Here is a 57671-nt window from a genome sequence, read left to right on the forward strand (position 1 = left end):
CCCAGCAACCGGTCTTTCTGATCGTCGGTCAGGAAGTCGTATCCCTCCCGGACCAGTCGAAGCTCGTCGGCCAGCGACAGCCAGTTGTGCTTCACCCTGTGATGGCCCGGGTACCCGGTGCCCCACATGGCCCGTTCCACGCCGAAGGCGTCCAGGAGCGCACGGACAAATGGGTGCATGTCGCGGAAGGGGAAAGGCTCCCGCGACCGCCCCTTCACGTCCGATATCTTCACGAACATCCGCTCGTTCCGGGCGAGGTCGAGAATGGGCTGAAAAACCTCCATCCCGGTTTCCGGGTCGGGATATCCCATGTGGTCGATGATCAGCGTCATGTCCGGATGGCGCCGGGCGATCTCGTCAACCTGTGGGGTGTCCCCGGGCTTCATGTGGAACTGGACCACCGCGTCCCGTGCGGCGAGTTCCTCCCACATGGCCCGGTTGCCCTCAGCCACGAGAATCTGCTCGTCCGGATAGTAGAAGGGGTGGAAACGGAAACCGACCAGCCCCCGGTCCTCCATCCAGTGCCGGACCTGCTCGGCGTTCCCTTCGGTATCCTGCGGGTCGATCAGGCCGTGCCCCACGAACCGGTCCGGAAACCGGGCCACAGAATCGGACATGTAGCCGTTGTCCCATGTCGACCACGACGTCTGCACCAGCACGCTTGCGTCCACGCCGTTGGCGTCCATGTCCTCGATCAGTTCGTCGGCCGTGCCGGGCTCGTCCGGTTCCGCCGTCCACGTCGGCGCGGTGGGCCCTACCGGGTATCGGGGCGGGTCGATCTCCCAGACGTGTACGTGGGTATCGACGATCATGCGGTTATCCTTATCCTTTAAGAAATATCAGACTGAGGTATATCAGACATTGCACGTATCATAGGCCGCCTTCATGGCCGCCAGCGGGTCGCCCAGGGGCACGAACTCGTGGCCCACGTACCCCGTGTAACCGGTCTCGGCGATGGCGCGCATGACGGGCGGGTAGTAGATCTCCTGGGTCTCGTCGAGGTCGTTCCGGCCGGGGTTGCCCGCCGTGTGGAAGTGGCCGATGTGCGCGATGTTGTCCCGGATGGTCCGGATCAGGTCGCCTTCCATGATCTGCATGTGGTAGATGTCGTAGAGCAGCTTGACCCGCGGCGAACCGACCCCCTCGCAGACGGACACGCCCCAGTCCGTGTAGTCGCACTGGTAGTCCGGGTGGTTCACCTTGCTGTTGAGCAGTTCCATGCACAGGGTGACGCCCTTCTCCTCGGCCGCTTTCGCGACGCGCAGCAGGCCCTCGATGCAGTTGTCGCGGCCTTCGTCGTCGGACTTGCCTTCCCGGTTGCCCGAGAAGCAGATCAGGCCGGGGATGCCGTACTCGACGGCCTGGTCCATGTTGGCCAGCAGTTCGTCCTCGATGCGGTCGTGGTTCTCCCGTTTGTTCAACCCGTCGGGCAGGGAAGCGTGGCCCACGACGATGGCGATGTCCATGCCTGCGTCGCGCACCCGGTTCCAGTGCTCCTCCGGCAGCATTTCGACGGACGCGTAGCCCATTCGTGCCGCTTCACGGATGAGCGATTCCGGGGTCAGGCCTTCGCGGTTGAAACAACCGAAGCAGATGGACTGCCTGATGGTGCTCATGAAAGTCTCCTGTCAGATATGGCGTGCCGCAGCCGCCCTGCCTGGCCAGTGCCGCGCGCCGTCACCCGTACGCGCCGTGCTCCAGAAACCCGAACAGGCGTTTCTGGCGGGGATCGGCGTCCCGGTACACGTGCTCGGGCATGGTGTAGTCGATGAAGGGGAAGTACTTGTGACCGATAACGCGCCGCGCGTAGGTGATCTGGGTGATGTACCGCGTGCGGTCGCTCCGGTTCGGCCCGCCCCGGTGCCAGACCTGGTTGTTGAACATGGCGACACTGCCCGCCGGGCCGAGGTTGTAGTGGATCCGGTCCTCCCACTCGGTGCCCTCCAGCGAATCGGGACAGGGGCGGCCGAAGAGGTGGGATCCCGGGATGACTTCCGTGCCGCCGTGTTCGGGTTCGGTGACGTCGGTGAGATAGTAGTTGCAGGTAAAGAAGAGGACCGGAAGTCGGATGTTCTGTGGAGGGTCTCCATCCGTCACCAGGAAATGCGGCGCGTCGTCCTGGTGCCACTGGAAGGACCCGCCGGGACGCGTCTTAAAGGAGTTGTTGTGGATGACGTGGCAGTTCTCGGCGACCAATGCCTCGGCGAAGCTGACGATGGGCTCGAGGTCGAAGAGGCGGCGGTTCGTCTCGCTGAACTCGAACATGCGGTGGCACAGGGCCATGTACTCGCTGACTGAATTGAGCCCGTTGGGGTTCTCCCGCAAGCCGTAGTCCAGGTCCCCGCGCAGGGCCTCGCACCAGTCGGGCGGCAGCACGCTCTCCAGGAAGAGGAATCCCTGGCGGTTGAACGTATCGACCCAGTCCTGGATCTGCGCTGGTTCGGCGACTTTGCCACCCAGGGAGATTGTGCCGGTGGTCATGCCGATTCCGATTTTGGCGTTTAAGGTCACGTACAAAGCGAGTGTGTTCCAGCGTACGTAGCATCGAATAAAACCCGGCGGAAACGACAAGGCAAGGGTTAAGTCCGGCCTCACGGCATTGGAAGATGATCGTCCGATGGGTCGGTTTTTCTTGACATTCCCAAAATAACTAGTTATCTGACTAGTTAGATTATCGTTCTTCGATCCAACTGAGAACGTCAATCTTTGATCAGGCTACTATCATGGACAGGGAATGGCAGGTCCAGGAAGCGAAGGCGAAGTTCAGCGAACTCCTCGAAACGAGCCGGGAGGAGGGTCCTCAGGTCGTGACCAAGCGGGGCGTGAAAACGGCCGTGCTGGTTTCCATCGAAACGTGGGAACGAATGGAGCGGTCGGCCCGGCTTGGCCTGAAGGACCTGCTGCTGTCGCCGGAAGCGCGCACCGAGTCCCTGACGCCACTGCGGGAACGGCGTCGATCGCGCGGGACGGCAGACCCGGCAGGCCCGGCAGGCCCGGCAGACCCGGATTGACCCATGTATCTACTGGATACCGAAGTCGTATCGGAACTGCGCAGGAGCCAGCCGCACCAGGATGCGCTGGAGTGGTTTTTGGGACTGGCCCCGGACCAGGTCTACCTTTCCGCCGTGACCGTGGGCGAGATTCAGACGGGCATCGAGTTCGCCCGGGCAAAGGATGCTTCCCGGGCCGCGGAACTGGAGACCTGGATGGGCAAGCTGATGGATTCCCAACGTGTCCTTCCCATGGATCCGGCGGTCTTCCGGGTGTGGGGAAAGCTCCTATACCGCCGGTGGGACGTTCGCATGACCGACGCCATGATCGCCGCGACGGCCGTGGTGCACCGGCTGACCGTGGTCACCGGAGATCCGGAATCCTATGACCGGCTCGGTGTCGAAACGCTGAATCCATACGAGAAGGACTCTGCCGTCCAGCGGAGCGCCGGGCATGTATGACGTGGACGCCGTCCAGCGGAGCGCCGGGCATGTATGACGTGGACGCCTTTCAGAGGAGCACCCGGCATGTATGACGTGGACGCCATCGCCGCCTTCGACCGGGAGAACGTGGCGGACATCAAGGCCCGCCAGGGCCGGATCAACGAGGACGGGTACTCGGCCGGTCTGAAGATCACGGACGTGCGTACCTGGCGTGTGCTGATGCCGTGGCGGGGCACGAAGCGATGGGACGGGTCCGCGGAGGGGTTCTCATTCGCCGAATTCGAAACAGACCAGGGCCTGGTGGGCGTAGCCGAAGGTTTGTCCAGCGAGGCCGACGCGCTGCGTTCCCGGGTCCTGGGAAAAAACCCCTTCGAACCGGAGGTCCGCGGGCTTTTGGGCCTGGCCTACTGGGACCTGGCCGGCAAGGTCGCCGGCAAGCCCCTCTACCGGTACCTGCGCGAGGTCTTCGAACTCGACACGCCCGTGGCCACGAAGATCCCCATCGCAGCCTACACCTGGTGCCGCTTCCCCGATGTCAACGGCGAGCACGAGGTGGCCTTCGACACCTATCCGCAGCACGTGAAGTCGCTCATGGAGGACGAGACCTTCCGGATCATCAAGCTGTCCATGTGCGATTTCGAGCCTCACCGTTACGTCGAACTCGTCCACAACATCCGCGACGAGGCCGGCTTCGACGTGGACATCCGCGTCGATCCCCACGCGTCGTGGAGCGAGAGCGAAGCCCTGCGGTTCATGCAGGGGGTGGAGGACTGCCGGATCGAGTGGATCGAGGAACCCGTCGGCGGCCGGTTCGAGAACATCTTCCGCGCCGGCCACCGCCTGCGGCTCATGAGCAGCATCCCCATATCGTCCCATGCCTGGCTGCCGCCGCTCCGGCGGGATTCGGCGCCCCGTCCCTACGGTGCCTATGTTTCCGGCCGTTACGGCGACGAGACGCTGGACCAGCCGCTGGACCTTGGCGTCATGCGCCGCCACGTGGCCGCAGACGTGACCGCGCCGGACGCCTACGCGGGGCCGCTGGCCCTCAAGCGGTACTACGACACCGCCCGGTTCATGGGCATGGAACTGGGCATGCACAGCGCCTACGAACTGGGGCCGGGCACGGCCATACGCCTCCACGTCGCCGCCTTCGCCTTCCCCTACACCATACCCTATCACATCGTGCACGGAAACGGGACCATGCCCATGTCGCTCCACGGCCTGGACGCCCATTACAACCAGTGGGTGGGCGACGTCATCAAGGGCGGCAAGATGCCCTACGAAGACGGGTGCCTCCGCGTACCCGAGGGACCCGGCCTGGGCGTGGAACTCGACCTCGACCTGCTGGACGAATACCGGTGGACGGAAGAGAAGCAGGATCTGCACACCCGCCACATCGAGGCGATCCGGGCGAACCATCTCGACCGGCTGGGCTGGCGCAAGGACCGGATGGGATGGCTGAGGTAGACGAGCCGACTGCGCCGCCGCGCCGACCGCGCCGCCGCGCCGACCGCGCCGCCGTGCCGACCGCCAGCCGTCCACGCGGCGCCAGCCGTCCACGTGGCGCCAGCCGTCCACGTGGCCGTCGCTCCTCAGTCCTTCCGCAACCCGCCCAACCTCCACAGCACACTGACGACCCCCAGGCTGGCGATCCCGCCGCAAATCGTGAGGGCCAGGGGCGCGCCCGCCACCGCGGCCAGCCCGCCGACGAGCAGGCGGCCGGGCGGACCGCCGCCGATGGCGAGGACGAGTAGGCCCATGACCCGGGGCCGCATGGCGTCGCTGGACGTGCGGAGGACGATGGAGGACTGCATGATCCCGAACCCGGTCTGCCCGACGCCCACCAGGATCAGCATCAGGAGCGAAAGCGGGAAGGACGTCGACAGGGCGAAGACCAGCGTGGCCAGGGCGTTGACCAGGGAACTGATGGAGAAAACCAGGCCGTCGCGGTAGTGCTGGCCCAGCCGGTCGATGAGGGCGATGCCGAGGATGGATCCGACGCCGGTGCCCGCGCCGAGGATGCCCAGTTCCAGGGGGCCGAGGAAGAGGACGTCCCGTACGAAGACGGGCAGCAGGACCTGGTAGGAGAAGGCGAAGGCGTTCATGATGAAGGTGATGATCAGCACGCCCGAGATCCTGGGATGCCGGCGCGAATACCGGTAGCCGAGGAGCAGGTCCTTCCAGGGACCGAGCCGTCCCTTCTTCCGGCCTTTCCGGTCCGTAGCGGCGGAGAGCCGGACGATCACGACGATCTGGACGACCTGCAGGAGGAAGAGAGCCAGGAAGCCGCCCTTCGTCCCGGCGAACTCGAGCAGGATGCCGCTCATGAGCGGCCCGATCAGCCGGGAGATGTTCTGGGGCACCGTCTCCAGCACCATGGCGTCCGTCGTCCGGTCCTTGCCCACCAGGTCCGGGATGAGCGCCCGGCGGCAGGACCAGTCGTAGGCGCTGCCCAGGCCGATCAGGACGGATCCGATGACGACGTGCCAGAAGGCCAGGTGGCCGAGCAGGGCGAGGATCCAGAAGAGGCCGTTGACGAAGCAGTTGATGAACTGGGCGTTGACGATCAGCCAGCGGTAGCTCACGTACCGGACCACCGTGCTGAAGAAGGGGCCGAAGAGCATGAACGGCGCCATGCGGCAGAAGCTGACCAGCGCCACCATGCCGGCCGAGTCGGTCAGTTCCAGCACGACCCAGCCAACGATCAGTTCATCCATCCAGCGCGTCTGCCACCAGATGCTGCTGGAAATCCAGAGGTTACGGAAATCGGGGATGGAAAGCAGGCGGGCCGCTTTCCAGCGTGAGCCGAGCCGGACGAACATGGACGCCCTGTGGAAAATCCTGTTGACGGGCAGGTGGGACCATCTATATTCCGATTTATCTTAAGCGATCGGCACCACCGATAACCGGATCTCCTCGTCGTCTGCCGACAATCCGGCCCGCGGTGATTCTGGGACAAGAAAGCCTTTCTATCGGCCACAGTCAAGCGTTCCGCATACCCTTTCGAACACCGTGATCACGCCTGCTCGAAATAGGGGAGTGTCGTCATGAGCGACGGGCTTCGCATCCTGTCCATCGGTGCGCATCCGGCGGACATATTCGACCAGTCGGGCGGCGCCATGGCCCATCACACCGCCCGCGGCGACTGGGTGGGATGCGTCGTGCTGACCCACGGCGCTCGCGTGCACGACAAGGTCATCAGCGACGACATGTTCCACGCGGATGAGGTGCCGGACGGGGACACCCTGAAGCGGATGATGGCGGAACGGTCCGACGTAAAGGCGGAAGAGGTGAAATCGGCGTGCCGTGCCCTCGGCGTGGAGGACGTCTGGTTCATGGGCGCGGATGATGCCGTGCTCCTGCCCGACCGGCCGATCGTGCGCCAGCTCGCCAGCCTGCTGCGGGAACTGAAGCCGGATATCATCCTCACCCATTTCCCCGACGAGGGCGGCGGCACCTGGAACCCCCACGCGGTGGCCGGCCGCATCGTCATGCTCGCCATGGGGCTGGCCGGTTCCGTCGACCCCGGCGACCGGCATCCGCCCCACCAGGTGGCCCAGGTGTTCTACTGGGGCTGCGGCGGGGCGAGCCTGCCCAGGAACGTCTGGGACGCCCGCGGCGGGTACTACAACGATGTCTTCATCGACATCACGGACGTGGTCGAGAAGAAACTGGCGGCGCTGGACGCACTGGTGAGCCAGGGCTACGGCGGCGCCTACGCGCGCAAGCGCATCGAGACGTCCGACGGGGCCTTCGGAAGCGCGGGCCACGTCGCCTACGCCGAAGGTTTCATTTCGCTCAATGCCGAAACCCACTACTACTTCCCCGTCTCGTCCTACGCCCTCGAACGGGCCCGCAGGTCGGACCACGAGAACATCGAGAAAGTCAGTTACAAGTACGAAGCGTGAAGGAGATTACCATGCAACGGGTCGGGTTCATTTTGAAAGTCAAGGAAGACATGATCGAAGGCTACAAGAAGCACCACCGGGAGGTCTGGCCGGAGATGCTGGAGGCGTTGCAAGACGCCGGCTGGCGCAACTACTCGCTGTTCATGCGCGAGGACGGACTGCTCTTCGGTTACTGCGAGACCCCGGATTTCGAGAAGGCGCTGGCCAGGATGGCGGAGACGGACGTCAACGCACGCTGGCAGGAGTTCATGGCACCCTATTTCGAGAACCTCGGCGGCAAGCACGCCGACGAGAACATGGTCCCGCTGGAGCAGGTTTTCTACCTGGAATGACAGGTTTCTGCCCGAACTAAAAGTAAAGCGCGCCCCCCGCGCGCAGGTAACACCCGCGCAGGGTAACAGGGGTAAAACAAGACCACTTGGACACCACCACCCTCGATACGCCCGTCCTTACGCAAGACGAAAAGCGGCTGATCCGGGACATCACCGATTCGCTGAAGGAATGCAGGAATCCGGACGCCGCGCACCTCGACCAGGCGATCTGCGAGTCCATCGCCCGGTTGAGCGACCTGGCCAGGGTCATGAACGCCTATCCCTCCCTGCTGGAAAGCCAGTCCCTCGGCCAGCAGCGGCGGGATGCCGCTTCCCTTATCGAGGCGCTGTCCAACGCCACGCTCTTCACCGTCGACATGCTGCTTCCCATGCGGGCCGCGGTCGGGCAGGTGTACGTCATGGCGCGGCTGAACCTGTTCCGTCTCCTGCACCAGGTGGTCCAGGAAGCGCTGGGCGGCCGGGACGAATTCACGGCCGTGGAAGACGCCATCGGCGCCCGGATCAGCCAGAGCATACACAACAAGGTGATCGAATCGCTGCTGATCGCCATCGTCTGCGACGACAGCCTCGGCCGCGCGGTCCGCATCAAGGCGGCCACCGCCCTGACCCACCTCTGGGAGGACCGGTTCTCCCGGCGGATCGAAGCCTTCCTGCCCGTCCTCGAAACCACCTGGGAAGCCCGGCGGCAGACGACCGTGCAGCTGGGTACCCTCATGGGGGTTTCCGAGGTATTCGCCCTGATGCGCGCGGGCGGCGACATCCGGTTCCTCGACTATTTCTCCAGGAAGACCTGTCCGCCGGAGGAACTGCAGGCCTTTCGTGAGTTCCTCTTCAGCGTGTCCACCGAGGAACTCGAGTCCCTGGGCGACAAACTGAAAGAGGGGCAGCACAGGGCGTCGTTTCCGGGCGTCGACACCACCCTGTCCCTGTCGCCCACCTATCTCTACGACCATACGGCCACCGACTTCGTCACCCAGCTCTACCTGTTCTTCGTCAAGCGCCACCTCGAAGCCCACGCGCGGCGGATCCGGAACCTGCCTGGTCCCAAGCGCACGGCCGAAGAGTACGTCATGGTCTATTTCCTGGAGCAGTCCTGCTCGATGGACGGCGACCGTACCGCCGACAGAAAGGAAGACACGCAGTGATCAAGCTCGGTTGCATGTCCCTGAGTTACAGCCACGCCATTTCCGAAGGCCGCATGGACCTGTTCGAATTCATCGACCTCGCCCGCGAAATGGGACTCGACGGGATCGACATCCATACCCGGGCGCTGGAATCGGAAGATGACGCGTACCTGCGGGACGTGCGCATGCAGTGCCTGCAGCGGGGGCTTGCCATCTCCTACCTGGGCATCAGCAACAACTTCGGGAAGCCGCCCGGGGAGATCGCCGCCGAGATCCAGATGGTCAAGCACTGGATCGACGTGGCCGCGCGGCTGAACGTGCCCATGGTCCGGATCTTCGCGGCCTGGGACCGGGAGGACACGCCCGCGCGCGTCACCTGGTCCCGGATGATTTATGGCATCTCCGAAGTGGTGGATCACGGGGCCGCCAGAGGCGTGGCCGTCGGGCTTCACAACCATAATCACGGCTGCGTGACCCGTACCGGCGACGACGTCGTGCGCATCCTGAACCAGGTGGATCGCCCCACGTTCACCCATATCCTCGACACGGGCCAGTATGCCGGCTCGCCGGGCGCTTCGGGCAGCAGGGGCAACCCGGACCCCGCCTACGATTTCTACGGCAGCATGGAGAAGAGCGCGCCGTACGCGGCGCATGTCCGGGCGAAGTTCTACCGCATCCAGTCCGGCGAGGAGGAGTGGCTGGACTATCCCCGCATTCTGGGGATCCTGAAGCAGGTCGGTTTCAATGGCTGGATGTCGGTCGTCTACGAAGGGCAGGACGTCGAAGCCGAGGAGATCGCGGTACCCAAGGCCGTCGCCTACCTGCGGCGCCTTCTCGCCGAAAACGGCATGTGAGGCTAAGAGAGAAGCGACGTGATGTGCCGGCAGGAATCGGGGTTCAGTTCCACGGAGACGCTGCGGCGCCCGAGCGCGCGCGCGGCCAGGGCGATCGTGCCTTGCCCGGCAAAGGGGTCCAGAACCGTATCGCCCGCGTATGACCAGAGGCGGATCAGGCGCCGGTAGGGCTGTTCCAGGTTATCGTCCGGCGTCCAGACGGCCTGGCGGCCCGCCCGCCATGTTGAAGCGGGTATTCTGCTTTCTTCCACGACGCCAGGCGGCGGCGCTTCGGATTCACCGGGCTTCCGGTAGGCCAGGATGGTCTCGGCATGCACCTTGGGCCGGCATCCGAGCGGTACCCGGCCATCCGCCGGTTCCTCCTTCACCGCTTTCCCCGGTTCGAACCAGTACCAGGTGGCCTCGTACTGAAATCCGGCCTCCTGGAGACCGCGGTGCGTATCCGCCACCAGCGCGACCGGTTCATCCCGCCAGAGCAAGTCGGCGATCCAGACGATCATAGCCCTGCCGGGCATGAGGCACCGGTGGCACTGCGCCCATACCTCTGAGAGCGAGGCCAGGAAGTCCGGATAGGTCTGGCCGAAACCGATCTGGTCCGGGTGGCCGTAGTCGCCGCTCTCCCACCAGGGCGGACAGGTCAGGACCAGGCCGGCGCGCCCGTCTGGAATCGGGTCCATCCTGCGCGCGTCGCCCAGCCAGAGCTGGACCTGGTCGTCATCGTGGTAAAGGCGCATTGAGGAAGCGTCGTATCGCGGGAAATGAGTCCTGGCGGCGGCCTTCACCGCCGCGTCAGGCTTCGGGCCAGATTTCGGCCAGGGTGCTTGAGATGATCACGGGACTGGGGCCGTCCACCCGGAAGCATTCCTCGGCCGACAGGGCTTCGTCCATGAGCCCGCCCGTCATGGACCGGGGCCAGCCGAACCACCGGTAGACCGCTTTCTCGTCGACGGCTCCGGCGGACTCAACGGCGCCCACGAGCAGACTGCGCATGGCATGACGGCGGGTCATGGAAACGGCTTCCCTCGCCGTCTCGTCGGGCACCCACCGCTTCGTCAGCTCCCATACGCACGAGGCCGCGTCATGGACGTTCCTTCCAGGCTGTCCGGACCGTCCGGGTACGATCAACCACAGCTTCTCGAGTTCCAGCAGCGCCTTTCGGAAAGTCCGCCTGTCCATGCGGACGGATCCTGCGAGCCGGTCCCGCAGCGCCCGCCCCGTGGCCGGGCCGTCCCGTTCGATGCAGTCGGCCAGCCGGAACGCCGCCGGGGAGATCCGGTTGCGCTCCCGGGCGCCCCGGAAGCCTTCCCCTTCCATGGCCAGCAGGGCAGCCCAGTGCTTCCGGGCGACCAGCGTGGGCTTGCGCTTCACGAAGGTGCCGAACAGGCAGGGAACGGCTTCGGGCAGGTCGCTCAGCCAGATGCTGGCGATGCCCTGTCCCGTGCTGATCCCGTTACCGTTGCCGGCAAGGCCGGTCCTGCCGTCTATGGCCTCCTGGATACTGGGTAGTTCGGTGCCGGAGTAGACCGAGACGAAACACCGTTCCAGGATGAACTCGCCGGCCTGTTTCCTGCTCTTCAGGCGGCGGGACGGGGACAGGCGATGGTTTTCGGTCACGCGCCCGCGGACGCCGTCGGGCAACATGGGAAACAGTTTCGACTTGCTGAGTATGGACATGTAAGGCGCTTTCTGCAGATCTTGCGACGGCCTGCGGGTCACGCGGCGGTCTGCGCGGCCAGGGCCGCCCCGATGATCCCGGCCTGGTTCCTCAGCCGGGCGGGGACGACCTCGGTATCCACGGTGAAGCACGATGAGAACTTCTCGTACTTGTTGCTGGCGCCGCCGCCCACGATGATCAGGTCCGGGCGGATCAACTCGTCCAGCCTGCACAGGTACTCGTTCACCCGTCCGCCCCATTCCTCCCAGCTCAGGCCTTTCGCTTTCCGAATGCTTTCGGCGGCGTATTTCTCCGCGACGCGGCCTTTCATCTCGATGTGGCCGAATTCCGTGCTGGGCACGAGCGTGCCGTCGACGAACAGGGAGGTACCGATACCGGTACCCAGGGTCGCGATGACCACCACGCCGTCCCGGTCTCTGCCCGCGCCGAACCGCATCTCCGCCATGCCCGCGGCATCCGCGTCGTTCACGAAAACGACCGGCCGGCCGGTCGCCTTCGCCATGCGTTCTACCGCGTTGACGCCGATCCAGGACGGGTCGATGTTCGCGGCGGTCCGCACCGTACCTTGCTTGATGACCGCGGGAAAGCCGAATCCCACGGGACCCCGCGGGTCGAAGTGCCGGACGATCTCCGCCGCGGTCTCGATCACTTTCTTTGGCGTGGCCGGCCTGGGGGTGCCGATCCTGAAGCGTTCCGTCTCGAGTCTTCCGGATTCCAGGCAGACCGGCGCGCCTTTGATGCCCGTTCCGCCGATATCGATCCCCAGCAGACTCATGCGGGTTCACCTTCCGTCGATTCTTCTTCGGCCTGGACGGCATCTCGGTCGCGTGGGGACGTGATCCGCCAGTAATAGCCGTCCGGGTCCAGCATGCGGAAGTCCGTGGCGCCCCATGGTTGCGCTGTCAGAGGTTCGTGTATGGACACCCCGGCCTGTTGCATCTTCGCATGGAACTGGCCGATATCCGAGATCTCCAGGACCAGTTCGACTCCCACGCCGCGGGCGAGCGACTCGACAGGCTGTTCCCCCGGGTCCGGATACCAGAGCAGTTCGTCGGTCTTCAGTCCGAGGACCAGTTCGTTCCGTTGGAGCAGGATGTAACCGGGGTCGTTCGACAGTTCCTTGAAGCCGAAGGTCTCCGTGTAGAATGCCGCGGACACCTGCAGGTCCTTCACGGCAAGGTTCACCTGGAGTCTCACGGACTGACTCTGGACCTGGACCTGATCGGCCCGGGGGCCGCGGGAAGTGAACTGGACGGTATACGTCACCTGGTCGCCGACCTGCAGCAACGAAAACTGCCCGTCCGTAATGTTGGATCGATGGAAAAACAGGTCTTCGTTCTCCGGGGTGTTGATGAACCCGTAACCCCTGGTGTGGTTCAGCCTGGTGATCGTACCCTGCGGCATGACTGTCCAGTCCCGGTTCCTGGGAACCGCCTTGGAAGAAGACCCGGTTTATCGAAAAGAGGAGGTGGAATCTGGCAAGACCATGCCGGCCATTCCCACCCGGGGCAGGCATGGCAAAGTAGATGAACGCTCGTGCTCCGCCTGCCTGAAACAACATGCCGGCCAACCCCGGGAAAGGAGTCGCCGGCGAAGTTCCATGTTAGGTCTGCGCAACAGGTCAAGTCAAGGCTTTTCTTGTTCCTTAGCGCGGGTACATAGAGGTTGACAACCGGCGGGGGTTCGCCTAGACTATCCGGAGTGTCCGGACGACGCAAAACACCCTTCAGTACTGGGCCTTCCCGCTGGACGGCACCCTTTACAGGACCTTTTGCAGGCATGCGTCCATTACATTTCAAATCGATATTGCTGGGGGCGCTGATCTGGTGCGGATGCGATCAGAACCTGCGTCCCTTGCCCGAAGACGGCGGACAGCCGTCCGGCAGGTCCTTCGTGGAGGCGCAGCGGCCGATCGACGGCAGCCGGGTGGCCGGCCGAAGCTTCGAGGAAGGACAGCCCACCGCGGTCCCGGCAGGCGGTGCGAGCGTATCGGGAACCATCGACATCACGCCGGAACTCTTCGCGCGGCTCAGGGGCTCGGAGACCATGTACGTCATGGCGAGACGAAGCCAGGACGGTCCGCCCATGGCCGTCAAGCGTTTCAGAAGCCTGCGGTTCCCCATGCCGTACACGCTGACCGGAGCGGACCAGGCCGTCCAGGGTCCGGCATTCACCGGGGAAGTCACCATCGTCGCGCGCATCGACCTGGACGGGAACGCCGGCGTACCGCAGGCGGGCGACATGGAAGGGGTCAACCCGCGGGTGGTCGTCGGAGCCTCCGGTGCGGACGTCGTCATCGACCGGCTGTACTAGTCGCCAACCACATGATGAATACCGAACTGCTCACCGCGCCTGAATCCTTGCGACGGCTCGTCCTCGACCTGCGCCAGATGGAGACCTTCATCGAGGACCCTCTCGTCGTCCGGAAGGCGGACGGGGTCTGGTACGAGGACATAAACGGCCGGAGGATCCTGGACGGCCTGTCGGGCATCTTCACCGTGAACGCCGGCCACGGCAACCGGAGGATCATCGAGGCGATCAAGGCCCAGCTGGACGCGATGGCCTTTGCCCCTCCGCTCCACGCCACCAGCCCGCCGGCCATCGAGCTGGTCCAGCGGCTGGCGGAAGTCACGCCGGAAGACCTGAACACCATCAAGCTCCTGTCCGGCGGATCGGAAGCCACCGAGGCGGCCATGAAGCTGGCGCGGCAATACCACCGGCAGACCGGCAACCCGGGCAAGTTCAAGGTGATCTCGCGGTTTCACGGGTACCACGGCGCGACCATGGGGGCCCTGTCGGCCACGGGCACGCGCCGGCGCAAGACTATGTTCGAACCCACGCTGCACGGATTCCTGCACGTCCACCCGCCGACCTGCTACCGGTGCCCTTACGAAAAGACCTTTCCGGACTGCGAGGTCTTCTGCGCCCGGACGGTGGAGGACCTCATCGAGCTGGAAGGCGCCGAGACCATCGCCGCGCTCATCCTGGAACCCGTGGGGAACACCGGGGGGATCATCATGCCGCCGCCGGGGTATCTCCCCGAACTGCGGGATATCTGCAACCGGCACGATATCCTCCTGATCTACGACGAGATCATCACCGGCTTCGGCCGCACCGGCAGCATGTTCGCCGCCCAGACCTTCGAGGCGGCGCCCGACATCCTCTGCATGGGCAAGGGCATGTCCAGCGGATACGTGCCCCTGGCAGGGATCGCCTTCCGGGATTCCATCGCGGCCGCCTTTCTCGGTCGCGAAGAGGACGAGGTCGAGTTCTCCCACGGCCACACCTTCGGCGGCAACCCGCTGGCCGCGGCGGCCGGACTGGCGAACCTGGCGGAGATCCGGGAAAGGGACCTGTGCGCACGTGCACGCGAGACGGGTGCCTATGTCCGGCAGCGGCTGGAGGAACTGCGGGAATTCGGCATCGTGGGCGATATCCGGGGCTGCGGCCTGCTGGCCGGCGTTGAATTCGTGGAAGATCCCGAAACCCGCACGCCGTTCAATCCATCGGTGAAGTTCGGCGTGCAGGCCGGCCATGCCGCGCTCGGAAAAGGGCTGCTGACGCGCTTCGATCCCAACTGGATCGCCCTGGCGCCGCCGCTCGTCATCACCAGGGAAGAGACGGACCTCATGCTGGACATTTTGTCGGAGAGCATCCGGGAAACGGTAAAGGAGTTGAAGACGTCATGAAACCAGATTCCAACCTGTCGCGCCGTGGATTCATCGGGGGAACGCTGCTTGGGGGCCTGGGCGTCCTGGCGGCCGATCCGATGGTGATGGCGCAGGCCCTGGTGTCGGGCAAGAAACCGGAGGATATCCAGGGTCACGGTATCGCACCGGGCTACGTGAACCTGTCGTCCAACGAGAACCCGCTGGGACCGTCTCCGCGGGCCGTCGAGGCGGTCGCCGCGCGCATTTTCGATGTGAACCGCTACCACTGGAGTTTCATGCCGGACCCTGTGGAAGGCCTGATCAACGCCCTTGAACGGAAACACGGGTTGCCGGTCACCGAGACGACGTGGGACAACTGGGAAGAGGTGACGAAAGACCGCCGGATGATCCTGAGCGCGGGTTCCAGCATGATCCTTCACTCGGTGGGTCTGGCGACGGTCCGGGACAAGGCGGAACTGGTCCAGGCCCAGCCCGCCTACTTCGATACGGCGGATGTCTGGAGGCGGTTCAGGGAAGAAGAAGGCGCCGACGTCAAGGTCAACAACGTCCGACTGACCCGGGACCTGCGGCACAACCTGAACGCCATGTACGAAAGGATCAACGACAATACGACGGTCGTGGTCGTGACGAATCCCAATAATCCCACCAGCACCGTGGTGGAACATGACGCGCTGGCGGATTTCGTCCGGTCCGTACCGTCTCACGTCACGGTTTTCATCGACGAAGCCTATATCGACTACACGACCGATCCCGGTTACCGCGACGCGATGTACCTGACGCTCGAACAGGATAACGTGATCGTATCCCGAACGTTCTCCAAGATCTACGGACTGGCGGGCATGCGCGTCGGGTACGCCGCGCTCTCGCCCCGGCTGAGGCGGAAGCTGTCGCTTTACAACCTGGGCGGCCCGCCGGGCAACCTGGGCGTGTACGCCGCCCTCGCCGCGCTGGACGACCACGCCCACTACGAACGGAGCCGGCAGACGGTGGAGGAAGGCAAGGCCTACCTGGGCGAGGCCTTCGAACGGCTGGATATCCCGTACACGCCCAGCGATGCCTGCTTCGTCCTGTTCAGGCTCGGGGACAGGGCCGAATCCGTGTTCAACGCGCTCCAGGAGCGCAACGTCTGGATCGGCGACGCCATGTGGTGGGGGCTGAAGGGGTATTTGCGCGTTACCGTCGGCACGCCGGACGAAAACGAGGCCTTCATCAACACGCTGGAAGCGGTGTTGTAGCGCGGCATTCGGACGAGACACGGGTCCCATGGACAATCCGATGCTGAAATTCGCGGACGTCCCGTTGGATCGGGCGGAGGACCGGCGCGGCGATCCGGAGTGGCTCGCAGGACGGCTGGCCCAGGACGATACCCGCTTCATTCCCGTCTGGCGCGACCTGAGCCTGATCGATGACGGTCATGGGGCGTCCCTGCCGTCCGCCGTCATCTGCGGGGGCACGACCGGAGCGCTCGATACGGCCGACGCGGCCGACCCGAGCGGAGCGGTCGGCGCGGACGTGCTGGCGGCCAGTTGCGAAACCGTGTTCCTGGGCATGGAGGGGGACCGCGCCGTTTTCGCGGTGGACCTTTCGGGTTCCGATGAAGAAGAGGCGGTCGCGGCGGCCGGGGGCCGGGGGAAGTACCAGGACCTCTGGCGCGCGGGTCCGTCGATCGACGCGCGCGGGGCCGCGCTGATGGCCTATGCGCGGGGGATGCTGTACTGGCATCGCGAGAACCGGTACTGCGGCCGGTGTGGCCATGCGACCGAAAGTCGGGAAGGAGGCCGCCGGCGCCGGTGCACGAACGCGGAATGCTGCAGGAACGCCTTTCCCCGCATCGACCCCGCGGTAATCACGCTGGTGGAATACCGGCCGGAAGACGGCCGTGCGCCCATGTGTCTCCTGGGCAACCACCACCGGCCGCCGCCGAACGTGTTTTCCACGCTTTCCGGCTTTACGGAACCGGGGGAAAGCCTGGAGGAAACCGTGGCCCGGGAGGTGTTCGAAGAGGTCGGTGTCCACGTGAGCGCGGCGCACTACCAGGCCTCCCAGCCGTGGCCCTTCCCCTCGTCGTTGATGCTGGGTTTCCGCGCGCGGGCGGAAACCACTGCCATCGTGGTGAACACGGAAGAACTTGTGGAAGCCCACTGGTTCACCGCCGAGGAGGTTCGGGGTTTCGGCGAGTGGGGCGACGAATCGGCCTCCCACGCCCTTCCGCGCAGGGATTCCATCGCACGGTTCCTGGTCGATTCCTGGGTGTCCGAAGTGACTGACCGCTGAAACATTCAACGTGTCCGGCATCATGAGGCGGAGCGCCGCCGGCCGCCATCGAATCCAAATATGGAGCGCAAAATGGAAGACTACACGTCCCTGGTCCCCTACTACACTTTTCCCACAGATACGCTCGAGGCGCAGGAGGCCGCGCTGGCGGACAACCCGCTCCTGCAGCGCCTGAACGCGTCCCGCAGGAGCTACGCGGGGGATCCGCACCGGCCCGCGTACCACTACGTGAATCCCGAGGCCATGCTCAACGACCCTAACGGCCTGTGCTTCTGGCAGGGCCGCTGGCACCTGTTCTACCAGGCCTACCCGCCCGAGGACACGCGCCAGCACTGGGGCCACGCCATTTCCGACGATCTGGTGCACTGGCGCGACCTGCCCTACTGCATCTACCCCAACCCGGAGCGCTGCTGTTACTCGGGCGCCGCGCTGGTGGAGGAAGACCGCGTGATCGCCATGTATCACGGCACGGTCGCGGGCAACATGGTCGCCGTTTCCGACGATCCCCTGCTGCTCAACTGGGAGAAGGTAACCGGAGGCCCTGTCATTCCCATGCCGCCGAAGGACGGTCCGCCCGCGCCTTACAACGTGTTCGATCCGTGCATCTGGAAGAAGGACGGGGTCTACTATTCGCTCTCCGCGGGCACCAAGCCGACAGGGCCGGCCGGCAAGAAGAGGCGTGCGAACTACCTCTTCCGCTCCGAGGACCTGGCCACCTGGACCTACCTCCATCCCTTCGTAGAGGACGACGACTACACGCTGGTAGGGGACGACGGCGCCTGCCCGTATTTCTGGCCCATCGGAGACCGCCACATCCTGCTCTTCTTCAGCCACATGAGCGGTCCCCAGTACCTGATCGGCGACTATGACACGGATCGGGACAAGTTCGTCGTCACCTACGGCGCCAAGTTCAATTTCGGCGCGTACAAGCCGTCCGGGCTGCACGCGCCTTCGGCCACGCCGGACGGCAAGGGCGGTCTCGTCGCGATATTCAACATGAACCACGGCAAGCCGACGGAGGGTTGGAACCAGATCATGTCCCTGCCCCGGCGCCTGACCGTCGACGGCGACGACCTGTACCAGGAGCCGGTCGAGGCCCTCGAATCGCTGCGGGAAGCCCCGGTCCGGTTCGACGGCTTCGACCTTTCGGCCAACCGGGAGGTCGTCCTGCCCGCGCCGGAGGGCGGCAACACCATGGAATTCGAGGTGGAGATCGACCCGGGATCGTCGCCCATGGTGGAGATGAACGTGCTGCGGTCGCCGGACCGGGAGGAGTTCACGCGCATCGCCTTCTACCGGGGCCGCGGGTTCCACGGCGGGAGCCTCCTTTCCGTCGACACCTCCTACGCGTCCACCGCGCCCGACGTCCTGTCCCGCGCGCCCGAGACCGCGCCGCTGGCGCTGGAGGAGGACGAGACGCTGAAACTGCGGGTGTTCGTCGACCGGAGCGTCGTGGAGGTCTTCGCCAACGGCCGCCAGTGCGTTGCGCTGCGGGTCTACCCCGACCGGCCGGACAGTACGGGCGTGTCCTTCCGCTCCCAGGGCGTCGACAGCCGGGTTCGGTCGCTCCGGGCATACAAAATGAAATCGATATGGACCTGAGCCACCCGTAGCACCGGAGGACGGTTCGGCATCAGGCCGACAGATATGGAGGAAGCATGGCAACCGTGGATGGCATCGAGCTGCAGCAACTCGTCTGCAACAACGCCTTCGAACCCCGATGGGAATCCTATACGCTGGACGATCTCGGCCCCGATGAAGTCCGCGTCCGCAGCGAACTCACCGCGGCGAAACACGGGACGGAGAAAGGCGAGATCACGGGTGAATCCATCTACTGCAGCGTGCCCATGGACCCGGACGGCCGGGTCTTCGACCGGTCGCGGACCCATTCTTACGACCCGACGGCCTGGAAGCCCGTGGGCAATACGACCGTGGGTACGGTCATGGCCGCCGGCAGAGAAGTCGAAGACCTCAAGGAAGGCGACCGGGTATATGGCTACGGCGGGTTCAGACCGGTCCACCAGGGCCGTCACTTCAAGCTGCTGCTCCCGGGGATGAGCGAGGAAGCCGCCTGCTGCATGGACCCCGCCGACTTCGCCCTGGCGGCCGTGCGGGACGGACAGGTGCGGATCGGCGAGCGGGTCATCGTCTTCGGCATGGGCGCCATCGGGCTATTCACCGTCCAGCTGGCCCGGCTTTCCGGCGCGGTTGACGTGGTGGCGGTGGACCCGATCACTCGCCGGCGCGAACTGGCCCGGCTGCACGGCGCGACCATGGCGGTCGATCCGAAGGAAGTCGGCGATTTCGGCATGGCGTCCCGCGATTGGCTCGAACACGGCGCGGACGTCGCCATCGAGGCCAGCGGGAGCTACCACGCGCTCAACCAGGCGATCCGTTCCACCCGGTACGCGGGGCGGGTGGTGCCCCTGGCCTTCTACCTGGGGGACGCGAAGGGACTCTACCTGGGCGAGGAGTTCCATTTCAACCAGATCGACATCGTCTCGGCGCGGGCCTGCAGTCGCCCGCAGCGGAACCTGTTCTGGGAAGAGGACCGGATCTTCGAAACCCTGGTCCGCCTCTTCCGGGAGGGCACGCTCCATCCGCACGGTCTGCCCGATCCCGTCGTGACGCCCGACGAATTGCCGGAAGCGTACGGCAAGATGCGGCACGCGCCGGACGAGGTGATCAAGGTGGCCGTACGGTGGACGTAAGGTAGCCCCGTAGGGAGCCTGTAAGCCGGCCGTAAGGCATCGAGGAAACGGAGGACGAGGCTCATGGGCCTGGAAAAGCAACTGACGAGCGCGGCGTGGTCCGGCGACCTGGACGCGACGAAAGCCCTGCTGACGGAAGACCCTGAGGCCGCCCGGCACTGGCAACCCATCATGACGGCCGCCTTCACGGGGAGTACGGAGATCGTCAGGCTGCTGGTCGAACACGGCGCCGATCCCAACGTGATCAGCCGCAACAACCATCGGCACCGGCCGCTGCATCGCGTGCTGGAACACAAGAAGACGATTCCCAAGGGCCCGCACCACGTGGACACCGTGCGCGCCCTCCTCGAACTCGGCGCGCGCATCGACCTGCGGGGCGGCCATGGCCGCATGACGGCGCCTTGTCTCGCCGCCGTGGGCGGGGAGATCCAGTTCCTGCCGGTCCTCCGCGAATACATTGAGGACTGGGATATCTTCACCAGCGTGGCCCTGGGCGAGGCGGATCGCGTCCGCGCGCTTCTGGACGAGGACGAAGGCCTGGTCGACGCGGTGGACGAGAACCGGTGGCGGCCCCTGAACTACGCCGCGGCTTCCGGCGCGGGCCGGGACGATTCGGCAGTCGCCGCCCGTCTTGAAGCGATCGTCGTGTTGCTCCTTCAGCGGGGCGCCGAGGTCAACTGTCCTCCTCCGCCGCTGACCTCCGCCATCGGAAACCCGGCCATGATGCAGGCGATGCTGGACGCCGGCGCGAAACCCGATCCCGGCCTGGTCCACGCCCTGTGGAGCGTGGACTACGATTCGGTGGAATTGCTGCTGGCGGCCGGGGCGGACATCCGGCATCCCGCGGTGGACGACACCCTGAGCGAACTCGTGCAGTACGGCAGTTACAACATGGCCCGTTTCCTGGTCGACCGCGGCGCCAACGTGAACGCCGTCGACGATCACCGCGGACGCACCGCGCTGCACTGGGCCGCCGTCCGCGGCGCCGGGAAGGCATTCGTCACCTACCTGCTCGACCAGGGGGCCGATCCGTCGATCCGGGACCCGGACGGCGCCACGGCGCTGGACATCGCCCGCGAGAAGAAAAGGAAGGCCATCGAATCCATGCTCCTGGAAAGAGGGCGCGGATGATCCGGATACGCCGGGCCGGCGAAGACGACTTCGATACCATCTGGTCCATCTTTCACCGGGTCGTCCGGTCGGCCGACACCTATCCCTATCCGCCCGACACGGACAGGGACCAGGCCCACGCGCTGTGGATGGCGCCGCCGAACCGCACCTACGTCGCGCTGGAAGGCCACAAAGTGGTGGGCACCTACTATCTCCGTCCCAACCAGCCGGGACAGGGTGCCCACGTGGCGAACGCGGGGTTCATGGTCGATCCGGACATCCAGGGACGCGGCGTGGGGCGGGCCATGGGGATTCACGCCCTCGAAGAGGCGCGCCGCGCGGGATTCCTGTCCATGCAGTTCAACATGGTCGTCGGCACGAACCAACGGGCCGTCGCACTCTGGCGGGACCTGGGGTTCTCGATCATCGGCACTGTACCGGCCGCGTTCGAACATCCCGAACACGGCCTCGTGGATGCACACATCATGTACCGGAAGTTGCAGGAACCTGACCCATGAAGCGATACCTCTGCGCGCTCCTGGTCAGCATCGCGGCCCTGAACGGCATCGTGGCGCTGTCCAGCCTCGCCGCCTGTACCGAGCCGACGAATTCGAGCACCAGTCCCACCGATACGCAGGCGGGAAACGACACCACGGCGGTCGCGGCGAAGTCCTATACCTACGAGGTGGTCCGGTCCTTCCCCCACGATACGGGCGCCTTTACCCAGGGCCTGGCAATCGAGGGCGATACGTTGTACGAGAGTACCGGGAACTACGGCCAGTCCTCACTGCGTCAGGTGGCGCTGCGGACCGGCGAAGTGGAACGGGTACGCCGGCTTTCCGCGACGATCTTCGGGGAAGGGCTCGCCCTCTACGACGACAAGATCATCCAGCTCACCTGGAAATCGGGCGTCGGGTTCATCTACGACCGGGATAACTTCGAGCTACTGCGGAGCGTGTCCTATCCCGGCGAGGGATGGGGCATCACCTACGACGGCGCTCGGTTCATCATGAGCGACGGGTCGTCCAACCTGTACTTCCGCGACAAGGTGACCTTCGCGGAGACCGGCCGGGTGGTCGTGAGGGACGGGGACGGACAGGTACGCAACCTGAACGAACTGGAGTACGTGAAGGGCGAAGTCTACGCCAATATCTGGCAGGAGGACCGCATCGTCCGCATTGATCCCGAAACGGGCCGGGTCACGGGGTGGATCGACCTGGAGGGACTGCTCGAATCGGCAGGACTCGGCGAGGGGAGCGGCACGGTGGACGTGCTCAACGGCATCGCCTACGATGCCGCGGGGGACCGCCTGTTCGTCACCGGGAAGTATTGGCCCCGGCTCTTCGAGATCCGGCTGGTCGAAAAACAGGACCCCTCCGGGTAACCGTTTACCCGGCCGGTCCTGCCCTGTTCGACCATACCGGTTATGCCGACCATCGGATCTCTGCCTTCCCTGTCTTAAAACCTGGCCGAAATGGTGAACTTGGTGATGTCCTGGAGCGTCGAACTCGTGGTGTAGCTGAAGTCGATACGGTACATCTTCCACTGCAGTCCGCCGCCGAACGTGGGCGTTTTCACATCGCCGTCCGCGTCGTGCACGTACCCCGTCCGAAGCGCGATCAGATCCTGGTACCAGTACTCCAGCCCGACGTTCAGGATGTTACCGCTGTCTTCAAGCAGCATGCGATTGAGGTCGACGGCAAGTAGCAGGCTGTTCGACTCGTCCTCGAGCGCCTTGAGCGCGGCCCCCACCTTGAGGTTCCGCGACAGCGGGTCTCCCTGGTTCGAATCCGTGTACTTGATTTCCGTCCCCAGGTTCTGAAGGACGCCGGCCACGGTGAACCGGGACATGACGCGGGCGGTCACCCCGACGTCCAGGGCGAAGCTCGTGCCCACCCCGTCGTCCTCGTCGGTCAGGGTGCTCCGGATGACCTTCAGGTTGGAACCGAATCCCAGGCGGTCGTTGACCAGGGCGCCGTAGGAGAAGGACACCGCCATGTCCGAACTCTTGAACGTCCCCTGGATGTCCCCGGTCGCGCTCACCCGCTGTTGTTCACCCAGCGAGAGATATGGCACACTGACGCCGAAGGTCCCGATGCCTTCGACCGGATGCACGTAGGAGAAGTGCAGGTAGTAGAGATCGTCCGCCAGGTAGGGAAGCCATTTGAAATAGGTCCCCGACACCCCGCTGTACTCCAGGAATCCCAGTCCGCCCGGATTCCACGCGGGGACCTGGGCGTCCCGGGCGTGGGCGACGCCGGTTTCGCCCATGGCCGTGGACCGCGCGTCGGGGGCGATCTGCAGGAACAGACCGCCGCCCTGCCCGACACCGGCCCGGGACGACCCGGCCGGAATCGAAAGCAGCGTTGCGATGAGCAGGTAGCTTAGCTTTCTCACGTTTTCTCCTTCATGCCAATCTCTACATTTCAGCCCGCCAGGACAACTGAATTTCAACCGGTCGCAATATAACGGCGAAGTATGACGAATCTATGACGGTGAAATGAAAATTCGGTGGTGCGGGTTTTGGGGCGGTCCGCGGCGGATGGATGCGAGGCGGTGCTGGATTCGACTCACCCCGGCACGTCCACCCACTTCCGGGACGCCGCCGCCTCGAGGATGGCCTCCGCCACGACCTGGGCGCGCATGCCGTGGAAGAAGGAAGGCACGCAGTCCCGTCCCTCGCGGATGGCGCAGACGAACTCCCAGGCCTGGTCGAAGCGAAAGGTCTGGGCGGGGTCGCCTTCTTTCGGGTCGCGGGGGGAACCGGGCAGGGTGAGGAAGCGCTTCGGCACGCTGCGCCGCCTGTATTTCTCCCGGCGCGGTCCGGCCTGGATGTCAAAGGGGGTGTGTAGGCGGTAGGCGGCAGAGCCTTCACTTCCGTTCAACTCGCAAAGGTCGTGGTCGCCGGCGGGCCCGTGGCCCTTGGTCAGTTTTCCCATCTCAAACACGCCCGTAGCCCCCGATTCGAACTCGGCGATCCAGGCGACCCAGTCCTCCACGTCCTGCGGCTCGCAGGGCCGCCCGTCCTCCGTGCGGTCCCGGGGAACGACCTGCTTGAGCGACGCGCACACCGACCTGATCGGACCGAGCAGGTCCTCGGCGAAGTCGATGCGGTGGATGCCCATGTCGCCGAGTTCTCCGGTCGCCGCCATGCGCCGGTACTGGCGCCATCCCACAGAACGCTCGCCCCAGTCCTGGAGACGCTGGAAGCGCGCGTGGCGTATCTCGCCGAGTTGGCCTTCGTCGACCAGATGCTTCAGGTAGCGCATGCCGGGCACGAACCGGTAGGTAAAGGCGGTCATGTGCCGGACGCCGGCGTCCCGGGCGGACTCGTACATGTCGACGGTCTCCGCGACGGTCATGCCGATGGGCTTCTCACACAGCACGTGACAGCCCGCGGCGATGGCCTTGAGCACGATATCGCGGTGGTACACGTTCGGCACGGCTACGGTCACGGCGTCCGGCTTGACGGCGGCCAGGAACCGGTCCACGTCCGTGAAACCGGCCGCGACGCCCCACTGCGCCTGCCTGCGGGCCAGCAGGTCTTCGTCCACTTCGCACAGGCCGGCGATCTCCACCCCCGGAATGCGGGAGAAACCCGGGAAATGGACGAATTCGCAGACCGTTCCGAGTCCGATGAGCCCGATGCGTATATTGCCTGCCGTCATGTCTTAAGCTCCTGTCTTTTAACTACTTCAGTTCCCAGGCCGTAAGTTGCCGCTCGATCGCGGCGATCACCGCTTCGAGTCCGCCCGGGCCGACGGCCGCCGCCTCTTCCTGGTAGAGCCCCTTGCCGTAGTCGTCCGCGGGCAGCAGGTAGCCGCCCGTACCCAGGTTCTGGTTGCACAGGACGACCACGACGATGGCGGTGGCCGGGAAGCGTGCCCGAAGCTCGCGCTGAAGCACGCTGTAGGGTTCGCCGCTGACCAGCACGAGGACGCCTTCGCCGATGCGCCAGAGCGTGACGCCGTAGGGGACGGTCTGCCTGCCCGGTGGGATGCTCTCTATGCGCCGCATGGCCCGCCGGACCCGTTCGATGTGCGCGCGGCAGTCGGCGGCTTCCCGGTCCTGCCCGTCTTGCCTGGCGGCCGCTTCGCGGGCCGTCCATTCGGTGAGTTGCCCGTCGAGCTCCGCCTGCCCGGGCAGGTCCAGCAGGGGAAGGTCCAGGGTCATGGCGGCGGCGTCGAAGGCTTCGAGCCCTTGCGCGCGCCCGGCCTCCATGGGGTTTTGACGCCACACCCCGATAGTAGCGCCCGATATCACGGGGCCGTCGTAGCGCATCTCGGTCCCGTCGGGCAGCAGGCCTTCCAGGGCAGACAATGCGGCGTAGCCCAGTTGAAGGCCGTTCCGGTCTGCCGCCTCCGTTTCGCCCACGAACCCGTACCGCGGCCCGAGATCGCCGCTTGCGCCCAACAGGAACACGCAGGGCGCGCCCGTTTCCCGCTCCACGACTTCCCGCATGGCGCCGGGGTAGTCGGGGCTGATCAGCGTATTGTCCCAGGCCAGGGTCGTCGGGTGGCAGCTATAGTTGACGAGGGTGGCGACCAGCCGGCCTTTCCGGTCGCTCGCGCGGGTGACCACGACCGTGTCGTCGGCGGTCCGATCCGGGTTGGACCCAACGGCGTACAGCCGGTTTTCGTCGTCCCAGTAGTCGCGGTTGTACGCCAGGTCGCACCGGCCGTATCCGAAGGCCAGGTCGACCGGCTGCACGGCGGCCATGGCCGCTGTAACGAGGCCGGCGAGCCCCTTGCCGAGATCGTCCAGGTATCCCGGGATCAGCGCGCCGCCCTCGTGCTCCAGGCGGTCCGGATCGTAATTGCCCGCGGCGTGGGTATGGGAGAAGGTGATGACGACCCGTTCGCCCGGCAGGCCCGTTCCGGCGGAAACGGTTTCCGAAAGACGCTGCAGGTCGCCGGCCTGCAGCCAGCCCAATTCGAGGGCCACGAGGGCGTGTTCCTCAACGGACCCGGAGCCCGCGAACACCAGCGCGGAGGCGGTCAGTTCCCGGTGCACGCCCGTCGACGCGTCATGCTTCGCTGCGCCCCAGCTGCGGTGATAGATCCCCGCGGGCGGGGTGATGTCGATCCGTGCGAAGCCCAGGCCGCACCGGCCGGCCGGCATGGCGATTACGCGCTGGCTCAAGGGGTCTTCCTTTCTGGAGTATTCAAGCGGATTCCCGCACGTCCAGGATCTGTATGGCCATCCCGGCTTCGAGTACGCCGGGCGACCGGTGCACGGCATTATAGCCGAAGGACGGGGCCGGCCGGTCGAACTTGCGGTAGGCCGCCAGCGTGCGCAGCGGTTCCTTGCCCGGCGTCCCGCTCTCCTGCTCGACCAGGGTCGTGGCGCACCGTCCGCAGGGCTTGACCAGGTCGATTTCCATCTCCCCCACGCGGATGTGCTTCCACGTGTCCTCCGCGTATGGAGGGCTGTCGGCCACGACGACATTGGGCCTGAAGCGGTTCATGCGGATCGGGGTCTCGAGCCGCGCGTTCAGGTCCGCCAGGGAAGCCTCGGAGATCACCAGCAGCGGGAACCCGTCCGCGAAACCCACCTGGTCGCCGGGCCGTGCTGCGTAGTCCGGATCCACGGGCCGCACGAAGTCCGGCTTAAAATATAGCAGGTGGCAGGACACGTCCAGGTACGTGCTGAACCATTCCGCCGCATCGTCGCCCTGGTCAATCCCGTCGCAGAGGTCTCCCCACACGTCCACGTTCCGGGTAAGGCCATCCTCGATTCGCGGAACTGTCAGGTCCTCCATGCCCGGAGCCGAAAGCGCCAGTCCGCCTGAGGAAAGGGCCGGCTGGACGAGCGCCAGGGCGGGCGCTTCACGCTGGGTAAGCATTCCGGACGGCCCGCCGCCGTCACCGACGACGATCCACGACCGGTCGTCCCGGATGCCCCGGGTGTCCAGTTCCGCCCGCGTCAGCTCGTGCCCGGCGCAGGACTTGACGGGATAGACGTGGAGGGAGGAAATGTACGGCATCGAAGTTCCTTTCTATTAAAAGCCCCCGGATGTTATTCGTTTGACCCGTTTCACATTCCATAACACCGGGTCCGGGGTACTCGTTCGCACGAGGCGCACGGTCGACCCCGCTAAGGCCGGCTAATCCTTCTTCATCCGCGGCGGCCCCTTGCGGGCTTTGCGCGCTACCTGCGTCCGTTGCGGCCGGAGGACGATCTGCGTGATCACCGTACCCTCCCGCTGGTCCACGGCCTGCGCGACGGCGTCGGCCACGCATTCGGGCGTGATGTGGGCGCCGGGATCCTCACCGGGCTCGAAGTCCGCCTCGTCGTAGAAGGACGTCCGGGTCATGTCCGGGTAGAGGGTCACCACCCGGGCGCCGCTCTTCCGCACCTCGCTGAAGAGCGCCTGCCCGAACTGGTGGAGACCGGCCTTCGTCGCGCCGTAAGCGGCCCCGAAGGAACCGGGAATCAACGCCGCGGTCGATGCGATGTTGACCACGTATCCCCTGGATTCCTCCAGGTGCCGCAGGGTCGCACGCGTCAGGACCATGGGCGCGATCAGGTTGGTCCGGACCATGCGTTCTATCCGGTCGGGCGCCATGGTGGCGTGGGGGCCGAAGAAACCGACGCCGGCGTTGTTGACCAGGATCTTCAGGCTTCCAGTCGATCTGAGCAGTTCCTCGGTGCGGTCCAGCAGGACCCGGGTATCGGTGACGTCGCATTCGACCGCTGTGTACCGGTCATGACGGAAATCGGACTTCTCGTGGTCCCGGGCATAGCCGTACACGTCGTAACCCATTTCCACCAGGCGTGCGGCGATGGCCAGGCCGATCCCGGAGGAAGCGCCGGTGACCAGTGCTACGTCCATGCGAAGATCTGCTCCTCTCCGAAGTGGTCTCCCAGGCGCTTCCGCATGAAGGCGGTCATTTCCTCACGCCGCTCGGCGGGGTAGGTCACTGTAGTGTTCTCCTGCGCGAACTCGCCGTACAGAAGCGGCGTATCCCGCCGCTGGCGCCTCATGCGCTGGAAATGGTGCTTCGACAGGCGGAAGGCGCCCACGGTCACGTCGCGCACCTCGGCCGGGTCGATCCTCTGGACGACCTCCTCGACCAGGTCTCCGTAAAGGGACGCCCAGGACGGAACGGCGAGGACCGGGTCGAAGCAGAGCCGGACCGGCCAGCCGTCGTCAATGGCCGACCGGACGGCCTCCAGTCTCCGGCGGAGCGGCGCCGTCCCATGTTCGTAGCGCGCGGCGACCGGTTCGGGAGAAAGCGTCCAGGCCAGGATGACGCGGTCCGAGGAGGGCAGATCCCGTATGGCGCGGTACGCGGCGCTCTTGGTACGTATTTCGATTAGCAGGTCCGGCTCCTCGCGGGCGAATTCGATCCACGCGCGGCAGTAGGGTACGACCGATTCGAAGGCGAGCAGGTCGGTATCGTACGAGATGCACAGGTAAAAGGGCTGCGCCGGGTTCGATCTGTCGCGTATGCCCTCGCGCGTCGCGGTAAAATAGTCTTCCAGGTTCACGAAAACCACGATATTCGCCGAGGGGTACATGCCCTGCAGGTAGCAGTAGTCGCAGTTATACACGCAGTTGAACGTGAGCGTGTTGTAGTGGAAGTCCTCGAGGTTGAAGTCCTGGCTGTTTCCCGATCCGTCGTAGAGGAACCGGTCCTTCTTCACGGCCAGGATCAGCTTCATGCTCTCCTTCTGCGCCTGGAACTTCTGCCGCGGCCGGGCGAATACCGTCTTGTAGTCGTCGATCTCCACCACGCGGGCCTTCGCGAAGCGTTCCCGGATGCGCCGCGTGAGCGGGAATTCCTTCGCGCCGCGCTCGATGTAGAGGTGGGAGAAGTTACTCCACCGAGAGGATGCCCCGAAGTCGCTCAAATTGCGCATCGCCTTCCTGTCTCGTATTCACGGAGACGTGGGTAAACCGCGTTAGATCGGGCAGATCCGATCCGGTGTGGAGCTTGTAGTACCGGGCAAGATCGGAAAGCATCCGGTGCCGGCTGGCCGTCAGACGCAGCCGGTCGCGGATGTCTTCCACGAGCTGCAGGTCCGCATCGGTCAACACGTCCGGTCCTCCGTCGTCGATCGATCGGTAGGCCGCGACCGTCGCTTCGAATTCATTCAGGGCGCCCTCGATCAGTTCGCCTACCCTGTTTTTGTCGAGCCGCCGCGTTTCGAGATGGTCGGAAACGACCTTTACGCACCCGATCCGGTGGGGCGGGATGAAGGTCGCCGCCGCCTGGTAGAACCCGGCCGCCTCCATGTCGGCCAGGCCCGGTTCCACGGTCCCGGCATCCGCCCGGTCCAGGGGCCGTTCCATGGTGGTGACCACGGATTCCGCCAGGGATGTCTTCGCCAGCAGGTCGGGGAAGAAGGAACGGCCCGTGCTCCGCTCCGTGATCTTGTTTGCGAGGAACCGGTCTCCCACCGAAACGGGACCTTCCCCGGCCGTCTGCGTATGGCCGGCGATGCCGAGGTTGAACAGGACCGTGTCCTCATCCCGTTCGACCCGGGTGAGCAGGCACGTGGTCGCGATGGCGGACTTCATGCCTCCCGTGCCCGTCACGGTGAGCCAGACCTCGTCCCGCCGGAAGACGGGCAGGCCGAAGGATGCGTCCTGCTTCAGGCGGAAACGCTCGATCACGGGCCGCGCTTCCGCGTGCAGGGCGATGGCGAGGAGGACGGGCATGAAGAGGAATCCCTGGTGAGAAGGGCACGATCCTATTTGGGTTCGATGACGACCCGGCCGTCCTCGACTTTCACGGACTTCACCAGGCCCATGAACCGCTCCAGGGAGGGATCCTGGAGAAGGGTTTCGACCAGGTTGTTCTTCCGGATTTCATTCATGAACTCTTCGGGAATGTTCCGGCCGCCGACCTCCAGCCGATCGATGTTGACCTCGAGCCGTCCGTCCCTCATCTCGACGGAGAGCTCGCCCGTGCCGTTGAGGTACCTGCCCTCGAATCGTTCGTTGAACAGGTCGAGGGGCACGCTGATCTCGGCCAGCAGCCTGTCGTCCTGGATGTCCACGCGGGCCATCCCGTGAAACTCCCGCAGCAGGTCTTCATACTCCAGGAGGGCATTGATGTCGTCCGCCGACAGCGAGAAGCTTTCGGTCTCATCGCCCCGCTCGAGGGCGATGACGAAGTCCCTGAACCGGTCGATTACAGACAGCGCCTCATCCCGTCCCTCCTCCACGCGGGCGAAATCGCGGGGCTCCGGGCTGGTGTAGGTGTCCACCAGTTCGTCGCTCGCCTGGAGGATGAAATAGTAGGCTGCGCCGACGATAACGGCGAGCAGGATGATCGCGGACAGGCATCCGCCCACCCAGTATCTGGCTTTCATGGTGCGTTATCTCCGTTCATATACGATTTCCCCGTCCAGCAGGGTCATTTCACAGGTCAGGCGCCGTGGCCACCTCCGGCGGTTCCCGTGCGAATCGCTGAATTCGAAGTCGCCTTCCTCCAGTTCGAATACCGCCACGTCGGCGGCTGCGCCCGGACGAAGCGTGCCCAGCTCGTTTCTCCCGATCGCCGCGGCCGGTATGGAGGTCGTGCTTTCCACGATGTCTTCGAGCGGCATACCCAGATTCAGCATCTTGGACATGGTAGTCGGCAGGTCGAATACCGGTCCGTTGACGTTCACCGTGTACAGGTCCGTGCTGATGGCGTCCGGGAAGAACCCCTGTTCGAAGGCCGACCTGGCCACGTCGAAACTGAAGCTGCCGGCGCCGTGCCCCACGTCCATCAGGATGCCTCGGGAACGCCCCTCGATGACGTCCTCCCAGACGGCCCGGTGATCGTCCAGGATGCCGTGGGGGTGGCCGTGATAGGCGTGCGTGATGATGTCGCCCGGCCGGAGCAGGTCCATGATGCCGGCAAGGGGACAGGGGGTATTGCCCACGTGGACCATGACGGGGACGTTTGCCTGATCCGCCGCCTCCACTGCCAGGCGCATCGGTTCGATCCCATTGTCGCCGATGAGGTGCCGGCCCATGCGGATCTTGATGCCGGTCATCAGGTCCCGGTTCCCGGCCACCGCAGCAACGGAACGGTCCACGTCCACGAACCGTAGGCTGGCCAGTTCTGGCGTACCCGCCGTCGGGATGCCCACGCTGGAGATATTGGAAAAACCGAAGACCCGTGTCCTGGAGGGCTCCGCCACGATGCGGCGGAAGGCGTCCTGGCTAGGCCAGCTCGAGCTTCCGGCGTCCACGATGGCCGTCACCCCGGTGGAGGGACAGATGTCGTCCGGGACCAGGCCGATGTCGGTGAACCCCCAGCAGATGTGGGCGTGCAGGTCGACCAGGCCGGGAAAGACGTACCGCCCGGACACGTCAAAGACGCGGCAGCCATCGTCCGGCAGGCCGTCGCCGACGGCCGAAATCGAGCCGTCGCGTATGGCGACGTCGCAGATGCGGTTCAGTGCCTGCGACGGGTCCACGACGGTCCCGCCGCGAAGCAGGAGGCCGGGGTGGTTTTCGACGAGTGTTGGCATGTACTGAATGGCCATAGCGCCCAATGCGGCGCATTCGGCCGGTTATTCTGCTTTCTCTTTTTCCAGCGGGTTTTTCTCAAGCGGCGGCAGCATTTCCTTGATCTGCCTGAACCGTTCCGTATCCGTGATCAGTCCCTCCAGGGACGGAAGCGCCGCGGCCTGTTCCCGGGTGTTCTCAATACGTTCCCTGCTCGGCGGATGGGTCGCGAACATGGTCGCAAACGCACCGGGATCGCGGTCGTTGATCTCCAGCAGCTTCTCGAAGAAACCCGTGAGGCCTTCGGGATCGTAACCGGCCTCCCGGAGGTTGACGACCGCGAGGGTGTCCGCCTCCCGTTCCGCCTCCCGGGAATGGTGCAGCATGGAGAGGATGCCGCCGATCCCCGCCAGTTGCGCCGCGACGCGCCGGACGCCCGTGGGGTTTCTTCCCGATATCATGCCCAGCATGATCTCCAGCCCGAGTTGCCGGGTAAGGGCCTTGGCCCCGTGGCGCGCCACCACGTGGCCGATTTCATGGGCGATCACCCCGGCCAGTTCCGCCTCGGTTCCGGAGATGGAAATGAGCCCCCGGTTGACGTAGAGATAGCCGCCGGGAAGGGCAAAGGCGTTGACTTCATCCGTATCCACGACCTTTATGTAGTAGGGTATATTCGACCGTTTTGAATGCAGGACCAGGGCCTGGCACAGTCCGTCGACGTAGCGGACCACCTCCGGGTCCCGGTACAGCTTGAGCTCTCTTTCGATCTCTCTCGAAAACTCGCGCCCGAGCGCGATTTCATCCGCCTCGGAAAGCACGTTGACGTTCTGAAATACGCTGCCGCAACCCGACGTCGTCAGCAGGAAGGCGGTGAGCGGTGCGACGGCCGTCCTGAGCGTCAGGAACCGGGCCGGGCGGGCCAGGCGGACCAGGCGGGCCAGGCGATTTGCGGCGCGCCGTAAAAGACTAAGGGATCTCATCTGGAATCACCCCGGAATCCGGGACAGGCCGGGCGTGGCCCAGGCCGGTCATGCTGACCAGTCCGGCCGCAGGTTCTGAGCACTGAAGATACGGACCTCATGTACCGCGGGCAATTGGAAAAGGCCGCGTGGAGACCGCCAGCCATGAATCAACCAACGGCCCCTGCGGCCGTTTTACGTTATCTGGCCCGGCTTGCTGCAGACGGACACGCGTTCGCCGCCGGACCGCACCGTATCCGGCCGATGGCGGGCGGATTCAACAACCGTATATACGAAGTAGATACAGGCGGCGGGTCCTACCTCCTCAAGGTGTATCCCCATGACCGCGTCCGGCGTCTTGAACGGGAATACGCCGCGATGAAGCGGCTTTCCGCCCTGGATGGCGTGCCGGTCGCCGTATCGGCGGACGCACGGGCCGCCGGACTGAATGCGCCCGTGCTGATCTACGGGAAACTCCCGGGATCGCCGGTGGAACCCGCCGGCATGACCCGGGAAGACCTCGACCAGCTCCTTGGGATCGTGATCCGTGTACACGGTATTGGAGATCCCGGCGATCCGGTACTGGCTCAGTCGGTGGGTCCGTCCCGTCCCGAAGACTGCCTCCGGTACATGGATGAGACCCTGCGCACCCTGTCCGCGTCCGCCACCATGAACGATCCGTCCTTTCGCCGGACCATGGACCGGCTGCGCGAACTGAGACGCGGCCTGGACAGGATGGACCTGCGGCCCGCGTTATGGGCGGATGCAACGCCTCGGCTGTGCCACGGGGATTTCCGGCCGGCCAACGTGATCAAAGCGGATCCGGACCGCGTCGCGCTGGTCGACTGGGAACACGCGGGGATCATGGACCCGTTCTACGAGGTCGCCGGTTTCTTCTGGCATCCGGAATATACGGAAATGGAGGCGAGGTTGCGGGAAGAGGCCCTGGCGGATTACTGCGAACGAAGCGCCGACCCCCACGCGATCGGAAAGATGGAAGTGTACCAGGCCGTACTTCCCGTGCAATGGTCCGTGCGGGTCCTGTCCCTGATCGAAGGCTACGGCCGGCAGGCGGTCCAGCCCTGGAACGTACCCCGGCCGCTGGACGCGCTGTGGGAGGACCTCGAGCACTACATCGGGCTGGCCGCTCAGCGTCTGGTATAGCCCAGCCGCCTCAGCTCCTGCTCTTTCTTCCGCCAGGAGGGTCGGACCTTGACCCGCAGGTCGAGGTAGACGGGGCGGTCCAGGAATTCGACGATGGCCTTCCTGGCGGAGGATCCGATGCGTTTGAGCATGCGCCCGTTCTTGCCGATGATGATGCCCTTCTGGGAATCCCGTTCGATGATGATGCCGGCCTGGATGAACGCCGTGCCGTTGGGACGGTCCGTGAAGTCCTCCACGATCACGGCCGACGCGTAGGGCAGTTCCTCTCGCAGGGCCAGGAACAGGTGCTCGCGGATGATTTCTCCCGCAAAGAACCGCTCCGGCTGGTCCGTGAGCATGTCGGCGGGGTAGAGCGCCGGACCCGACGGAAGTATGCGGATCACGGCGGACAAAAGCGGTTCGAGGCCGTCTCCCTTGAGGGCGGACACGGGCACGATTTCGGTGAAGGGGAACCGGCCCGTGGCCCGTTCGATCATGGGCAGCAAGGCAGTCCTGGGTATCCGGTCGATCTTGTTGATGGCCAGGATGACCGGTCCGCGGCTCTGCTCGAGGAAGCCGGCGACCCGGTCGTCGAGATCGCGTTCGAAACGGGTGGCGTCCACGATGGCTACGGCCGCGTCCGAGTCGTGCAGCGTATGGACCGCGGACTGCAGCATGTATTCCTGGAGCCGGTAGCCGGGCTCGAGCAGTCCGGGCGTATCGAGGAACAGGACCTGGCAGTCGTCTTTCGTCAGAATGCCCAGTACCCGCTGGCGGGTCGTCTGGGGCCTCGGCGTCACGATGGAAAGCCGGTGTTGCAGCAGCGCGTTCATCAGGGTGGACTTGCCCACGTTCGGCTTCCCGACCAGGGCCACGAACCCCGCGCGATGGGATCCGTCGCCGGCGGCGTCTGCCATTTGCCCTGCCATCTGCCCGGTGCTTTCCATGAGAAGTTATCCTTTACGTTACCCTTTGTTCACCCTTGTTTCACTATACGTAACACGCCGGCCGCAAAAGAGAAAGTCTTTTACCCACAGGAGCATAGCGCGCCATGAATGAACCGGTCGTCTATCTCAACGAAGGATTCGTCCCCGCCTCCCAGGCCCATCTGAACATCTACGACCTGGGGATCGTCCTGGGGGCCACCGTGACCGAAATGACCCGGACTTTCAGGCATGAACCGTTCCGCCTGGACGAACATGTGCGGCGGCTGCTGCGGTCGTGCAAATACGCGGGCTTCGAGCTGGACCTGGACCACGACGGCCTGGTCGCGTGCACGCGGAGCCTCATCGAGACCAACGGCAGGCTGATCGGCCCCGAGCAGGACCTGGGCGTCGTACACTTCGTGACGCCGGGGGAGAACCGGATCTACGCGGGGAGCGCGGGCAGCACGGTGCGTCTCAAGCCCACGCTGTGCATCCACTCCTTTCCGCTGCCCTTCTCCGTGTGGCGCCCCTACTTCCGGCAGGGCGCCCACGTGGTCACGCCCTCCATCCGCCACGTGCCGCCCCAGTGCGTCGATCCCAAGACCAAGAACCGCTCGCGCCTGCACTACTGGCTGGCCGACCGGCAGACGCAGGCCGTCGACCCCGCCGCCACCTCGCTGCTGCTCGACCTGGACGGCAACCTCACGGAGTGTTCCGGCGCGAACTTCGTCCTGGTGGCGGACGATACGATCTATACGCCCACCAGCCGCAATATCCTGGAAGGGGTCAGCCTGGTGACGCTGCGGGAGATGGCGCCGGAACTGGGCCTGGGCTGGGTCGAGAAGGAACTGCAGCCCTACGACGCCGTCAATGCCGGCGAGGCCTGGTTGACGAGCACGCCGTACTGCCTGGCGCCCTGTACGCGCATCAACGACACGCCCATCGGCGACGGCCGGCCCGGTCCGCAGTTCGGCCGGGCCATGGAAGCCTGGAGCCGGCGGGTGGGCATGGACATCCTGGCGCAGATTGAAAACACGGACTGAACCGCCCCTTTCGACTTGATAAATACTTGATAAGACGGTATTTTACGATACCTTGTCGGGCCTGAATTCCTGGAGCGGTTTCACGTGGAGGCTGGATCCATGGGCATCTACATTCTGCATGGGATGATTCTGGCGGGTTACGCGGTCGCCACCGTGATCTATTTCCGCCATTTCTGGACGAAGCATCCCGGGTCAGGGATCTATGCCAGCCTCTTCCTGGTGTTCGCCCTGGCCTGCCACAGCGCCTTTCTGATCGCCCGAGCCGTCGAATCCAGCCACGCGCCCTTCGTGGGTCTACACGAGTCGATGAGCTTCTTCGCCTGGCTCATCGCCGTGGTCTACCTGTTCCTGGAGCGGCGATTCCACGACCGGTCGCTGGGCGTGTTCGTCCTGCCCCTCGTCCTGGCGGCCCAGGCGGCGTCCACGGCGTTCATGAGCCCCGTCGATCCGCTGCCGCCCCTGTTGCAGAGCCCGTGGTTCAATTTCCACGTAACGGCGAGCTTCCTGGCCTACGCGGCCTTTTCCTTCTCCTTCATCACCGGGCTGCTGTATGTGATGCAGATGTACTACATCCATCACCGGCGCGTGGGCCTGGTGTTCTCCCGGCTGCCCGCGCTGGGCATGCTGGACGAAATGAACCTGAAGGCGACGCTCATCGGCTGGGTGTTCCTGTCCGCGGGCATTGCCACGGGCATCTGGTGGGCGACGGCCGCGTGGGACTCGATCACGCCCTGGCTGCTGGATCCGAAAGTACTGTGCGTGATGCTGACCTGGGTCATCTACACCTGCCAGCTGGTTACCCGCTATACCGCGGGCTGGCAGGGTGAACGGGCGGCTATCATCTCCATGGCCGGGTTCGCCTCCGTGCTGCTGGCCTATCTCGGCGCCGGACTCTGGACAAATCTGCATATATTCGACTGACGACGTCGACTGGACGACGACAACTGGACGACAACTGACGGAAATGAAGCCATGAAAAAATACTATCCCGCCTTCGTCGACATCGAAGACCAGCCGTGCCTGGTGGTGGGCGGCGGTGCGATCGCGGAGGAGAAAGCAAGATCGCTGCTCGAATGCGGCGGGGTTGTTACCGTGATCAGCCCCGATCTGACGGACGGACTGCGGGACCAGGTGGACCGCGGCGCACTGCGCTGGCTTTCGAGGCCGTACGGACCCGGCGACGTCCGCGGCTACAGGCTGGTCATCTCGGCGACCGATTCCACGGAAGTCAACGAGCGGGTCTACCGGGACGCCGAGGCGGAGGGCATCATGGTCAACGTGGTGGACGTGCCGCCGCTTTGCCGGTACATCGTACCCTCCATCGTCCGGCAGGGCGACCTGTGTATCGCCATTTCCACGGGAGGCAAGAGTCCCGCGCTGGCGAAGAAGATCCGCGGGCAGCTGGAAGGGGCCTACGGGCCCGAGTACGCCGAACTGCTCGACCTGCTGGGCGCGTACCGCCCCCGGATGAAGGCCGCGTACCCCGATGAAACCGAAACGCGCGCGAGGTTATGGACGTCCCTGGTCGAATCCGACCTCCTCGATCTCCTGCGCGCGGGACGCGCGGAAGAAGCGCGCGACAGGGTGGAGTCATGCATCTCACACTCGTCGGACTAAGCCACCATACCGCGCCCATCGACGTGCGCGACCAGGCGGTGCTGACGAAGTCGCTCCAGGAAAAGGCCCTCTCCTTCGTGAAGGCCTCGAGCGGCATCCTGGAAGCGGTGCTGCTGTCCACGTGCAACCGCAGCGAAATGTACGCGACCACCGACGAGGAACATACCGATCCCGGCCCTATCGAGGCGTGGTTTCACGAGATCCACGGCGTGGACGAGGGCGTCCTGTCGCCCTACCTCTATCACCGGAGGGACGAGGCGGTCATCCGGCACCTGTTCCGGGTGGTCTCCAGCCTGGATTCGATGGTCGTCGGGGAGCAGCAGATCCTCGGCCAGGTCAGAGAGGCTTACATGCAGTCGCTGAATACGAAGAACACGGGACTGGTCCTCAACCGGTTGTTCGAAAAGGCGCTGGCCGTGGGCAAGCAGGTGCGGGAGACCACGGAGATCGGGACGGGCTCGGTTTCCGTCAGTTCCGTGGCGGTCGAACTCGCGCGGAAGATCTTCAAGGACCTGCGGCAGCATACGGCCATGCTGATCGGCGCGGGAGAGACCGGCGAGCGGACCGCGGAGTACCTCGTCGACCAGGGCGTGAAGCGGCTGATCGTCGCCAACCGGACCTACGACCGGGCCGCGGACCTGGCCCACCGCTACGACGGGATCGCCGTATCGCTGCAGGACGGGCTGCAGATGATCTCCGACGTCGATATCGTCATCAGTTCCACCGGCGCCACGGAACCGGTGGTGGGAAGGGACCGGATGGCGGAGATCATGCACGACCGCCGCAACCGCCCCATATTCCTGATCGATATCGCCGCGCCACGGGACATCGACCCTCGCGTGCGCGATCTCTACAATGTCATACTCTACGACATGGACGATCTGCAGTCGGTGGTGGACGACAACGCGGAGGCGCGGAAGGCGGAAGCACAGAAGGTGGAGGCGATCGTCGAGACCGAGGTAGAGCGGTTGCTCGCGTGGTACCAGAACCTCTCCATCGCGCCCACCATCGCCCAGCTCCGCCACTTCGCGGAGGATGTCCGGCACCAGGAGATTGGCCGCGCCTTCGCCCAGCTCGGTCATCTCTCCGTTGACGACCGGGAGACGGTGGAGAAGATGACCCGCGCCATCGTGAACAAGCTGCTTCATCAACCGACGGTCCAGCTCAGGAACACTTCCGATCCGGAGCACCGGGACTACCACCTCTACAGCCTGCGCCATCTCTTCGGACTCGACGAACACGGGAACGACAAGAACGGCGCCGAGCAGGAATAGCGCGGCGCGTCCGGTTGGCCGGGAACGAATAGCGCGGCGCGTCCGGGTGGCCGGGACATCGATATCCTTTCCATGGCTTCTTCACTGATCATAGGCACCCGCGGCAGCAGGCTGGCCCTGGTCCAGGCCCATTCGGTGGCCAGGGACCTGGAAGCGGACCGCGACGACCTGGCCGTGGAGGTGCGCGTCCTCACGACGAAGGGCGACGCGGACCGGGACGCCTCTCTGGACACCTTCGGCGGCGAAGGCGTCTTCGTCAAGGAACTGGAACGGGCCCTGGTCTCGGGAGAGATCGACGCGGCCGTGCACAGCCTCAAGGACCTGCCCACGTCCCTTCCCGACGGCCTGGCGATCGCCTCGGTTCCGGAGCGCGTGGACGCGCGCGACGCCCTGATCAGCCGCGCCGGCGCCGGGCTGGACGACCTGCCGACGGGCGCCCGCGTCGCCACGGGGAGTCCGAGGCGGCGGGCTCAACTGCAGCACTACCGGCCGGACCTGCGCTTCACGGGGATCCGCGGGAACATCGACACCCGGCTGAAGAAACTGGAAGAACCGGACGGTCCGGACGCCATCGTGCTGGCCGTGGCGGGGTTGCAGCGGTTGGGCTGGACGGACCGCATCTCCGAAATATTGGCTCCGGAAGTCTGCATGCCGGCCGTGGGCCAGGCTGCGCTCGCGATCGAAACCCGGGAGGACGATCAGCCCACCCTGGAAGCGGCGAGGCGCATCGATGACCTTCCGGCCAGGCAGGCGGTGACGGCGGAACGGTCCTTTCTCCACCGTATCGGCGGCGGTTGCCATACACCGGTCGGCTCCTGGGGGAGGATCGAGGATGGAGGCCTGGTACTGGATGCCGTCCTGGCCGCCGATGACGGCGTATGGCTCGTGCGTCAATCCCTGCGCGGACAGCCGGAAGAGAGCGCCGATCTGGGCCGCCGGCTGGCCGAGGCGGTGCTGGAACAGGCCGCACAGGCCGATCCGTCCCGGCCGGCTGATCCCGCTCGGCCGTCCCTGCCGTCTAGTCCGACCACGGAATCCCAATGAACGCCGAGTTCCCTGACAAGACCGAATCTCCGGGCGGGTCCGCATCCGAATCGTCGTCGGGCGGGTCCGCATCCGCCGCGACGCCGGGCATGGTGTACCTGGTCGGTGCGGGCCCCGGCGACCCAGGGCTGATTACCGTGAAGGGCCTTTCCTGCGTGCGGCGGGCCGACGTCGTCGTTGCCGACTTCCTCGCCGACGACCGGCTGGTGGCGGAAGCGCCGGGCCACGCCGAGCGTATCCGCGTGCCCTGGCGCCCGGGGCGTCAGGCGGAGATCAACGACCTGCTGGTGCGGCACAGCCGGGCCGGGAAGACCGTGGTCCGGTTGAAGGGCGGCGATCCCTTCGTGTTCGGCCGGGGCGGCGAGGAGGGGCTGCATCTCCAGCGCTCCGGGATCCCCTTCGAGGTCGTTCCCGGCATCACGGCGGCCGTCGCGGTACCGGCCTACGCCGGCATACCGGTGACCCACCGGGAGATCACTTCGTCCATGACGGTCGTCACCGGCCACGTTTCGCAGGACAGGGACCGGACAGATCTCGACTGGGAGGCGCTTGCCAAACGGATCGGCACATTGATCTTCTACATGGGCGCGCGGAACCTGCCCTTCATCGCGGAAAGACTGATCGAACACGGCCGGCCGAAGGACACGCCCGTCGCGCTGATCCAGTGGGGCACCACGGCGGAGCAAAGGACCCTCGTCGGCACGCTGGACGACATCGTGTCCAGGGCCCGGTCCGCTTCCTTCACGCCGCCCGTGCTGATCGTCGTAGGCGAGGTGGTGGCGCTGCGTCCGCAGCTCGACTGGTTCGAATCGAAACCGCTTTTTGGCGTACGCGTGCTGGTCACGCGCGCCCGGGACCAGGCCGGCGAGCTGTCGGAGGCGCTCGTACGCCATGGCGCGGAGCCGGTCGAAGCACCGCTGATCCGGATCGAAGCGCCCGATGACTGGAGGGCGGTGGATGCCGCGCTGGCCGATCTCTCCGGTTTCGATCACGTGGTGTTCACCAGCCGGAACGCCGTGGAGGCGTTTTTCTCCCGGCTGAATCATAAGGGCCTGGATGCCCGGTCCCTGGGCGGGGTCCGCGTCGCCGCGGTGGGCCGGGCCACGGCCGGCGCGCTGCGAAGTCGCGGGATCGAAGCGGACGATCAACCCGAGGTATTCCGGGCCGAAAAGCTCGTTGAAGCCCTGGCCGGCGACCGCGACCTTCATGATGCGCGGATCCTCTTCCCCGCGGCGGACATCGCGGGCCCCGCCGTGGAGGAAGGACTGGCCGCCGCCGGCGCGTACGTGACCCGGGTGACGGTCTACCGGACCGTCCTGGAGGAGGGCTTGCCGGACGACATAGCGTCCATGCTGGAGGACGGGAAGATCCATTTGGCCGTGTTCGCGAGTTCGTCGACCGTGTCGGCGTTCGCGAAGGCCGCGGGGCCGGACGGTCCGCAACGATGGACCCGGGGCGTACGCATCGCGTGCATCGGTCCTTCCACGGCGGAAACCGCCGCGGAGGCGGGCCTGTCCGTGGATGTCGTGCCCGTCCAGGCCACGGTCCCCGCGCTCGTGGACGCGATCGTGCGCGACCGGCTGGCCGCGGGGGAGCGGCTCGAATAACATCGTGCGCGACCGCAAGGCCGCGGGGGAGCGGCCCGCGTAATAACGATTGCCCCGAAATGACGCACCGGTATATATTTGTCGGGCGTGATTTCAGTTAACAAACGGCCGAATACTATGCCTTTCTGTCCGGAATGCGAATGTAAATACGCCCAGGGTGTGGCGCAGTGCCCCATCTGCGCAACAACCCTGGTCGAAACGCTGAACGAGGCGTCGACCTGGGTCTGCGATGAGTGCAAGGAAGAAATCCCGGGCGACGCGAAATCCTGCCCGGTCTGCGGGACGGTTTTCGTCGACGACCTGCGCTGCCTGACCCATCCGGACCAGCCCGCCCACGGACGATGCGTCGTCTGCGGACAGCACGTGTGCGGGGACTGCGGGATCCGCCGGCTGGGCCGGTATTTCTGTGAAAGACACGGGTTGGAAGAGGAAATCCCGGTCGAGGAGGAGATCCTCTACCGGGCGGAAGACCGGGAAGCGCTGAACTACCGGCGGTACCTTGCGCAGCAGGGCGTGGATTGCCGGGTGTTCTCGGCCCGGCAGGACGCCGGCCTCCTCCTGGACGCTCGATCGATCGGAGAGGCCAGGATCATCGTGCCTTCGAAACACCGGGCGCCGGCGCGGGAGTGGATGGCATTACGATCCATCGACGCCGGTCATGTCCTTTTCCAGTGTGAACGCTGCAGCGCCCTGAACGGATTCGACGGCGGCGGCTGCGCCAACTGCGGCGGGTCCTGATGCGCCAACTGCGGCGGCTGCGCCAACTGCGGCGGGTCCTGATGCCCGGATAGCGGGCCCCAATAGCGAGCCCCAATAGCTAACTGAGAAACCTGATGGCATTTCCCGTACACAGACTGCGGCGCCTGCGCCGCACCGAGCGGTTGCGCAGAATGGTCGGCGAGACCCGGCTGTCCGTGGACGACCTGATCTACCCCCTGTTCATCTGCCCGGGAGAAGGCGTCCGTGCCCCGGTGGATTCCATGCCCGGTGTGGAGCGGCTGTCGGTGGACCAGGGCGCGGAGGTCTGCCGCGAAGTCTCGGACCTGGGCATCCCGGCCGTCATGCTCTTCGGCATTCCGGAGCACAAGGACACCTACGGTTCCGGCGCTTACGCGGACGACGGCATCGTCCAACGGGCCATCCGCGCGATCAAGCAGGCGGCGCCGGGACTCACCGTCATCGGTGACGTGTGCCTCTGCGAGTACACCGATCACGGCCATTGCGGGGTCATCAAAGAAGACGACGTGGAGAACGACGCCACCCTTCGGCTGCTCGTCCGGACGGCGCTCTCACAGGCGAAGGCCGGCGCCGACCTGGTCGCGCCGTCGGACATGATGGACGGCCGCGTGGGCGCGATACGGGAGGCCCTCGACGACGAGCGGCTTACGCACGTCCCGATCATGGCCTATTCCGCCAAGTACGCTTCGGCCTACTACGGGCCCTTTCGCGACGCCGCGGACTCGGTCCCGCAATTCGGCGACCGCCGTTCCTACCAGATGGACCCGGCGAACTCCAACGAGGCGCTCCGGGAAGTGGAGCTGGACCTCGAGGAAGGCGCCGATATCGTCATGGTCAAGCCGGCCCTGGCCTATCTCGACGTGATACACCGGGTGAAATCGACTTTTGAAGTGCCGGTGGCCGCCTACAACGTGAGCGGGGAATACGCCATGATCAAGGCGGCGGGACAGATGGGATGGATCGATGAAGAAAGGATTGTCCTGGAGTCGCTGACCGCCATAAAGCGCGCCGGAGCCGACATGATCCTTACCTACTTCGCGCGGGAGGTCGCGCGCGGACTCCAATCCGGTTGAACCGAACGAACGGAATGAACCGAATGGGACGAGCCGAATGAACCGTTCCCGATCCAGCACGCTCTTCGACCAGGCCTTGCGATCCATGCCGGGCGGGGTGAACAGCCCCGTGCGCAATTTCGGCCGGGTCGGAGGCCGCCCCGTCTTCATGGAACGGGGCGCGGGGTCGAAGGTCTACGACGTGGACGGCAACGCGTACATCGACTACCTGGGATCCTGGGGGCCGCTGATCCTGGGCCACGGCCATCCCGCCGTGGTCGAAGCTTTGAAGAAGGCCTGCGAGCGGGGCACGAGTTTCGGCACGCCCACGGAGGCCGAGATCAGGCTGGCGGAACGGGTCAAGACCGCCTTTCCGTCCATCGAACTGATTCGCATGGTCAACTCCGGTACGGAAGCGACCATGAGCGCCCTGCGCGTAGCCCGCGGATATACGGGACGGGACCTGGCGGTCAAATTCGAGGCGGGGTACCACGGCCACGGGGACAGCTTTCTCATTCAGGCCGGGTCGGGCGCCGCCACGTTCGGCATCCCCGACAGCCCCGGCGTGCCCTCGGACCTGGCGAAGATGACCCTCAACCTGCCGTACAACGACATCGGTGCCGTCCGGGCTGCCCTGTCGGAGCGGGGCGACGACATTGCCTGCGTGATCGTCGAGCCGGTCGCCGGCAACATGGGCATGATCCCGCCGGCCGAGGGATTTCTTGAATGCATCCGGGAAGAAACGGAGAAGCGGGGCATCATCCTGATCTTCGACGAGATCATTACGGGATTCAGGATCGCTTTCGGCGGCGCGCAGGAACGGTTCGGCATCACGGCAGACATGACCTGCCTGGGTAAAATCATCGGCGGAGGCCTCCCCGTCGGCGCCTATGGCGGGCGAAGGGAAATCATGGAAACCGTGGCCCCCGTCGGGGCGGTCTACCAGGCCGGCACACTATCGGGCAATCCGCTGGCCATGACCGCGGGCGATGAAACGGTGAAACAGCTTCAGGAACCCGGTGTCTACGAGCGGCTCGAAAACCTGGCTTCCCGGCTCGGCGACGGCCTTCGCACCGCGGCGGCAGCGGCCCGCGTTCCCGCGTACCTGACGCGCGTCGGGTCCATGATGTGTACCTTCTTCACCGACCAGGCCGTCGATAACTTCGAGGCCGCTTCCACTTCGGACGCGGATACGTACGGGCGTTATTTCTGGAACATGCTGGACCGGGGCGTCTACCTGGCGCCCTCGCGCCTCGAAACGGGGTTCGTGTCCCTGGCCCACACTGAAGAGGACATCGACCGGACCCTCGACGCGGCCCGGGAGAGCATGAATATTCTGGTAAATTAGATTGTTCAAGACATAGACATTTAAAAGCATAGACTATCCATATCCGATCTATTAAGATCATGTGCGGAAGAATCAAACGAACCGCATTACCGTCCATATCCGAGAGGAGTCCAACGTGATTCGCCCATTCAGTCGTGCGTTCGTCATGATCACGGCTTCCATGTACTTCATGATCCTCGCAGGATGCGGCGGCGGTGACAGCGGCCCGACGAGTCCCACGCCGTCCACACCGACGCCGCCGACCCCACCGACACCCCCACCGACGCCCGTGGCGACGAGCCTCACCGTCGCGCCTTCTTCGCACACCCTGGCGTCGATCGGAGCGACCGTGCAGTTGTCGGCGACAGTGAGGGACCAGAACAACAACCCGATGACCGGCCAGACGGTGACCTGGTCGAGCAGCAACACCGCCGTGGCGACGGTCAGCGGCAATGGCCTGGTGACGGCGGTGAGCAACGGTACGACCCAGATCACGGCGCGTTCCGGCAACGCGTCGGGCACCTCGAACATCACGGTGGCCGAGCCGGTGCCGACCCGGATCGCGGTAACACCCTCCTCGCATACGCTGGAGGCGATCGGGGAAACCGTACAACTCAGGGCAACGGTACGGGATCAGCGGAACAACGCCATGTCCGGCCAGACCATCACCTGGTCGAGCGGGGACGAAGCCGTGGCGACCGTGGACGGCAACGGTCTCGTGACGGCGGTGAGTAATGGCATGGCGGAGATCACGGCCAAGTCCGGCAGCCTGTCTGCCAATGCGGCCATAACCGTATCTCAGGCGCCGGCCAGCATCGCGATCACACCGGAGTCCGCTTCGTTGAGCGAACTCGGGCAGACGGTTCAGTTCATGGCCACGGTGAGCGATGCGAACGATTTTACCATTGAAGACGCTGCGGTCTCCTGGTCGAGCAGCGATGAATCAGTGGCGACCGTGAACGAGGAAGGTCTTGTAACCGCCGTAGGCGACGGCATGGCGGATATCACAGCCCAGGCCGGCGATATCCGCAAAAGTACTGCGATTCGTGTGTTCGTTCCCAGTCCGGACAGGTCGGCACTTGTGGCGTTGTACAATGCGACAGACGGTCCAAACTGGGAGTATCAGGAAAACTGGCTTAGCGATGAACCTATCGAATCCTGGAATGGCGTGATCGTCGATGATACAGCCCGGGTTACCAGGTTGCTCCTTAGCAACAATCGCCTGGCCGGCGAGATCCCCGTTGAACTGAGTCAATTGAGCCATCTGAATGATCTTTATCTGTCAGAAAACCAGTTGACGGGCGAGATTCCCGTCGAACTGGTCCAATTGAAACGTATGAAGAGATTGCATCTGGAGGATAACCAGTTAACGGGGTCCATTCCTCCAGAATTGGGTACGCTGACTGAACTGGAGGCGTTGTGGCTGCGGGGCAACCGGTTGACAGGGAACATACCTGTCGAACTGGCCCAGTTGGCTCAGTTAAACACCTTGTTGCTGGAGGACAACCAGTTAACTGGTTCGATTCCGGTCGAGTTGGGCCGACTTAGTAATCTCACATTCCTTATACTCAAAGAAAACAGTTTAACAGGTGAAATACCTGTTGAACTTGCCCAACTGGCAGCACTTGAACACCTGTCACTGAATGATAACAGCTTAACTGGAAGCATACCGTCCGAATTAGGTCAGTTGAGTCAACTTAAACGCCTGTATTTGTTCAACAATAAGTTAACGGGCTCAATACCGTCCGAATTGGGCCAACTGAGCGAACTGACTTTACTGAACCTGGGCAATAACCAACTACAAGGGTCTATCCCGCCCGAGTTAGGCCAAATGGGAAAACTGGATATACTGATACTCCATCATAACGAATTGACAGGAGAATTGCCTCCAGAACTTGGCGATCTCTCTGATCTGGAATTACTTCTCCTGGCGTCGAATGCCGGACTGACAGGTACACTGCCCAGAGAGTTCCTGAATCTCAATCTCAATTCACTCACTTTGGTCGGCACCCAGATCTGCGTGCCACCGGAAGCCGAATTCCAGGCATGGGTGGCCGGAATCATAGATGCGCGAGGGATAACCGAATGTGAAGTCGAAGACGGTGGAGAAGGCGGAGAGGGTGGTGACGGTGAAGGCGGGGAAGAGATAGAATACGTCGAGTGGGAAGGCGTGAGGGTTGAGCGCGGTAAATTGATATTCAGCGCTTCAATAGCTACAATTGAAATAACTGGATGCTTCACTGAGCACAGTCTTATCGGAGCTTTGCTTCCCCCGGAGGGACTGAAAGACTGGACCAATGCCTTCACTAATGATACCCTTACCGTCCATTACTCCATGTGGCAACGAAGCGTCGATATGGGCAGTACATGGGAGAATATCGAGGACACACGAGTGATGTATAACGCTTGCGCATACGATCCTGAAGTCGCCGGCGAGTATCGACTGGTCGGTGAAATTACGCTCAATGGCGAAAGGAGTCATCGCCGCAGCGAGAACACGTTCGAGGTTCCCTGATTGCCAGGAACGCGTATCAGCGATTCGTAAGTTCAGCATCGTAATAGTTTCCAACAAGCAACATTTAAGGGGATCGGCGGGTTGAAACCGTAGATCCCCTTTTTATACCTCGAGGTTCGAGTTGCCTTCGTAAAGTCTTGCCGTCATATAGTCGTACGTTGCAGGGGACAGAACGGCCATGCTGAAAAACCACTTCGTCATCGCGCTGCGACACCTCTTCGCCAACAAGGGCTACTTCTTCATCAACACGATGGGGCTATCGACAGGTATCGCCTGCAGCCTGCTCGTATTCCTCTTCGTGCGCCAGGAGTGGACCTTCGACACCTTCCACGAGAAAGCGGACCGGATTTACCGCGTGAACGTATCGGGACAGGGATTCGACGGCACGCCGTTCCGCACCGCGACTACACCGATTCCGCTTGCGCCGGCGCTGAAACGCCAGTTCCCCGGGGTGGTCGAAACAGTCAGGATTCGACAGTTCGGGGGTGGTTTGGTGGTGCGTGTCGGGGACGATACGTTCAGGGAAGATCGCATGCTCACCTGCGATCCCTCGTTCTTCCAGGTGTTTTCGTTTCCGCTTATCGAAGGAGATCCCGAGACGGTATTCGCCGATTTCAACGCCCTGGTAATCAGTCGGTCCATTGCGGAGAAGTACTTTGGGCAGGAAAGCGCGCTGGGCCGGCAACTCACGATCAGGGATGAGCCGTTTACCGTGACCGGCGTGACGGAGGATATCCCGGGCAATTCCAGCATCCAGTTCGATTTCCTGCTTCCCTTCGAGCGGACGATCGGCATGAACCCCTTTCTCGCCGATGCCGTTGACAGCTGGAACTACTCGGTCACTTCCACGTACGCGGAATTGTCGGATCCTCAACAGGCCGATCTGCTCACGGAGCAGTTCCCCGATTTCTCCAGGGCCCATTTCTCGGGGCAGATGTCCAGGATGCTGGAAACCCAGGCGCTCACGGACACCCACCTGGACCCGGGCGTAGGGAACGGCCTGGGTACCGCCAGCGATCCGAACAGGTCCTACATACTGATCAGCGTCGCGCTGCTCGTCCTTTTCATTGCGTGCGTCAACTTCACGAACCTGGCCATATGCCGTTCGTCGACCCGCGCGAAGGAGGTCGGACTCCGCAAGGTGTTCGGCGCCCAACAGTCGCAGATCGCGGGGCAGCACCTGGGCGAATCGCTGGTGCTGAGTTGCTTCGCCCTCGTGCTCGGGGTGATCCTGGCCCATCTCTTTCTGCCTATCTTCAATTCGCTGTCGGGGAGTTCGCTCGTCCTCGACTACCTTTCAAGCGGTTCCACCTTGGCCGCGCTCCTGGCGTTCACCTTGCTGGTCGCCCTTGTATCCGGCAGCTACCCGTCCATGGTCCTTTCCCGGTTCAATCCGGTCGCAATCTTCCAGCAGCGGATCCAGGTCGGCGGTCCTAACCTGCTCATCCGGGGCCTCATGGTCGTGCAGTTCGGGCTGTCCGCGGCGCTCGTCGTCTCCATTCTCGTCATGACGCGGCAGCTGGAATTCGCCCGGACCGGGGATCTTGGATACAATGCCGAGAACATCGTCGTGATCGAGAAAGACCAGGATTCCGGCAGCCTGGATGTTTTCCGGAATCGGGTGATATCCTACGAGGGCGTGCTGAACGTGACCGGTGTATCAAACTCCTTCGGTCCGAACCAGGGACTGGCCCAGGCCGCGTACGCCGACACGGCCGGTAACCGGTTGGAAGCGTTCATGTATACCGTGGACTACGACTACGTGAAGACCCTGGAACTGAACCTCGTCTCTGGTCGCGATTTCTCGAGGGAGTTCGGGGGTGACGAATCGGGATCATGCATCATCAACGAGGCCGCGGCCAGGTCGATGGGATGGGAAGATCCTGTGGGCCGCACGCTGCCGCACGGCGTCACGGTCGTCGGCGTGGTGGAAGACTACCATTACCGGTCCATGCACCACGAGATCGAACCCGTCATACTCACCCTCAATCCGGTGGTGTTCGGGGATGATGATATGGATCGGATCAATTTTTTCATGGTGCGCGTCAGCGAGCGGGGCCTGCCCGCCACGCTGGATCTGCTGAGAGAAGCATGGGCCGAAGTGGCGCCGGGATCGCCCTTCGGGTACTTCTTCCTGGATGACGACCTTGCCCGTTTCTACGTGGAAGAGGCCAACCTGGCGCGGATCTTCACCTATTCGGCGGTATTCGCCCTGCTGATCGCCTGCCTGGGTGTATACGGCCTGGTTTCCCTGGAGGTCGTCCGACGCACACGGGAGGTCGGCATCCGCAAGGTGATGGGTGCCGCCGTATCGGACATCATGGGCCTGCTGTCGAAACAGTTCGTCTACCTCGTCCTCATCGCGAACGTCCTTGCCTGGCCGGCAGCCTGGTTGCTCATGAACGAATGGCTGGCGGACTTCGCCTACCGCGCCGAACTCGGCGTGGGGCCATTTGTCCTGGCAGGTCTCGTGGTCCTGGGCATAACCCTGGTCACCGTCAGCCTGCAGACCTTCCGGAGCGCCCTGATCAATCCGGCGGATACCCTGCGCCGCGAGTAGACGGTTTTAGATTGACCTCCTCGACACCGGCCTGTACGTTTCCAGCATAATGGGAAACGACGATGGTATTCCCCACCCCTGGCGGTAGCACGCGCCCACTACACCGTTCAACCATGTCCAGATACTGCGTACTGCTCATTGCGGCCCTGGTGATCTGTGCATCGCAGCGTCCCGTCCAGGCCCTGCCCGCGTCCTCACCTGCGGCTTCGCTCACGTCCGCGCTCTTGTTCTCACCTGCACCCTCGCCCTCGTACTCACCCGCGCCTGTGCCGTCGCCTCCGAATCCCGTCTCTGAGAATCTCCATGATTCTTCGTTGGAATCGGGCAAAGCGCTTTACGAAGCGGAGCGATTCGAGGAAGCGCTGGCGCAGTTTCAGCAGGCGGTTACGGAGGACGACCGCTCGGCCCCTGCTCACTACTGGCGGGGCATGGCTCAGTACGAACTTGCGGCATACCGGAAAGCGGTCGTCTCGTTCAAGCGTACGGTCGAACTGGACGAAAACTGGGCATCTGGTTACATGGGACTGGGCAAGGCTTACTTGCAGATGAAATACCGGAGACTGGACGCTCGCAATGCCTTTCGCAGGGCGGCCAGGCTGGCGCCGGAGGACCCGGAAATCCAGTACCAACTGGGCATGGCCCATATGAACGTGCGAAAGACCGACCAGATTGTCGGCGGCGAAAGGGACGGCCGGTCCTTCTTCCTGAAGGCGGCGGTACTGGATCCTGCCCATCCCGATGCGTTTTACCAGGTCGGCCGTTGTTACGAACGGCCCGAGTCGCCCGGGCCGCCCGAATTCGACAAGGCGATGGCGGCCTACATCTCGCAGTTCAGGATTAATCCCCATCATTACGACGCGCTCAGCCGTTTCGTCTACCTGGCCGTGCTAGCTGAAGAATACAGTTTGGCCGCGAAGCTGCTCGAAGGGGCCGCGGACGACCTGGGCGCAGTTGTCGAATCGGGAACATCCGACGACCTCGACGCAGCCGACGACCCGGACGCATCGGGTCCGGCTGTAGTCAGGGCCCTGCAGAAGCGTTTCAGCACGCTTTCCGAAGCCGCAAAACCACGGCCCGACGTGTTGCATGAGGTGATTGAGACCTACTTTTCCCTTATTGAACCTGACGAAAGGGAAGTCTACCGGGACCTGGCGCACGTAGCCCCTCCGGACGCACTGGCCTCCAGGCAAGAATCCGGCGACAGCGAACGCGATGCGCGCTGGCGCGCTTTCTGGAACGCCAGGGATTCGAATCCCGCAACGGTAGTGAACGAACGTCTGGTGGAGCATTACCGGCGGGTCATGTACGCCCGGTACCATTTCTCGCAGGGGCAGCACCCCTATGACCGCCGCGGCGAAATGCACGTCCGATTCGGAGCACCGGAAGACCGCCGCAGCGACGTCCATATAGCAGATCGAAACGCCTACAGGTCGGCCTCGCTTTCCGATGATCCGGTCGTGGACGCGATCCGGGAGCAGAATGACCGGTACGGTTATCGATTGCGTGTCGACCGGGGCCGTATGACGATCGTCCCGCCCGAGGGCATGACTGAAGAAGAAATCAACGATGCCGGCGAACTGCTGGCCGGCGGGATCGTCGCATCATCAGGACAACTGACCATGCAGGAAGAGAGAAAGTTGATGGGGCATGGATACGCCACCGAAAGCTGGGTATACGCCCGGTACGGCCTGGAACTGTTCTTCGTCGACCAGTTCGGTGGGGGCAGGTTCGATTACCCCTGGGGAAACCTGCTTTCCTCCCAGCAGGAGACGGTCCGGCAGGAACGGTTCAGCCCCCGGCGGCTCGCGGAGGAACTGATCGCCAAAGCACCCGAGGAATACCTGCATGACCTCGGCGGGGAACATCTCGAGTACGCGTTCGATGCCATCAGCTTCAGGGCGGACAACGGCGCGACGGAACTGGACCTGTCCTACAGCATCCCCGTCTGGCAATTCGGCGACGTATCGGACGGCCAGGGGATCCTTACCCGGCTCGATCACCAGGTCATTCTGCGAGATTCAACCATGAGCCCGCAGTTTACCCACGCCTTCGGATTCGGGCCCTTTGACCGGCCGAAGCGGCGGCTGGCCGAAAGCATCGTGAAAGTCCCGGTGTATACCTTGCCGGAAAGCGTCGTTGCGCCGTCGGGTGATTTTACGATGGCGGTCCAGGTGAGGGACGAAATCTCCCAGCGGATCGGAGTGTATCTAAGGCCGGTCAGCGTTTCCGATTACAGTGGCGAGGAACTGCTCATAAGCGACCTCAAGCTGGCCACCCTGATCACGCCGTCCGGCGTGCAGGGGCCCTTCGTGCGCAAGGGGCTGAACATTACGCCCAATCCGGGACGGCTCTACATCCGGGAAAACCCCGTTTACGTCTACTACGAAATCTACAACCTGGTTATGAATCCGGACGGGAAGACCGAGTACGAGATCCTCTACGAGATCAGCCCCCGCGAAGGTAGTTCGCGGCCCAGCTGGTCGGCCCGCAGGCAACGGGACATGCAGACGGTGATGATGGCTTTCTCGGGAGAGGGGTATTCGACCGAGGACCGGGAGTACACGTCGCTGGATACCTCCGGCCTGCCGGCGGGTGAGTACGTGCTCACCGTCACCTTCACCGACCAGAACGCGGGAAGCACCGTATCCAAAACGGTCAACTTCCTGGTCATGGAACGGTAGAGGAGTACCGTGGAGACCAGACAGTTCCCCGTTTCATTCCGTTGGTGGCCCGCTTCATCCCGAGGGCGGACCGTTTCATCCCGGCTGCGGCGCTGATGTTGCTCATTGGCGTGCCATGCCGCCCGCACTGACTTTCCGCGAACAGGAAATCCTGAGCCGAGGTCTAATCAGTACCGAGCAGCAAAAAACCTACAACTTCACGCCCTACTTCTACTTAAACCGGAACGACTAACCCAATCTTGCAAAGGTAGGGTTCTACCCTATTGATCTTCCGTCCGGCCGATCCTAAGTTTAGAATCAGATACGAGCAATTTCCGCACCTCTTTCGGTCCTGACATCACCTTCAAGGTACAAAAAGTGTGTATCAAACGTGTGATTCCGTACGTGTTTGTGATGCTGGTGACGGCAGTAACGTCCGGCCCGTCGCTTGCCCAGTCCGGTCTGTCCGGTTCGACATCGACTAGCCCCGCGGAGTCTACGCCGGCGAGCCTTTCCCCACTCGAAGAAGGCAAGCGGCTCTACGACCTCGGCATGTACAGCGAAGCGCTGTCTCACCTGGAGCAGGCGGTCCGCGTTGACGAAAAGGCGACGCCCGCCCACTACTGGATGGGGATGGCCCTGTACGCCCTGTCCAGGGACGAGGAAGCGCTAAAGTCCTTCAAGACGGCGGTGTGGCGGGACAAAAACTGGGCTCCGGGCCACGCGGGCATGGGACTCGTATACGTGCGCATGCCCTACCGGAGGCTGGATGCACGCAAGGCGCTTCGCAGGGCGTTAAGACTTGACCCGGGAAACGCCGAATTCCAGTACATCATGGGGCTGACCTTCATGGACCAAAGCGACAAGGGCTGGCTGATAGGCAGTGACCCCGATGGGCGGAAGTACTTCCATCAGGCCCTTGAGTTGGATCCAATGCATCCGGACGCCTGGTTTCAACTGGGACGATGCTACGAGGAATTGAACGTGACGGATCACCATAAGCAGGAAAGGGACCGTTACGACGACTACATCCAGGCAATGAACGCCTATCTGAGACAGTATCGGGTCAATCCGGGACACCCCGAAGCGCTCCGGCGATTCGCGGGTATCTGCCACCGGTTCGAGTTCTACGAACGGGGCGCGGAGCGGCTGCGGCAGATGGCGGAGGAGATGGAGGGCGCCGTACCGGATGTGATCAGGGCCATGCACACGCAGTTCGAAGCGCTGGCCATGAGCAACGAAAAGCAATTCGATCTGCTGCAGCATTCGCTGGAGACGTACATCGAGTCGCTTGATCCGGCAGAGCAGGAGGTGTACGCGGACCTGTCCCACGTGGCGCCGCCGGACGTCCTTGAAGCATGGCGGTCCGCGGAAGGATCCGACCGGGATGAGATGTGGCGGGACTTCTGGAACGCCCGGGATTCCAATCCGGCCACGGTCGAAAACGAACGCCTTGTCGAACATTACAAGCGGGTGATGTACGCCCGGCTGCTGTTTTCCAGTGGACAACATCCCTATGATCGCCGCGGAGAGATGTATGTCCGCTACGGGGCGCCCGATGATCTTCGCCGTTTCGTGTTCAGCCCCTACCAGGATCCCGATATAAACCACCAGCTCACTGGGAATCCCGCCGTGGATGCGATCCGTGAAAGGAACCTTCTTGAGGGTTACAACTTGAAGCTGCAGGGCGGCCCGGGGCAGCAGGATTTTTTCAGCCCCTTCGGTGACGAGCCTTCACCCATTATCGGTGGGGGGGCGCTCATGGCAGATTACATGGCATTGCAGGGAAAAAAAGACCTGTACTACGGTTACACGGTCGAAAGCTGGGTGTACGTACAACACGATATGGAGCTTTTCTTCATGGATCTGCTGAATAACGGAAAGTTCGACTATCCGCTAGGGACCGCCGATCTGTTCGTGGGTGATATGGTCCGTGAGCACCGGTATCATCCCACCAAGGTTGCCGCTGCACTGATCGAAAAGACTCCCGAGGACTATGCGCACGATTTCGGTGGCGAGTCTCTGGACTATGCCTTCGACATCACCACCTTCCGGGGCGCCGGCGACGAGACGGTGATGGAACTGGCCTACAGCATTCCCGTTTGGCAGTTCGGCGACGTCACCGACGGCCAGGGGACCGAGACCTTCCTGAGCAACCAGGCTACGCTGCGTGACTCGGCATTCAGCCCTGCGTTCAATCAGAAGTTCCGATTCGGGCCTATCGAACGGCCGAAGCGTAAGATCAGCTCCGATCAGGCCAGGGTGTCGGCCTTCACGCTGGCTGTCGACGTACAGGTGCCTCCGGGCCAATTTACGGCGGCGGTGGAGATGAGAGATGAAGCCTCCCGGCGCATCGGCATATACAAGAAACCGGTTACCGTTCCCGACTACAGGGGCAATTCGTTGATGATCAGCGATCTCAAGCTGTCCACGGGCATCACGCCGGCCGACCAGCCCGGACCATTTGTCAGGCAGGGCCTGAACATCGTACCCCATCCGCTGCGCGCCTACGGAAGCGGCCAGTTGGTTTACGTGTACTACGAAGTATACAACCTGGGGCAGGACGAAGTGGGCAGGACTTCCTACACGACCCACTACGAGATCAACCCCGAGGGCATGCCGGATACGCGTGGTCGATTCGGTGGTCAGCCTGGCCGGCCTGGTCAGCCTGGTCGGTCTGATGACCAGCAGACCGTCGTCCTGACGTACGAAGGCGAGGGCGAAACGTCCGAGGAAGCAGAATACACGGCGATCGACACCGCCGACCTGACCCCCGGTGTCTACGTGCTCAATGTGACGGTGGAAGACCAGCTTACCGGGCACCGCGCAACCCGATCGACCAGCTTCATTCTATTGGAACAGTAGAAAGTCCCGCCGGTCCGTCACTTCAGCCGTTCCGGGTTCAGGTCCTCCAGTTCCGGAACGACGAACCTGCCGTCTCTCCGGATCACTTCCCCGTCGAACTCGATGGTCCCGCCGCCGTATTCAGGCGTCTGGATCATGACCATGTCCCAGTGGACGGCGGACCGGTTGCCGTTGTCGGCCTCCTCGTAGGCCTGCCCGGGCGTGAAGTGGAAGGACCCGGCGATCTTCTCGTCGAAGAGGATGTCCAGCATGGGCGCGGTGATGTGGGGGTTGAAGCCGATGGCAAATTCACCGATGTAGCGTGCCCCTTCGTCGGTGTCGAAGATCTCGTTCAGCTTCTCCGTCCGGTTGCCCGTCGCTTCGGTGATCCTGCCTTCCTCGAACCTCAATTCCACGTCCGTAAACGTCACGCCGTGATACAGCGTCGGCGTGTTGAACCGGATGACGCCGTTGACGGAGTCGCGCACCGGCGCGGTAAAGCACTCGCCGTCCGGGATGTTGCGGTCGCCCGAGCATCCCACGGTGGGAATATCGCGGATGCTGAAGGAAAGGTCCGTGCCCGGACCTGTGATCCGGACGCGGTCCGTGCGGTTCATGCGCTCCTTGAGCGGCGCGAGCGCCCGTTCCATCTTTCCGTAGTCCAGGGTGCACACGTCGAAGAAGAAGTCCTCGAAGGCCTCGGTGCTCATGCCGGCCTGCTGCGCCATGGACGGGGTCGGCCAGCGCAGCACCACCCACCGGGTCTTCGGCACCCGGATTTCGAAGTGCACGGGCTTCATCCAACGTTGCTCGTAGAGCCGCATGGCGTCGCCCGGCACGTCCGACATCTCCATCACGTTCCGGCTGCCGCGCAGGGCCATGTAGGCCTGCACCTGCGCCATGCGATGGGATTCATAGGCACCGGCGGCTTCCATGGCGTCCTCGTCCCCGGCGCGGACCAGTTCCCGCATGACGCGCTGGTGCTTGATGGATACCAGCGGCACGCCGCCCGCCTCCCGGATCGCGCGGATCAGCGAGATCACCATGTCGTCGGGCACGTCGAAGGCCTCGACGAGCACCCGGTCCCCGGTCTTGATCTTTGTCGAGTGTCCAGTGAGCACTTCCGCCAGGTGGCCGTATCGTGGATCGTGCATGGGTTTCTGGTCTCCGTGGTTGGTTTGGGGTCGTTTATGCGAGCAATGCCGGACACGCAAGTCGCTGGGTATCATTCCCGGTCTGCAACATCTCCCCCGCGCCGGACCGGCGTCGCCCGCGACTGCCGCTCTAGTCTTCGATTCGCCCCGGTGTTACGTCCACTGCACCGGACGCCGATATCCTGACCAGCATGGCGTCTTCGGGTTCGAAGGCCAGGCGCACCGTCCGCTCACGGCCGTCGACGTGCAGGACGACCTCACGCTCGACCCGTTCCGTGGACCTCCAGCCCTCGTAGGCCATGGGGTACCGGATCCGCTTCGTATCGGGATGGGCGAAGAAGACGTGGTAGTCGCCATCGACCTCCCGGCACCAGAACTCGGGCGCGTCCCGGCCGCTGACGAGCGGGGGATGGCGAAGCGCCGCACCTTGTTCCGTGGTGACCGTAGGCTGGTTCATCAATTCCTTCAGGTGATCCTCGAAATCCGCTGGCGGACTGTGCCCCGGTGCGGAGGGCCGGCGCGGAACGCAGACCCGCGCGCCTTCCCGGGCAAGCCGAAGCAGGGCCGAAAGGCCTTCGCCGTCCAGCCACTCCACGTCCACGTAGATTATGGAAAACGCGGCCTCGCCGTACCGGACGCGCCTGTCCTCCACCACCGCCTCCTCCAGGAAGGGCGTCGAGATCCAAAGAGGATGGTAGCCGAGAAGTCCGGGCGGCCGCTCAACGGTCTGCAGCTCCCAGTAATAGTTGGCGGCCGGTCCGCGCCGCTCTTCGGGAAGCAGGTGGCGCATCCAGTGGTCTTCCAGCGGGAGGTACACCGCCACGTCCGTGTAGGTTCTGCCCTGCTTGACGAAATCTGCCGCCTCCGCCAGGTAGGCGTTGAAGGCCGGAAGCCGGCCGGCGAACCCGCTGTCCGGACCGACGTGCGTGGTCGCGTAGAAGGTATTGGTCCCGCCGGGCGCATTGTACGGCATGCCGTGCCAGACGATGTGGTTGACGCCGTGGGCGAACACCGCGTCCGCCATGAGCTTCAGGTCCTCCACCTTCTCCTCGCCGTGATGGGGCGACGGCGCAGGCCACGGTTCGTAGCCGTAGATGCAGGTGAAGGTTTCGCAGGTCACGACAGGCCGCCCGCCCAGGGCCGCCGCCGATCCGGGGATGGCCGAGAAGAAGGTCTCGAACAGCAGGGCCTCGGATTCCGGGACGTCCACGAGCGCGAAGGCTTCAAGCAGGTCGGTCGGCGCCCCGTGGCACTGCACGCGGCTCACGGCGCCGAGGCGGCGGCAGATGTCGGCGTAGGGCCTGAAGAACCCCTCGATCGTCGCGTCCGACAGGATCTTCCGGTAATCGTACCGCACGTCGGGATGTTCGTCGATCGATGCCTTGAATGGCTCCAGGTCGTACCCGAATCGGTCCCGGAAGACCGTGTCCAGATGGGCACTCCATAGCCCCTCCGGGAACACCTCCCACGAATCGGAGAACAGTGCCGAGGTGGTGCCTCGCAGGGCCGGTTCCAACGCGCCGCCGACGTGGCCGGCGTACCGCTCCAGCGCGTCAGGATCCAGGTGGTTCAGGATACGGCCTCGGCCGTAGTAGGACAGTTCCCACGACTTCTCGAGCCGCTGGTCCGAAGGCCCGCCGAATACCTGTCCCGCGTCCTCCT

General features: G+C 64.1%; 50 protein-coding genes (1 of these 50 running past the window's edge). 29 read left to right on the forward strand and 21 right to left on the reverse strand.

The annotated features are described in order from the left end of the window. The 3 genes from F4Z81_06105 to F4Z81_06115 form a co-directional block, all read right to left on the reverse strand. On the reverse strand, window positions 1-812 hold an 812-nt coding region (locus F4Z81_06105), incomplete at its 3' end, for an amidohydrolase family protein (GenBank protein MXW04623.1). Between the two features lie 42 nt (window positions 813-854). Beyond that, window positions 855-1616, reverse strand: coding sequence for a TIM barrel protein (locus F4Z81_06110; GenBank protein MXW04624.1), 762 nt, complete (start codon window positions 1614-1616; stop codon window positions 855-857). Window positions 1617-1677: 61 nt separating this feature from the next. Beyond that, complete coding sequence (locus F4Z81_06115) at window positions 1678-2481, reverse strand: phytanoyl-CoA dioxygenase family protein (GenBank protein ID MXW04625.1); 804 nt, start codon at window positions 2479-2481, stop codon at window positions 1678-1680. A gap of 242 nt (window positions 2482-2723) precedes the next feature. On the opposite strand from F4Z81_06115, the gene F4Z81_06120 reads away from it, so the two are divergent. The 3 genes from F4Z81_06120 to F4Z81_06130 are packed head-to-tail and all read left to right on the forward strand — an operon-like array spanning window position 2724 to window position 4901. Further along, the gene (locus F4Z81_06120) at window positions 2724-3011 is read left to right on the forward strand and encodes a type II toxin-antitoxin system Phd/YefM family antitoxin (protein MXW04626.1); all 288 of its coding nucleotides are present in this window, start codon (window positions 2724-2726) and stop codon (window positions 3009-3011) included. Between the two features lie 3 nt (window positions 3012-3014). Continuing rightward, window positions 3015-3452, forward strand: a complete 438-nt coding sequence (locus F4Z81_06125; protein MXW04627.1) for a type II toxin-antitoxin system VapC family toxin — start codon at window positions 3015-3017, stop codon at window positions 3450-3452. Between the two features lie 33 nt (window positions 3453-3485). After that, a complete protein-coding gene (locus F4Z81_06130) occupies window positions 3486-4901 on the forward strand; it encodes a hypothetical protein (GenBank protein ID MXW04628.1) in 1416 nt (471 codons plus the stop codon). Between the two features lie 125 nt (window positions 4902-5026). Here F4Z81_06130 and F4Z81_06135 read toward each other — a convergent pair whose 3' ends face one another. Continuing rightward, window positions 5027-6256, reverse strand: a complete 1230-nt coding sequence (locus F4Z81_06135) for an MFS transporter (GenBank protein ID MXW04629.1) — start codon at window positions 6254-6256, stop codon at window positions 5027-5029. Window positions 6257-6481: 225 nt separating this feature from the next. On the opposite strand from F4Z81_06135, the gene F4Z81_06140 reads away from it, so the two are divergent. The 4 genes from F4Z81_06140 (at window position 6482) to F4Z81_06155 (ending at window position 9652) form a co-directional block, all read left to right on the forward strand. Then, on the forward strand, window positions 6482-7342 hold the full coding sequence (locus F4Z81_06140) for a hypothetical protein (GenBank protein MXW04630.1): 861 nt from the start codon (window positions 6482-6484) through the stop codon (window positions 7340-7342). An 11-nt stretch (window positions 7343-7353) separates the two neighbouring features. Beyond that, window positions 7354-7674 (forward strand): L-rhamnose mutarotase, encoded by a 321-nt coding sequence (locus F4Z81_06145; GenBank protein MXW04631.1) that lies wholly within the window; start codon window positions 7354-7356, stop codon window positions 7672-7674. A gap of 86 nt (window positions 7675-7760) precedes the next feature. After that, window positions 7761-8819 carry a hypothetical protein gene (locus F4Z81_06150; protein MXW04632.1) on the forward strand — a complete coding sequence of 353 codons (1059 nt, stop codon included), beginning with the start codon at window positions 7761-7763 and terminating at the stop codon, window positions 8817-8819. Further along, window positions 8816-9652, forward strand: coding sequence for a sugar phosphate isomerase/epimerase (locus tag F4Z81_06155; GenBank protein MXW04633.1), 837 nt, complete (start codon window positions 8816-8818; stop codon window positions 9650-9652). The genes F4Z81_06150 and F4Z81_06155 overlap by 4 nt, the downstream gene beginning before the upstream one ends. A gap of 2 nt (window positions 9653-9654) precedes the next feature. Here F4Z81_06155 and F4Z81_06160 read toward each other — a convergent pair whose 3' ends face one another. Genes F4Z81_06160 through F4Z81_06175 form a run of 4 tightly spaced genes read right to left on the reverse strand, consistent with a single transcriptional unit; the run spans window position 9655 to window position 12731 of the window. Continuing rightward, window positions 9655-10386: a site-specific DNA-methyltransferase gene (locus F4Z81_06160; GenBank protein MXW04634.1), complete on the reverse strand. Its 732-nt coding sequence runs from the start codon at window positions 10384-10386 to the stop codon at window positions 9655-9657. A gap of 55 nt (window positions 10387-10441) precedes the next feature. Further along, a complete protein-coding gene (locus F4Z81_06165) occupies window positions 10442-11326 on the reverse strand; it encodes a hypothetical protein (protein ID MXW04635.1) in 885 nt (294 codons plus the stop codon). Between the two features lie 38 nt (window positions 11327-11364). Beyond that, the gene (locus tag F4Z81_06170) at window positions 11365-12102 is read right to left on the reverse strand and encodes an ROK family protein (GenBank protein ID MXW04636.1); all 738 of its coding nucleotides are present in this window, start codon (window positions 12100-12102) and stop codon (window positions 11365-11367) included. Further along, window positions 12099-12731, reverse strand: a complete 633-nt coding sequence (locus F4Z81_06175; GenBank protein MXW04637.1) for a hypothetical protein — start codon at window positions 12729-12731, stop codon at window positions 12099-12101. The genes F4Z81_06170 and F4Z81_06175 overlap by 4 nt, the downstream gene beginning before the upstream one ends. A 428-nt stretch (window positions 12732-13159) precedes the next feature. Between F4Z81_06175 and F4Z81_06180 the strand changes: the two genes are divergently transcribed. The 8 genes from F4Z81_06180 (at window position 13160) to F4Z81_06215 (ending at window position 22477) form a co-directional block, all read left to right on the forward strand. Next, entirely contained in the window at window positions 13160-15016 is a 1857-nt protein-coding gene (locus F4Z81_06180) for an aspartate aminotransferase family protein (protein ID MXW04638.1), read from the forward strand. Next, window positions 15013-16233 carry an aminotransferase class I/II-fold pyridoxal phosphate-dependent enzyme gene (locus tag F4Z81_06185; GenBank protein ID MXW04639.1) on the forward strand — a complete coding sequence of 407 codons (1221 nt, stop codon included), beginning with the start codon at window positions 15013-15015 and terminating at the stop codon, window positions 16231-16233. The genes F4Z81_06180 and F4Z81_06185 overlap by 4 nt, the downstream gene beginning before the upstream one ends. A 28-nt stretch (window positions 16234-16261) precedes the next feature. Further along, on the forward strand, window positions 16262-17272 hold the full coding sequence (gene nudC / locus F4Z81_06190) for an NAD(+) diphosphatase (GenBank protein ID MXW04640.1): 1011 nt from the start codon (window positions 16262-16264) through the stop codon (window positions 17270-17272). 72 nt (window positions 17273-17344) lie between these two features. Further along, window positions 17345-18874, forward strand: a complete 1530-nt coding sequence (locus tag F4Z81_06195) for a glycoside hydrolase family 32 protein (GenBank protein MXW04641.1) — start codon at window positions 17345-17347, stop codon at window positions 18872-18874. A gap of 56 nt (window positions 18875-18930) precedes the next feature. Beyond that, window positions 18931-19983 (forward strand): zinc-binding alcohol dehydrogenase, encoded by a 1053-nt coding sequence (locus F4Z81_06200; protein ID MXW04642.1) that lies wholly within the window; start codon window positions 18931-18933, stop codon window positions 19981-19983. Window positions 19984-20046: 63 nt separating this feature from the next. Then, window positions 20047-21114: an ankyrin repeat domain-containing protein gene (locus F4Z81_06205; protein ID MXW04643.1), complete on the forward strand. Its 1068-nt coding sequence runs from the start codon at window positions 20047-20049 to the stop codon at window positions 21112-21114. After that, the gene (locus F4Z81_06210; GenBank protein ID MXW04644.1) at window positions 21111-21611 is read left to right on the forward strand and encodes a GNAT family N-acetyltransferase; all 501 of its coding nucleotides are present in this window, start codon (window positions 21111-21113) and stop codon (window positions 21609-21611) included. Before F4Z81_06205 ends, F4Z81_06210 begins: the two co-directional genes overlap by 4 nt. Beyond that, entirely contained in the window at window positions 21608-22477 is an 870-nt protein-coding gene (locus tag F4Z81_06215) for a glutaminyl-peptide cyclotransferase (GenBank protein MXW04645.1), read from the forward strand. Before F4Z81_06210 ends, F4Z81_06215 begins: the two co-directional genes overlap by 4 nt. Before the next feature lie 74 nt (window positions 22478-22551). On the opposite strand, the gene F4Z81_06220 is transcribed toward F4Z81_06215, so the two are convergent. From F4Z81_06220 to F4Z81_06265, 10 genes are all read right to left on the reverse strand, one after another. Continuing rightward, on the reverse strand, window positions 22552-23490 hold the full coding sequence (locus F4Z81_06220; protein MXW04646.1) for a PorV/PorQ family protein: 939 nt from the start codon (window positions 23488-23490) through the stop codon (window positions 22552-22554). 173 nt (window positions 23491-23663) lie between these two features. Continuing rightward, the gene (locus F4Z81_06225; GenBank protein MXW04647.1) at window positions 23664-24761 is read right to left on the reverse strand and encodes a Gfo/Idh/MocA family oxidoreductase; all 1098 of its coding nucleotides are present in this window, start codon (window positions 24759-24761) and stop codon (window positions 23664-23666) included. A gap of 22 nt (window positions 24762-24783) precedes the next feature. Continuing rightward, on the reverse strand, window positions 24784-26214 hold the full coding sequence (locus tag F4Z81_06230) for a hypothetical protein (GenBank protein ID MXW04648.1): 1431 nt from the start codon (window positions 26212-26214) through the stop codon (window positions 24784-24786). A 43-nt stretch (window positions 26215-26257) separates the two neighbouring features. After that, on the reverse strand, window positions 26258-27079 hold the full coding sequence (locus F4Z81_06235) for an MOSC domain-containing protein (GenBank protein ID MXW04649.1): 822 nt from the start codon (window positions 27077-27079) through the stop codon (window positions 26258-26260). Window positions 27080-27199: 120 nt separating this feature from the next. After that, window positions 27200-27928: an SDR family oxidoreductase gene (locus F4Z81_06240; protein ID MXW04650.1), complete on the reverse strand. Its 729-nt coding sequence runs from the start codon at window positions 27926-27928 to the stop codon at window positions 27200-27202. Beyond that, window positions 27919-28959 (reverse strand): DNA photolyase, encoded by a 1041-nt coding sequence (locus tag F4Z81_06245; GenBank protein MXW04651.1) that lies wholly within the window; start codon window positions 28957-28959, stop codon window positions 27919-27921. The genes F4Z81_06240 and F4Z81_06245 overlap by 10 nt, the downstream gene beginning before the upstream one ends. Beyond that, complete coding sequence (locus tag F4Z81_06250) at window positions 28916-29761, reverse strand: hypothetical protein (GenBank protein ID MXW04652.1); 846 nt, start codon at window positions 29759-29761, stop codon at window positions 28916-28918. Before F4Z81_06250 ends, F4Z81_06245 begins: the two co-directional genes overlap by 44 nt. 32 nt (window positions 29762-29793) lie before the next feature. Further along, on the reverse strand, window positions 29794-30417 hold the full coding sequence (locus F4Z81_06255; GenBank protein MXW04653.1) for a hypothetical protein: 624 nt from the start codon (window positions 30415-30417) through the stop codon (window positions 29794-29796). Window positions 30418-30423: 6 nt separating this feature from the next. Then, window positions 30424-31584, reverse strand: coding sequence for an amidohydrolase/deacetylase family metallohydrolase (locus F4Z81_06260; protein ID MXW04654.1), 1161 nt, complete (start codon window positions 31582-31584; stop codon window positions 30424-30426). A 27-nt stretch (window positions 31585-31611) separates the two neighbouring features. Beyond that, window positions 31612-32526, reverse strand: coding sequence for a M48 family metalloprotease (locus F4Z81_06265; protein ID MXW04655.1), 915 nt, complete (start codon window positions 32524-32526; stop codon window positions 31612-31614). 99 nt (window positions 32527-32625) lie between these two features. Here F4Z81_06265 and F4Z81_06270 point away from each other — a divergent pair, with 99 nt between their 5' ends. Further along, window positions 32626-33669: an aminoglycoside phosphotransferase family protein gene (locus F4Z81_06270; protein ID MXW04656.1), complete on the forward strand. Its 1044-nt coding sequence runs from the start codon at window positions 32626-32628 to the stop codon at window positions 33667-33669. On the opposite strand, the gene F4Z81_06275 is transcribed toward F4Z81_06270, so the two are convergent. Next, entirely contained in the window at window positions 33654-34595 is a 942-nt protein-coding gene (locus F4Z81_06275) for a GTPase Era (GenBank protein MXW04657.1), read from the reverse strand. The two genes, F4Z81_06270 and F4Z81_06275, sit on opposite strands and share 16 nt — an antisense overlap. A gap of 104 nt (window positions 34596-34699) precedes the next feature. Between F4Z81_06275 and F4Z81_06280 the strand changes: the two genes are divergently transcribed. The 13 genes from F4Z81_06280 (at window position 34700) to F4Z81_06340 (ending at window position 54876) form a co-directional block, all read left to right on the forward strand. Then, a complete protein-coding gene (locus F4Z81_06280) occupies window positions 34700-35617 on the forward strand; it encodes a branched-chain amino acid aminotransferase (GenBank protein MXW04658.1) in 918 nt (305 codons plus the stop codon). A gap of 99 nt (window positions 35618-35716) precedes the next feature. Then, entirely contained in the window at window positions 35717-36538 is an 822-nt protein-coding gene (locus tag F4Z81_06285) for a hypothetical protein (protein MXW04659.1), read from the forward strand. Window positions 36539-36589: 51 nt separating this feature from the next. Then, the gene (locus tag F4Z81_06290) at window positions 36590-37234 is read left to right on the forward strand and encodes a bifunctional precorrin-2 dehydrogenase/sirohydrochlorin ferrochelatase (GenBank protein ID MXW04660.1); all 645 of its coding nucleotides are present in this window, start codon (window positions 36590-36592) and stop codon (window positions 37232-37234) included. Further along, window positions 37129-38508 (forward strand): glutamyl-tRNA reductase, encoded by a 1380-nt coding sequence (locus F4Z81_06295; protein ID MXW04661.1) that lies wholly within the window; start codon window positions 37129-37131, stop codon window positions 38506-38508. The genes F4Z81_06290 and F4Z81_06295 overlap by 106 nt, the downstream gene beginning before the upstream one ends. A gap of 72 nt (window positions 38509-38580) precedes the next feature. Beyond that, window positions 38581-39552 carry a hydroxymethylbilane synthase gene (gene hemC, locus F4Z81_06300; GenBank protein ID MXW04662.1) on the forward strand — a complete coding sequence of 324 codons (972 nt, stop codon included), beginning with the start codon at window positions 38581-38583 and terminating at the stop codon, window positions 39550-39552. Next, entirely contained in the window at window positions 39549-41159 is a 1611-nt protein-coding gene (cobA, locus tag F4Z81_06305; GenBank protein ID MXW04663.1) for a uroporphyrinogen-III C-methyltransferase, read from the forward strand. Before hemC ends, cobA begins: the two co-directional genes overlap by 4 nt. A 117-nt stretch (window positions 41160-41276) precedes the next feature. Beyond that, entirely contained in the window at window positions 41277-41897 is a 621-nt protein-coding gene (locus F4Z81_06310; GenBank protein ID MXW04664.1) for a hypothetical protein, read from the forward strand. 92 nt (window positions 41898-41989) lie between these two features. Then, window positions 41990-42970 carry a porphobilinogen synthase gene (gene hemB / locus F4Z81_06315; GenBank protein ID MXW04665.1) on the forward strand — a complete coding sequence of 327 codons (981 nt, stop codon included), beginning with the start codon at window positions 41990-41992 and terminating at the stop codon, window positions 42968-42970. A gap of 37 nt (window positions 42971-43007) precedes the next feature. Next, on the forward strand, window positions 43008-44297 hold the full coding sequence (hemL, locus tag F4Z81_06320) for a glutamate-1-semialdehyde-2,1-aminomutase (protein ID MXW04666.1): 1290 nt from the start codon (window positions 43008-43010) through the stop codon (window positions 44295-44297). A 115-nt stretch (window positions 44298-44412) separates the two neighbouring features. Further along, window positions 44413-46791, forward strand: a complete 2379-nt coding sequence (locus tag F4Z81_06325; protein MXW04667.1) for a hypothetical protein — start codon at window positions 44413-44415, stop codon at window positions 46789-46791. A 178-nt stretch (window positions 46792-46969) separates the two neighbouring features. Then, complete coding sequence (locus F4Z81_06330; GenBank protein MXW04668.1) at window positions 46970-49351, forward strand: FtsX-like permease family protein; 2382 nt, start codon at window positions 46970-46972, stop codon at window positions 49349-49351. Between the two features lie 62 nt (window positions 49352-49413). Continuing rightward, complete coding sequence (locus tag F4Z81_06335) at window positions 49414-52032, forward strand: GWxTD domain-containing protein (protein ID MXW04669.1); 2619 nt, start codon at window positions 49414-49416, stop codon at window positions 52030-52032. A gap of 393 nt (window positions 52033-52425) precedes the next feature. After that, the gene (locus tag F4Z81_06340; protein ID MXW04670.1) at window positions 52426-54876 is read left to right on the forward strand and encodes a tetratricopeptide repeat protein; all 2451 of its coding nucleotides are present in this window, start codon (window positions 52426-52428) and stop codon (window positions 54874-54876) included. A gap of 17 nt (window positions 54877-54893) precedes the next feature. Here F4Z81_06340 and F4Z81_06345 read toward each other — a convergent pair whose 3' ends face one another. Next, window positions 54894-56009, reverse strand: coding sequence for an aminopeptidase (locus F4Z81_06345; protein MXW04671.1), 1116 nt, complete (start codon window positions 56007-56009; stop codon window positions 54894-54896). A gap of 130 nt (window positions 56010-56139) precedes the next feature. After that, window positions 56140-57671: the 3' portion of a hypothetical protein gene (locus F4Z81_06350; GenBank protein ID MXW04672.1), read on the reverse strand. The gene runs 313 nt beyond the window's last position; 1532 of the gene's 1845 nt are visible here — the last part of the coding sequence; its start codon lies beyond the right edge, outside the window; it ends in the stop codon at window positions 56140-56142.

The sequence above is a fragment of the Gemmatimonadota bacterium genome (assembly GCA_009835325.1).
Lineage (GTDB): Bacteria > JAAXHH01 > JAAXHH01 > JAAXHH01 > JAAXHH01 > JAAXHH01.

What these genes read in the sequence shown, in the direction of transcription:
- F4Z81_06230 (MXW04648.1), bottom strand. Translation starts at nt 26,214, where the DNA reads ATGCCGGCCGGCCGGTGCGGCCTGGGCTTCGCACGGATCGACATCACC.
- hemC (MXW04662.1), top strand. Translation starts at nt 38,581, where the DNA reads ATGGCTTCTTCACTGATCATAGGCACCCGCGGCAGCAGGCTGGCCCTG.
- nudC (MXW04640.1), top strand. Translation starts at nt 16,262, where the DNA reads ATGGACAATCCGATGCTGAAATTCGCGGACGTCCCGTTGGATCGGGCG.
- F4Z81_06145 (MXW04631.1), top strand. Translation starts at nt 7,354, where the DNA reads ATGCAACGGGTCGGGTTCATTTTGAAAGTCAAGGAAGACATGATCGAA.
- F4Z81_06245 (MXW04651.1), bottom strand. Translation starts at nt 28,959, where the DNA reads ATGCGCAATTTGAGCGACTTCGGGGCATCCTCTCGGTGGAGTAACTTC.
- F4Z81_06255 (MXW04653.1), bottom strand. Translation starts at nt 30,417, where the DNA reads ATGAAAGCCAGATACTGGGTGGGCGGATGCCTGTCCGCGATCATCCTG.
- F4Z81_06180 (MXW04638.1), top strand. Translation starts at nt 13,160, where the DNA reads ATGCGATCAGAACCTGCGTCCCTTGCCCGAAGACGGCGGACAGCCGTC.
- F4Z81_06210 (MXW04644.1), top strand. Translation starts at nt 21,111, where the DNA reads ATGATCCGGATACGCCGGGCCGGCGAAGACGACTTCGATACCATCTGG.
- F4Z81_06330 (MXW04668.1), top strand. Translation starts at nt 46,970, where the DNA reads ATGCTGAAAAACCACTTCGTCATCGCGCTGCGACACCTCTTCGCCAAC.
- F4Z81_06235 (MXW04649.1), bottom strand. Translation starts at nt 27,079, where the DNA reads ATGCCGTACATTTCCTCCCTCCACGTCTATCCCGTCAAGTCCTGCGCC.
- F4Z81_06110 (MXW04624.1), bottom strand. Translation starts at nt 1,616, where the DNA reads ATGAGCACCATCAGGCAGTCCATCTGCTTCGGTTGTTTCAACCGCGAA.
- F4Z81_06140 (MXW04630.1), top strand. Translation starts at nt 6,482, where the DNA reads ATGAGCGACGGGCTTCGCATCCTGTCCATCGGTGCGCATCCGGCGGAC.
- F4Z81_06165 (MXW04635.1), bottom strand. Translation starts at nt 11,326, where the DNA reads ATGTCCATACTCAGCAAGTCGAAACTGTTTCCCATGTTGCCCGACGGC.
- F4Z81_06135 (MXW04629.1), bottom strand. Translation starts at nt 6,256, where the DNA reads ATGTTCGTCCGGCTCGGCTCACGCTGGAAAGCGGCCCGCCTGCTTTCC.
- F4Z81_06115 (MXW04625.1), bottom strand. Translation starts at nt 2,481, where the DNA reads ATGACCACCGGCACAATCTCCCTGGGTGGCAAAGTCGCCGAACCAGCG.
- F4Z81_06120 (MXW04626.1), top strand. Translation starts at nt 2,724, where the DNA reads ATGGACAGGGAATGGCAGGTCCAGGAAGCGAAGGCGAAGTTCAGCGAA.
- F4Z81_06340 (MXW04670.1), top strand. Translation starts at nt 52,426, where the DNA reads ATGCTGGTGACGGCAGTAACGTCCGGCCCGTCGCTTGCCCAGTCCGGT.
- F4Z81_06290 (MXW04660.1), top strand. Translation starts at nt 36,590, where the DNA reads ATGAAAAAATACTATCCCGCCTTCGTCGACATCGAAGACCAGCCGTGC.
- F4Z81_06310 (MXW04664.1), top strand. Translation starts at nt 41,277, where the DNA reads ATGCCTTTCTGTCCGGAATGCGAATGTAAATACGCCCAGGGTGTGGCG.
- F4Z81_06160 (MXW04634.1), bottom strand. Translation starts at nt 10,386, where the DNA reads ATGCGCCTTTACCACGATGACGACCAGGTCCAGCTCTGGCTGGGCGAC.
- F4Z81_06195 (MXW04641.1), top strand. Translation starts at nt 17,345, where the DNA reads ATGGAAGACTACACGTCCCTGGTCCCCTACTACACTTTTCCCACAGAT.
- F4Z81_06275 (MXW04657.1), bottom strand. Translation starts at nt 34,595, where the DNA reads ATGGAAAGCACCGGGCAGATGGCAGGGCAAATGGCAGACGCCGCCGGC.
- hemL (MXW04666.1), top strand. Translation starts at nt 43,008, where the DNA reads ATGAACCGTTCCCGATCCAGCACGCTCTTCGACCAGGCCTTGCGATCC.
- F4Z81_06175 (MXW04637.1), bottom strand. Translation starts at nt 12,731, where the DNA reads ATGCCGCAGGGTACGATCACCAGGCTGAACCACACCAGGGGTTACGGG.
- F4Z81_06185 (MXW04639.1), top strand. Translation starts at nt 15,013, where the DNA reads ATGAAACCAGATTCCAACCTGTCGCGCCGTGGATTCATCGGGGGAACG.
- F4Z81_06285 (MXW04659.1), top strand. Translation starts at nt 35,717, where the DNA reads ATGGGCATCTACATTCTGCATGGGATGATTCTGGCGGGTTACGCGGTC.
- F4Z81_06270 (MXW04656.1), top strand. Translation starts at nt 32,626, where the DNA reads ATGTACCGCGGGCAATTGGAAAAGGCCGCGTGGAGACCGCCAGCCATG.
- F4Z81_06295 (MXW04661.1), top strand. Translation starts at nt 37,129, where the DNA reads ATGGACGTCCCTGGTCGAATCCGACCTCCTCGATCTCCTGCGCGCGGG.
- F4Z81_06170 (MXW04636.1), bottom strand. Translation starts at nt 12,102, where the DNA reads ATGAGTCTGCTGGGGATCGATATCGGCGGAACGGGCATCAAAGGCGCG.
- F4Z81_06125 (MXW04627.1), top strand. Translation starts at nt 3,015, where the DNA reads ATGTATCTACTGGATACCGAAGTCGTATCGGAACTGCGCAGGAGCCAG.
- F4Z81_06225 (MXW04647.1), bottom strand. Translation starts at nt 24,761, where the DNA reads ATGACGGCAGGCAATATACGCATCGGGCTCATCGGACTCGGAACGGTC.
- F4Z81_06345 (MXW04671.1), bottom strand. Translation starts at nt 56,009, where the DNA reads ATGCACGATCCACGATACGGCCACCTGGCGGAAGTGCTCACTGGACAC.
- F4Z81_06240 (MXW04650.1), bottom strand. Translation starts at nt 27,928, where the DNA reads ATGGACGTAGCACTGGTCACCGGCGCTTCCTCCGGGATCGGCCTGGCC.
- F4Z81_06200 (MXW04642.1), top strand. Translation starts at nt 18,931, where the DNA reads ATGGCAACCGTGGATGGCATCGAGCTGCAGCAACTCGTCTGCAACAAC.
- F4Z81_06250 (MXW04652.1), bottom strand. Translation starts at nt 29,761, where the DNA reads ATGCCCGTCCTCCTCGCCATCGCCCTGCACGCGGAAGCGCGGCCCGTG.
- F4Z81_06335 (MXW04669.1), top strand. Translation starts at nt 49,414, where the DNA reads ATGGTATTCCCCACCCCTGGCGGTAGCACGCGCCCACTACACCGTTCA.
- F4Z81_06280 (MXW04658.1), top strand. Translation starts at nt 34,700, where the DNA reads ATGAATGAACCGGTCGTCTATCTCAACGAAGGATTCGTCCCCGCCTCC.
- F4Z81_06265 (MXW04655.1), bottom strand. Translation starts at nt 32,526, where the DNA reads ATGAGATCCCTTAGTCTTTTACGGCGCGCCGCAAATCGCCTGGCCCGC.
- cobA (MXW04663.1), top strand. Translation starts at nt 39,549, where the DNA reads ATGAACGCCGAGTTCCCTGACAAGACCGAATCTCCGGGCGGGTCCGCA.
- F4Z81_06260 (MXW04654.1), bottom strand. Translation starts at nt 31,584, where the DNA reads ATGGCCATTCAGTACATGCCAACACTCGTCGAAAACCACCCCGGCCTC.
- F4Z81_06130 (MXW04628.1), top strand. Translation starts at nt 3,486, where the DNA reads ATGACGTGGACGCCTTTCAGAGGAGCACCCGGCATGTATGACGTGGAC.
- F4Z81_06205 (MXW04643.1), top strand. Translation starts at nt 20,047, where the DNA reads ATGGGCCTGGAAAAGCAACTGACGAGCGCGGCGTGGTCCGGCGACCTG.
- F4Z81_06215 (MXW04645.1), top strand. Translation starts at nt 21,608, where the DNA reads ATGAAGCGATACCTCTGCGCGCTCCTGGTCAGCATCGCGGCCCTGAAC.